Genomic DNA, 42,414 nt, shown 5'->3' with positions numbered 1-42,414 from the left:
GCAGGCAGACAGCTGCTGCTGTAATCCACCATGGCAGCGGCAGGATTTGCAATCTGCCGTTCTCCCTGGGCATACAGATCCGCCGCCCGCTTCAGAGTCAGGGTATGTACCGTGACGCTTTCCGGCTCCAGGGCAATGACCCGATCCAGGGTATTCCGGAAGCTGTCCGGGGTATCCTGGGGCAGTCCGGCGATCAGATCCATATTGATATTGTCAAAGCCCATGGAACGGGCAAGCAGAAAGGCATCCACTGCCTGCTGCGCCGTATGCTTTCTGCCAATGGCACGGAGCACCGCATCGTTCAGAGTCTGGGGATTGATGGAAATCCGGTCAGCCCCATACCGGCGGATCACTTCCAGCTTCTCCCGGGTGATGGTGTCCGCTCTCCCCGCTTCTACAGTATATTCCCGGATCCCATCCAGGTGCATGCTGCTTTGCAGGGTATCCATGATCTGTGCCAGCTGCTGCGCAGAAATGGCAGTCGGCGTACCGCCGCCGATGTACACCGTGTCCAGCTTCAGATGCAGTGCCCGGATCAGTTCCCCGTAGATCCGGATCTCCCGGCACAGGCAGTCCACATAGGCTGGGATCAGTTCTCCGGCTTCGGCAATGGAATGGGACACAAAGGAGCAGTAGCTGCATCGGCTGGGGCAGAAGGGAATGGAAATGTACAGACTGATGGCATCCGGGGCAAGTCCCTGCAACAGGGGCAGCTGCACCCGGGCAGTTGCCTTTGCCAGCGCCAGCTTTTTCTCTGACACCAGATAGGTCTGCTGCATATGCGCCGCAGCCTGCTCCAGGGTACTGCCCTGCTCTACGGCAGCGGTCAGCATCCGCACCGGTCGGATGCCGGTCAGCATGCCCCAGGGAGGTGTCACGCCGGTGGCTTCCGTCAGATGGGCATACAGCGTCCGGCACAGGGTATGCTCGGCGGCATGCTTGTCCCCATCCGGAGACAGGGAGGCTTCCCTAAGCCGGCGCACGCCGGACAGGCTGGTCTCCACCAGGATTCGATCTTCTGTAAAGACCGTGCGGATAAAATCCCCTGCACAGGGGGCATCCTCCGTACAGAATGCAAAGCGCATTGCCGGGAAAAACAGCTTGACCGTGGCTTCGGTTTCATATTTAAAGTCGTGACCGATGAGAAAAATAGTCATATCAGGTATAATCCCGCAGATACGGGTTGTGCTCCTTTTCGTAATCCAGGGTGGAGGCGCCGTTGTGTCCCGGATAGATCAGCAGATCCCCGGTCAGACCGTTGAGCCGGGTCAGGGATTTGCGCATCTGGGGCATACTGCCGCCGGGAAAGTCGGTTCTGCCGATGGATTGGCGGAACAGGGTATCTCCGCTGAGCAGAAGCCCGTTGCCCAGGTAACAGACGCTGCCGGGGGTATGTCCGGGCGTATGCAGCACGGTGAGCTCCACATCATCCAGCCGGATATGCTCCCCGTCGGTCAGGGTATCCGCATCCGGTACCGGGGCAAAGCCCTGCATGCCCATGGGCGTGGACAGACTCCGGATCTCGTCCGTCAGCATACCCAGATCATCTCCGTGAATGTACACCGGAGCGCCGGTTTCCTGCTGCACCTGGGCAACGCCGCCGATGTGGTCATAATGGCCATGGGTCAGCAGGATCCGATCCAGGTGCAGCCCCTGCTGTCGCAAAAGCCGCAGCAAAATCTCCGGATCTCCACCGATGTCCACCGCAATGGCGTTTTTCTGGTCTGTTTCAAGAATATAGCAATTGGCACCCAGGGGGCCAAGGGAAAGCATGTGTACCTTCATGAGGGAAACTCCTTTCTTCAGTCAGCACCACACAGGGCTTGTGCAGTGCCTTTATCCGTTCTTTTCGGTTTTCACAGCAGCACGCTCCACGCTGATGACGCCCTTCACATGGCGGATCTTATCCATCAGATTCCGCAGCTGCTCCGTGCCGGCAATGGTGATCGCCGCTTCAAACAGGGCATTGCCATTTTTCAAATTCCGGGAGGCGGAGTGAATGATGGGGATCTTGGACTCCATCAGCACCCCGGTAATATCGTACACCAGTCCCACCCGGTCAGTGGCAATGACCTCGATGCCGGTCTGCATGGCTGTCTGGGGCGTGGCTGCCCACTGAACATTCACCCAGCGCTCCGCCTCAGCCGGGTCGTTCCGCTTCATGGCTGCCCGGTAATTGACACAGTTTTTGTTGTGAATGGAAATGCCGTGGCCACGGGTGATAAAGCCCACGATCTCGTCCCCGGGCAGTGGATTGCAGCACTGGGCATACTTCACCACGCAGCTGTCGATATCATCCAGAATGATGCTGCCCGTATTCCGGGCACGGACACCAGGATTCGGCGCTTCCGGTGTCGGAGCAGTTTCCTCGGTTTTGTACTGCTTGACGTATTTATCCCGAAGCCGGGACATGATCTTGGACAGCAGGATGCCGCCGTAGCCAATGGAGGCATAGAAGTCATCCAGGGTGGAGCAGTTGTGCCGCTTCAGGTCATCCGCCAGGAATTCCTCCAGCTTGTCCTCGGGCACATGGATCTGGTACCGGCGGAATTCCCGCTCCAGAGCATTCTTTCCGGTTTCGATGTTCTCTCCCCGGCACTCCTTCTTGAACCATGCCCGGATCTTGGACTTTGCCTCGTTGGTCTTGGCGATCTCCAGCCAGGAACGGCTGGGACCCTTTTTCGGATCCTTGCTGGTGATGATCTCACAGATCTGCCCGGTCTGGAGCTGATAATCCAGGGGGACGATCTTGCCGTCCACCTTGGCGCCGATGGTCTTGTTGCCGATCTCGGAGTGGATCCGGTAGGCGAAGTCAATGATGGTAGAATGGATGGGCAGGGCGATGGAATCTCCCCGGGGGGTCATGACCATAATCTCCTCCGGGGCAATGTCGTTCTTGATGATCCGAACGATCTCCTCGGCATCATCCGATGCCTGCTGGGCTTCAATGACCTGTCGGATCCAGGCAAGGCGCTCCTCCATCTTGTCCTTGCCCTGGACGCCCTCCTTGTACTTCCAGTGGGCGGCAATGCCGTATTCCGCCGTAGCATGCATCTCCCAGGTACGGATCTGTACCTCAAAGGGAATGCCCTCCCTGCCCAGTACGGTGGTGTGCAGGGATTGGTACATATTCGCCTTGGGAGTGGAGATATAGTCCTTGAACCGGTTGGGGATGGGACGGAACATATCGTGGATCAGTCCCAGTACATTGTAGCACTCCCCCACCGTGTTGACGATGATCCGCACGGCGTATTTGTCGTACACTTCCTCGATGCTCTTGTGGTTGACGAAGATTTTCTTGTAGATGCCGTAAATGCTCTTGACCCGTCCGTCAATCTGAGGCGGTGCGGAAAATTCCACGTCCTTGAACCGGTCGGCAATGCGCTTCTTGATGCTTTCGATGAACGCCTCCCGTTCCTCTTTCTTGATTTCCAGAATATGCTCAATCTCCGCATAGGCGTAGGGATCCAGGTAGCGGAACGCCAGATCCTCCAGTTCCTCCTTCACTGCCCGGATGCCCAGACGGTGGGCAATGGGGGCGTAGATGTTCATGGTTTCCAGGGCGGTTTTCCGCTGCTTATAGGAGGGGCGGTACCGGAGAGTGCGCATATTGTGGAGCCGGTCGCACAGCTTGATGATGATGACCCGGATATCCTGGGACATGGCAAGGAGCATTTTCCGCACATTCTCCGCCTGCTGCTCTTCCGGGCTGAAGATCGGGATCTTGTTGAGCTTGGTCACGCCGTCCACCAGCATGGCAACGTCCTGGCCAAAGCGTTTCTTCACTTCCTCCAGGGTTACCGGGGTATCCTCCACCACGTCGTGAAGCATGGCGGCACAGATGGTGTCCGTGTCCATGCCCAGCTCCAGCAGAATGTAGGAAACCGACAGCGGATGGATGATATAAGGCTGTCCGGAGGAGCGGGTCTGCCCCTCGTGAGCCTTGGCGGCAAATTCGTAGGAGGAGATGATCTTGCTCAGATCATACTGCTTGTCCTCCGTAAGAATTTTCTGGATCAGCATGTCTATGGTACATATTTCTTCCGGCATTGTGATTCCCCCAATCAAGTAAAACCGTTTTCAGCGAGTCTGTGCAGCTCCAGGAACACCTGGGATTCGGTGATCTGCACCTTGGCGGTCACCGGCAGCCGCCGCAGAGTCCCTGCCGCAGGATCCAGTGCGATCAATCCCCGCTCTGCGAAAATATCGCAGCAAATGCGAAATTTACAGTAGTTCAGATCCGTCCCGGCACAGGCGGCATACAGCGCTTCCAAGGGCATGTCCTCCTGACCGATGGCATTGTACACCCGGATCAGCTCCTGCCGGGCAGGCAGCATCCTGCCGTAATACGCCCTGGGCAGTGCCTCCTTCCGCCAGTAGGCTTCATAGCTTGCCTGGGCGGCAAAGTATGCGCTCTGTTTGGTGCCGGACAACCGACCGTCCCGGATCCTTGCCCGGATACAAGGCTTGCCGTTCCAGCTGTCCGCCTGGATGGTCAGCAGCAAGTCACAGGCATCCCCCTGTCGGAAGGGCAGGGCATCCGGCTTGCAGAAAAACCAGAATGCGCTGATGTTCACGTCTCCGTACCGGAGGGTGATCCGGCTGTGCTGCCCGTTTTTCGTAGAGGTCACCCCAGTGACGGATGCCCCCACCACCGCAAACAGCGGCTCCGGATTCTCCGCACCGAAGGGCGCAAGCACCTCCAGCCCTGCCGCCTGTTTGGGTGTATACAAAGCGGGGGGCAGCAGCAAGGCGGAAAGCTCCGGTACGGGCATAACCGGGAACTGCTCCCTGGCATACTGCTGCACCAGTCGGTCAAATTCCGGAAGATCCGCCGCTGAAAGGGTCATGCCGCCGGCGCCCTTGTGTCCTCCCCAGTGCGTCAGCACCCCGGATGCGGCATGCAGGCACTGGTACACGGAAAAATCCCCGAAGGAACGGGCGGAGCCCCGGGCGGTGTCTCCCTCCACGGAAAGCAGGAAACAGGGCTTTCCGAACCGCTCCACCAGCCGGGCGGCAAGAATGCCGATGACTCCGGGATGCCAGCCCTCCCCCGCCAGTACAAGCACCCGGGCGTGAAGCAGAGCCGGTTCCTCCCGGAGCTTCTGGTCGATCTGCTGCATGATGGCGTTTTCCGCAGCCTTCCGCTCCGTGTTCAGCTGATCCAGTTGAGCGGCAAGAGATTCCGCCTCCTGGGGATCATCGCACAGCAGAAGCCGAACCGCCAGGGTAGGAGAGCCGAACCTGCCGGCGGCATTGATCCGGGGTGCCAGCATAAAACCGATGCTGTGGGCATCCAGGGGCTTTTCTGCCAGACCTGCCACCTGGATCAGCGCCAGCAAGCCCTCCCGTTCGGTGTTTTGCAGATACTCCAGACCCCGGCGCACCAGGAACCGGTTTTCCCCATCCAGGGGTACGATATCCGCCACCGTACCGATGGCGGCAAGGTCGCCAAACTGCTCCAGCGCCATATCGTAGCCGCCCCCGTCCAGAGCCGCAATCAGCTTCAGGGCAACCCCTGCGCCGCACAGGTTTTTGTAGGGACTGGGACAATCCGCCCGGTGGGGATTGACCACCGCCGCCGCCCGGGGCAGGCATTCTCCCGGCTGATGGTGATCCGTTACCACCAGAGTCATGCCCAGCTGGGCGATCAGCTCCGCCTCCGCCAGGGCGGCAATGCCGTTGTCCACGGTGATAATGAGGGAAACCCCCTCCTGTGCCAGCTGCCGGATGGAGGCTTCGTTCATGCCGTAGCCCTCGCTGCGCTCGGGTATGTAAAACCGCACATCCGCCCCCAGACATTCCAGATAAGAGTACAGCATCACCGTGGCGGTGACTCCATCGCAGTCGTAATCCCCGTACACACAGATGGGCTTGCCGGATTCCACCGCTTCGTTGATGACCTCCGCCGCTTCCTGCATATCCCGGATCAAGAAGGGGTCGGACAGCTCGTCCGAGCCAAGGAAATCCGCCGCCGCCTGTACCGTGCGGATACCCCTTGCGGCAAGCACCACCGCACATAAAGGCTCCAGATCACTGCCCTTCGTCAGCGCACCCGCCGCTGCCTCATCCGGCCTGGTAATGCTCCATTTTTTCATATTCCTCTGCAAATCCGCTGCCAGGCAGGGATCCTCTCCTTTTCTGCGGCATCCGCCGCTTATTGCATCATATTATTATAGCATTCTATCCGGCAGATTGCAAGGGCAATGCAGCACAAAGCAGCGCATATCCGCAAAGGCGATCCCACACAAAATATTATGTCGGTTTTTTAAAAACGGGGCTTTCTTTTTTGCGGAATCCGTAGTATAATAGTATTATATTGTTTCTTCGCAGGCTTGAAGAAGCGGAAATGAAATCGGACGCATTGGGGAGCGTATCGGGTGAGGTAAATTATGCAAACACAGTATTCATTGGGCATCGACGTGGGCTCCACCACGGTAAAAACCGTCGTGATCGACGACGCAAAGCAAATCATCCGTTCCAGATATCAGCGGCATTATTCCCGGATCAAGGAAACCGTTTCCGAACAGCTGGAGCAGATTGCCGGAGAGTACCCGGACAGCCTGTTCACCCTGTGCATCACCGGCTCCGCAGGGCTGGGGCTTGCCAATCATGCAGACCTGCCCTTTGTGCAGGAGGTGCATGCGGCATTCATCGCCGTGAAGGAAGCATATCCGGACACGGACGTGGTGATCGAACTGGGCGGCGAGGATGCCAAGATCATCTTTCTGACCGGAGGCGTGGAGCAGCGTATGAACGGCTCCTGCGCCGGAGGCACCGGGGCATTCATCGACCAGATGGCAACCCTGCTGGGTGTCACCGCCGACGAGCTGGATCGGCTGGCATTGCAGGCGGAGCAGGTATACCCCATTGCCTCCCGCTGCGGCGTATTTGCAAAATCCGACATTCAGCCCCTGCTGAACCAGGGAGCACGTCGGGAGGATATCTCCGCCAGCATCTTTCAGGCGGTGGTGGATCAGACTGTATCCGGTCTGGCACAGGGCAGACAAATTCAGGGAAAGGTGCTGTTTCTGGGGGGGCCCCTGTCCTTCCAGAAGGGACTCCGAAAGGCGTTTGTGCAGACTTTGGGACTGGACGATGCCCATGCGGTATTCCCGGAAACGGCACCGGTGTTCGTGGCATACGGCTGCGCCCTGTTCGCCAAGGAAGGCGGCACTCCCATGCGCCTGTCAGACTGCCTGGAAAAGCTGCAGAAGGCACGGGGCGGTGAACAGCGCATGACCGGCAGACGGCTGTTTGAGGATCGGGCGGAATATGAAGCCTTCATCCAACGGCACAAGCAGCACGACCTGAAGTATGCGGATCTGCACACCTACACCGGGGACGCATACCTGGGAGTGGACGCAGGCTCTACCACCACTAAGCTGGTGCTCATCACCGGCAAGGGAGAGCTGCTGTACTCCCACTATGCCTCCAACCAGGGGCAGCCTCTGGACAAGATCGCCGAAAAGCTCCGGGAAATCTACCGGGAAAAGAACCCTGCCATGCGGATCCGGGCATCCGCCGTTACCGGCTACGGCGAGGAGCTGATGAAGGACGGGCTGGGCATGGATTTCGGCATCGTGGAGACCGTCGCCCACTACCGGGCGGCATCCTACTTCTGTCCGGATGTGGATTTCATCATCGACATCGGAGGGCAGGACATCAAATGCTTCAAGATCAAGAATCACACCATTGACAGCATCATGCTCAACGAGGCATGCTCCTCCGGCTGCGGCTCCTTTATCCAGAGCTTTGCCCAGGCAATGGGATACGATATTGCGGAATTTTCCCAGTTGGGGCTGTTTGCACGGAATCCGGTGGATCTGGGATCCCGGTGCACTGTGTTCATGAACAGCAGCGTCAAGCAGGCACAGAAGGACGGGGCAACGGTGGAGGATATTTCCGCCGGTCTGTCCGCATCCATCATCAAGAACGCCATTTACAAGGTGATCCGGGCAAAGTCCGTGGAGGAACTGGGGCAGAACATCGTGGTGCAGGGGGGAACCTTCCTGAACGATGCAGTATTGCGCTCCTTTGAGCAGGAGCTGGGCAGAAACGTGATCCGGCCTGCCATTTCCGGGCTGATGGGGGCATTCGGCGCCGCCCTGTATGCCATGGAGCATCAGAAGGCGGAAAGCACGCTGATTTCTCCGGAAGCGTTGGCACAGTTCAGCTACACCACCAGGGCGGCAACCTGCAAGGGCTGTACCGCCCATTGCAGCCTGAGCATCGTGCGCTTCTCCGACGGGCATACCTACATTTCCGGCAACCGGTGCGAAAAGGGTGCAGGCAAGGCAAAGGGTACCTCCCTGCCCAGCATGATGGCGATCAAATACGACCGGATCCTGCACACCAACGATACCAAGTCGGCGCATCCCAAGGCAAGGGTGGGGCTGCCCATGGCACTGTCCTTCTATGAGCAGATGCCCTTCTGGCACGCCTTTTTCAACGTCCTGGGATTTGAAACGGTACGGTCGGAGGAAAGCGACAGAAACGTATACTACAAGGGGCAGCATACCATTGCGTCGGACACCATCTGCTATCCGGCAAAGCTGACCCACGGACATATTGAAAGCCTGCTGGAGCAGAAAGTGGACTTCATTTTCTACCCCTGCATGAGCTATAATATTGACGAAGGGGAAAATGACAATCACTACAACTGTCCGGTTGTGGCATATTACCCGGAGCTGCTGAAGGCCAATAATCCAAAGCTCAACAAGCAGAATTTCCGGTTCCCCTATATGGATCTGAATCAACCGAAAAACGTGGCAAGAGTCATGCAGGAGACCCTGGCAGACTACGTCATCACCCGGAAGCAGACCAAAGCGGCAACGGAAGCCGCCTTTGCGGCCCAGAAGCAATACCGGGAATGGGTCATTGCAGAGGGGCAGAGGGTCATTGCCCAGGCACGGGAGGCAGGCAAGCCCATCATCGTGCTGGCAGGCAGACCCTATCACATCGACCCGGAGATCAACCATGGAATCCACAAGCTCATCACCTCCCTGGACATGGCAGTGGTGACGGAGGACTGCGTGGCGCATCTGGGACATGTACAGGATTTGCAGATCCTGAACCAGTGGACCTATCATGCACGGCTGTACCGGGCGGCAGAATATGTGACCACCCAACCGGATATGCAGCTGGTACAGCTGGTATCCTTCGGCTGCGGCATTGACGCCATCACCACCGATGAGGTGCGCTCCATCCTGGAGCGGAAGGGGAAATTCTATACCCAGCTGAAAATAGACGAGATCAACAACCTGGGAGCAGCAAAGATCCGGCTGCGCAGCCTAGTTGCCGCCATGGAACAGACATAAGAGTTCTGGTGCGATACAGTAGGAGGAAGTCCTGATATGGCAGAGCATGCAAAATTTACAGAAGAAATGAAAAAGACACACACCATTCTGGTGCCCAACATGCTGCCGGTACACTTCAAGCTGTTCATCAGCATGTTCGAGCAGTACGGCTATCATATGGAACTGCTGGAGACCTCCAGCCGAGCCGTGGTGGATGAGGGATTAAAGAACGTGCACAACGATACCTGCTACCCGGCGCTGCTGGTCATCGGTCAGTTTTTGGAGGCGCTGAAAAGCGGCAGATATGATGTGAACCGGGTGGCACTGCTGATTACCCAGACCGGCGGCGGCTGTCGGGCATCCAACTACATCCACCTGCTGCGAAAGGCGGTGGAACGGGAATTCCCCCAGGTGCCGGTGATCTCCTTGAATTTCAGTGGGCTGGAAAAGGATTCCGCATTCAAGGTCACGCCCCCCATGTTCCTGAAGCTGCTGTACGGCGTGCTGTACGGGGATCTGCTGATGTCCCTGTACAACCAGTGCAAACCCTATGAGCTGGAACGGGATGCCACAGACCGGTGCCTTGCCAAGTGGCAGAAACGGCTGGAGGAATCCTTTGCAAACGGCGGATATCTGCACACCGGCAGGAACTACAGGGCGATCCTGGAGGACTTTGCAAAGCTGGAACGCAGCAAGGTGAAGAAGATCCGGGTGGGCATCGTAGGCGAGATCTATGTGAAGTACTCCCCCCTTGCCAACAACGATCTGGAGAAATTCCTGCTGTCGGAGGGCTGTGAACCGGTGGTGCCGGCTCTGCTGGAGTTTGTCATGTACTGTGCGGCAGGCACTGTGGTGGACGCCAAGCTGTACGATCACACCACCAATATGACCCGGCTGTACCGGCTGGGATACAAGCTGATCTACAGCCGCCTCAAGCAGCAGATCCGGATCGTGAAGCAGCACGGGGTATTTGATCCTCCCCACGACTTTGAGGAGGTGCGCCGGGCGGCGGACGAGTACATCAGCCAGGGGGTATCCATGGGCGAGGGCTGGCTGATCCCGGCGGAGATGGCGATGCTGGCGAAATCCGGCACGAAAAACATCATCTGCGCCCAGCCCTTCGGCTGTCTGCCCAATCACATTGTGGCAAAGGGCATGTCCCGTGCCATCAAGCAGAAGCATCCGGACGCCAATATCGTTGCCATTGACTACGATCCGGGGGCAACCCGGGTCAACCAGGAAAACCGGATCAAGCTGATGCTGTCCAATGCGAAACAGGGATGACCTGCATCCTTGCACAGGAGAATACCCTGTGGTATAATCATCTAAGGCAGCACTCCACAGAGCTTGTGCAGCGCTGCCATGAAATGCCGTTGGATCAGAACGGCTCACCTGCATGTACCAAACACATGCATGCGTCCGAGCGGAACAGCTCCGCCGGGCAGCTTTGGAGGTGTTACTTTTGATTTATACAGTTACATTTAACCCATCTCTGGATTATGTGGTGCATGTGCCCCGCTTTTCCGAAGGCATCGTGAACCGAACCGTGCGGGAGCAGCTGTACCCCGGAGGGAAGGGCATCAACGTGTCCCTGATGCTCCGGAATCTGGGCGTGGAGAGCATGGCGCTGGGCTTTGTTGCAGGCAGCACCGGGGAATCCATCACCCGGTTTTTACAGGAAAAGGGCTGCCGGACGGACTTTATCACCCTGCCGGAGGGCATGAGCCGGATCAACGTGAAGCTGAAATCCGAGCAGGAAACCGAGATCAACGGACAGGGGCCATACATTACAGAGGATGCGATCCAGGCACTGTACGAAAAGCTGGATAAGCTGAAAATCGGAGACGTGCTGGTACTGGGCGGAAGCATCCCCCACACCCTGCCCTCGGATATGTACGAGCGGATCCTGGCACGGCTCTACGGCAGAGGAATCTCCACTGCGGTGGATGCCACGGGAGAATTGCTGCTGCGGGTGCTGAAATATCACCCCTTCCTCATCAAGCCCAACGAAACCGAACTGGCAGAGCTTTGCTGCCGGGTGCCCCAGTCCGACGAGGAGCTGGTATGCTGCGCCAGGGAATTACAGGCGCAGGGGGCACGGAACGTACTGCTGTCCCTGGCGGAGCGGGGCGGCATGCTGGTAACGGAGCAGGGGGAGATCCACCGGCTCTATGCCCCCTACGGCGAAACCGTCAATTCCGTCGGTGCCGGGGACTCCATGGTCGCCGGTTTCCTGGCAGGATTTATGCAGTGCGGAGATTATTACGAAGCCTTCCGCACGGGCATTGCCGCCGGAAGCGCCACCGCATTCAGTGAGTGGATCGCTGACGAAATGCTGGTGCGTCAGCTAATGCAGAGAATCAAATAAAGGAGCAGAAACACCATGAAATTAGGTATGGTTGGTCTTCCCAACGTGGGAAAAAGTACATTGTTCAACGCCCTGACCAATGCAGGAGCGGAGTCGGCAAATTACCCCTTTTGCACCATCGAGAAGAATGTTGGCATCGTATCTGTGCCGGATGAGCGGCTGGATAAGCTGGCGGAAATGTATCATCCGGAAAAGTTCACCCCGGCAACTCTGGAATTCGTGGACATTGCCGGGCTGGTAAAGGGAGCCTCCAAGGGGGAGGGACTGGGCAACAAGTTCCTGGCAGATATCCGGGAGGTGGATGCCATTGTACATGTGGTACGATGCTTTGAAAATATCGACATCATTCATGTGGACGGAGAGATCAACCCGGCAAGGGACATTGAAACCATCAACCTGGAGCTGATCTTCTCGGACATTGAAATGCTGGAGCGGCGCATCGACCGGGCAAAGAAGGCCTCCAAGGGGGATAAGAAGTACCTGGCAGAGGTGGACTTCCTGGAGCGGCTGAAGGCATTTATGGAGGAGGGACATTCCGCCCGTGCCTTTGATTTTACAGAGGATGAACTGGAAATGCTCAAGTCCACGCCCCTGCTGTCCGCAAAGCCGGTGATCTATGCTGCAAATCTTTGCGAAGCGGATTTTGTGCATAATATCGATACAAATCCGCATTATAAGAAGGTATGCGAAATTGCCGAAGCGGAGCATTCCGCCGTTCTGCCCATCTGCGCACAGATGGAGGCGGAGATCTCGGATATGAGCGATGAGGACAAGAAACTGTTCCTGTCGGAGCTTGGGCTGGAGGTTTCCGGTCTGGGACGGATCATCCAGGAGGGCTATTCCCTGCTGGGGCTGATCTCCTACCTGACCGCCGGTCAGCCGGAGGTACGGGCATGGACCATCAAGAAGGGCACCAAGGCGCCCCAGGCAGCCGGCAAGATCCACACGGATTTTGAAAAGGGCTTCATCCGGGCAGAGGTGGTTTCCTTTGACGATCTGATGGCGTGCGGCACCATGGCTGCCGCCAAGGAAAAGGGACTGGTACGGCTGGAAGGCAAGGATTATGTGATGCAGGACGGAGATATCGTGCTGTTCCGCTTCAACGTATAAACAGCGCATGCATCGGAGCGATCCGGTACGGAATCGCAGGATCACACTGTGGGAAGGAGTGATCTGATGGAAAACAAATCGCTGGCTCAGGTACGGGAATTGTTCCAGGATGATCGGTTCGCCACCCTCAATGGAGCACAGATCACCGAGATCGGGGATCATTTTGCCAAATGCGAACTGGAACTGGAGGAGCGGCACCGGAATGCCCTGGGGGCTGTCATGGGCGGTGCCACCTTCACGCTGGCGGATTTCGCCTTTGCTGTGGCATCCAACTGGGAAAAGCCAGGCACCGTGTCCCTCAGCAGCAATATCACCTATCTGGGAGGCGTGAAGGGCAGCCGGCTCATTGCCGAAGCCCACAGAGTCAAGGACGGCAGGACAACCTGCTATTACCAGGTCACAGTGACGGATGAGCTTGGCACCCAGGTAGCGGCAGTTACAGTGACAGGCTATCACACAGCATAAGCAACCGCATCCGCACCGCTGCGGATGCAGAACATAGGGCAGCATTGCACAAAGCTTGTGGGCGCTGCCAGAAAGGAGTGTCTATCTATGAAAACCTGCGAATTGTTCCGGGATCATACGGTGCTGTCCTTTGAGATCTTTCCGCCCAAGCCCACCTCTCCGGAGGACACCATTTACCGGACTCTGGACGGACTGCGGGATCTGCACCCGGATTTTATCAGCGTCACCTTCGGCGCAGGCGGCGGTGCCAATAACCAGAAATCCCTGGAGATCGCCTCTGCGGTAAAGCATCAGTACGGCATCGAAAGCGTTGCCCATCTGCCGGGCATCAACCTGACCCGGTCGGAGGTGCTCACCATGCTGGAGCAGATGCAGCAGCAGGGCATCGAAAACATTCTGGCACTGCGGGGGGATGTGCTGCCGGATACCCAGCCCAGGGGTGAATTCCGCCATGCGGACGAGCTGATCTCCTTTATCCGGGAACATGGGGATTTCAACATCCTTGCAGCCTGCTATCCGGAGGGACATACGGAAAGCCCGGATACGGTAACGGATCTGCGGAACCTGAAGCGCAAGGTGGATGCAGGTGCCAACCAGTTGGTGACGCAGTTGTTTCTGGATAACCGGTATTTCTACGAATTCCGGGAAAAGGCGGAGCTGGTGGGGATCCATGTGCCCATCGAAGCCGGGATCATGCCGGTTACCAACAAGAAGCAGATTGAGCGCATGGTGCAGCTATGCGGGGTGCATCTGCCGGATAAGTTCATGAAGGTCATGAACCGGTATGAGCATCAGCCGGAGGCATTGCAGGACGCAGGCATTGCCTACGCCATTGACCAGATCGTGGATCTGATTACCCAGGGGGTGGACGGGATCCACCTGTACACCATGAACAAGCCCTATGTGGCACGGCGGATCTATGAGGCTGTCCACCGGCTGCTGTATGCGTAAGAAGACACTATGCGACTGGACGGATTCGGACTGTTTGTACGGGATATGGGACGGATGATCCGGTTTTACCGGGATGTGCTGGGCTTTGAGATCCGGGAGGATGAGGATACCAGCAACGTATACCTCATCAAGGACGGCACCCTGTTCCTGCTGTACGGCAGGGATGATTTTGAGCGCATGACCCATCGGCGGTATGAATACATCAAGGGACTGAACGGGCATTCCGAACTGGCTCTGTATGTGGGCACCTTCCAGGAGGTGGACGAGCAGTTCCGCCGGGTGGTAGCACTGGGGGCTACGCCGGTACTGGAGCCGGAAACGGAGCCATGGGGACAGCGCACCTGTTATATCGCAGACCCGGAGGGAAACCTCATCGAGATCGGCTCCTTCAACAAGCCCTTTGCACGGTAACACAAAAAGCCCGGAAGGCAGATACCTTCCGGGCATTGTTTTTGTCATGGTAAGATCAGCTGAACAGACCGAACCGCTTCTTTTCGTAGAAGGGCTTTTCACCGCTGACCAGATCCTTTGCAGAATCGGAAGCCACATCCACCACCTTGACCGCAAGGTCAGTGTATGTGCCAGCCTCTGCCTTGATGGCGGCGAATACTGCTGCACGGTCGTCATCACATTCCGCAGCGATCAGATAATGGGGCTGCTCTCCCAGCATCAGCTGCAGGTATGCACGCTTCACACCCTTCTGCTTCTTCAGATACCGACTCAGAGCATCGATCAGCTCCTGGGGCTTTTCAGCCGCAGAAACCGGATTGACCGTCTGCTGAATCTTGGGCTTATCTTCGGATTCCTCTGCCTCGGCAGCCTTTCTTGCCTCAGTCTCCTTGGCAGCACGGATGTAAGCCTCCATTTCCTTTTCCTTCTTCAGGTTGTTCATTGCCATGTCAACCTGGCTGGAAAGACTGGGGGCACCGCCTACCAGCACCTTTCCATCCTGCTGCCGGGGCACCTGTCTTGCATGCTGGAACAGATTCTCCAGCTGCTCCCGGGTCAGGCACATATTGTCCCCGAAGGGGTTGATGACAAAGCCCTTGCAGATGGGATTCTGGGAAAAGACCATGGCGAAATCCCGGACAGTCAGCACAGCAACCTGATGCCGGGGCTGCACGGTATTCTTCACCAGCTCGTCCTGGTCGGTAAAGGCAGGAATGAACTTCTCGTTCTTATCGTTGGTCAGCATCTGGAACGCCACACGGGTGGATACTCTCTCCCCGGGCTTCATGGTCTCGTTGGGGGGCGTCTCCATGATTACGGGCACCAGATAGCGGGCATTGAGCATTTCCTGGAGGAATTTGATCTCATTGACCCGGTTGGTTTCGCTCTTGAACTGGGCAATCGCCTCCAGCAGCTTGGGATTGGTGATCGGTGCGGGGCGGGTAGGCTGCGCCTGCTGTTCAGGCTGCTCCGGCTGCTGCCCCTCCGGGGTCTTCTTTTCTTCTTCTGCCATTGATTTGTCCTCCTGTATATACAGATTGCCTATTGTCGGTACGATTTATCATACGAATACTGTTATTATAGCATACATATCAGCCAATTGCAAGCCGTATCACAGAATTTTCTCAATTCAAAAAGCCCATTTTGTAATCCATTGGGCACAATCCTGCATTGCCAGGTGAAATCCCACATGTTATAATTGTGTTAGCAAAATATAAACAAATCATGTTTGGCATGGCACAGGGCATGTGCGGTGCCCATAAAGGAGGAATTGCAATGAAAGGCTTTTTGCGCATGGGACGGAGTCTGCTTCTGTCCCTGACTCTGCTGGCGGCATGGATGCTGCCTCTGTTCGGAGACGCTGCACTGCCCGCAGCCGCAGCATCCGTGGATTATCCGGTACAGCTAATGAATATTGCCGCCAAGGACAACAGCTCCGTGCTCACTGCCGGCGGTACGGGGGACGGTGCTGCCGTACTGCCCAAGGCACCGGGCAAGGATCTGACCCTCTCCTGGCGATTTGACCGGGTGGGGAAGGATTCGGTGGGCACCTTCTTCAAGCTGGTGAATGCAGCATCCGGCAGGCTGCTGACCCCCGCCGGGTACCAGGTCAGCGCCGGCACCAGCGTGATCCTGTATGGCAGCGAGTCTGCCAAGTCCCAGCACTGGTATGTGATCCCGGTGCAGCAGGATCGGCTGGGAAATGATCTGTATTACAAGATCGTGAATTATTCGGACACCTCCCTGGCGCTGACCCGGGGTGCCTCCGGCATGTCTCTGGCATCCTACACGGGAGCGGACAATCAGCTGTTCCTGCTGAACGCAGACGGTCTCCAGGGCTTTGCAGGCTACTGCCAGGACGACAACACCGGAAAGGTAAAGGCGGCAGACATCGGCGGCCTGTTCGGAGAAGTGGTGGAGGTGTCCACCTTTGCGGATCTGAAAAAATATGCCACCGCTGACGAACCCTACACCATTGTAGTGACCGCAGACCTGAAGGTCACCTCCCTCCAGAAGGACTCCTCTGGCAGGTACTACTGCCCGGACGGCAGGATCTATGTACACAGCAACAAAACCATCATCGGCAGCTACAACGCCCATACCCTGTATAACGTTCAGTTCTGCACCGCCACGAAACATGGCGTAGGCAATAACATTATCATCAAGAATTTTGATTTGCAGCACGATGCGGAATCCAACGGCAACGATTCCATCGTGGTGTATTTCGGCTCCGGTCAGAATCTCTGGGTGGATCACTGCACCTTTACAGGCCATGCAGCCGTGAACACCGCCTCCACCGGTCTGGAGGACTGGGACAAATTCCTTGCCTGCTGCTATGATGCGGACTATTGCTCCGTATCCGACAGCAGCTTCGGACTCCATGAATACGGACTGATCTTGGGATATCCGGCGGACGATGAAAACTCCTACAAAACCTACAACAATTTTCCCCGCATGTCCCTGCTGGGCAACCGGTTCACCAACACCATTACCCGGGGACCCGGACTGATGCGGTACGGCTACTTCCACTCCATGAACAACTATGTAAACACCTTCAGCATGGCGTACACCGTACACACCGCCTGCAAGATCTATGCGGAAAACTGCTACTATGACGGAGGCTCCATCAAGGGCAACGTGATCTGTGACTGGAACTCGGTGACGTATCCCGGCTCCTATGCAGAATCCGGCTCCAAATTCGTCAACTGCAAGCGAACCACCATTGAGGGGCAGGCACAGAACTGCACCTGGCGGCCAAACAAGAACTACAGCTATGTGACCCTGTCCGCCGACCAGGCAAAGACCTACTGCGAAAGCTATACCGGCTGTCAGACCTCCAAAAACAATATGATGTACCTCCGGTACGGCACCAAGGGCATTCCCAGTGCCGGGTATACGGAATCTCCCAGCGCTCCTACGGCGGCATCCTTCCCGGAGGGGGCTGCATACCGGATCAAGAACGTAAACTCCGGCCTGTATATGCAGGTAGCAGGGGGCAAGGCAGAAAACGGTGCCAATGTACAGCAATGGGGCACGGACGGCACCTCCGTGCATGACGTATGGAAGCTGTACAGCGCCGGAGACGGCTATTATTACATTGTATCCGCCCTTGGGGACGGAGCATCCTTTGTACTGGATGTGGCAGGAAAGAAGGCTGACAACGGCGCCAACCTGGATATCTATCAGTACAACGGCGGCACCAATCAGCAGTTTATGTTCACCGCCAATGGAAGCGGCAGCTATAAGCTCCGCACCCGGATCAGTGGGGATGCCTCCGCAGTGGAGGTTGCCAACGGGGATACCGGATCCGGCGCCAATGTGCAGCAGTGGCAGATCAACGGCGCTGCCTGCCAGGACTGGATCCTGGAGGAGGCAGCGGATCCGGGCTGCAAGATGGATGTCAGCCTGATCTACGGCTTTGAAAATGAGAACTCCGGACAGATGATGGAAATCGCCAACGCCTCCATGCAGGATGGGGCAAACGTACAGCAGTATCCCTCCAACGGGCTGGATTGCCAGAAGTGGGTACTGACAGCCTACGGCTCCGGGAATTTGTACTACATCCGCTCCGCCCAGGATGACAGCTTTGCGCTCCGGGCAGAAAGCGGCGAAAACGGCGGCAATCTGAGCATTGCGCCCTTTGCGGCGAAAAGCGATGCCCAGCTGTTCCGGTTCGTGAAGAATCTGAACGGCTCCTACAGCATTCTGACTCACGCTTCCGCAGAAGCATGCCTGGTGGAGACCGGGTATGCCTCCAAGGAGAATGGTGCCAATGTACAGCAGTGGGAAAACACCTCCAACGGCTGTCAGCGGTGGCTGCTGCATACAGAGGCAAAACCCGTCCGGGGAGACGTGAACCGGGACGGCAGCCTGTCCGTGGCAGATCTGGTGCTGGTACAGCGGTGGCTCACCAGAGTGCCGGATATGACCCTGGCGGACTGGAAGGCGGCAGATCTCACCGGGGACGGCATACTCACCGGGGCAGACCTTGTACTGCTGCGGCAGGCACTGCGAACAGCGTGATTCCCTTAGGCGGCTTCTTTTCAGAAGCCGCTTTTTTTGGTATACATTGCTTTTTTCAACATTATATGCTACAATAGGCGTATAAAGGAGGTTGAGATATGAACACAAGAAAGCTCTTATCCGGTGCGGCTGCTCTTGCTCTGCTGTGTTCCGCCGGAGGCTGTGGGCAGAATGAGTCGGAGCAGACCCATGCAGAGGTGCAGCAGAACTCCGGTACATCTGATATCTCCACAACGGATGCGCCTGTCAGCACGGAGCCTGCCGGGACGACGGGTACATCATCTGTTGCCACAACGGCTGTTTCCACAACGTCCGTTCCCGGTACCCAACCCCAATTCTGCATGACCACAAATCCGCCTGTTTCAACATGTGAACCCCAGGACAATTCCCACACGGAGCAGGCGCAGACAAATCCGGATCCGTCTGCAAACTGGCAGGAGGCTTTGGCGGCGGAAATCGAGACCTGGGGTGGGGAGACATTCTGCAACAGGCTTGGCTCTACCACCTTCCGGGGTACGAGGTATGGATTCACGAAAAGAGAGGTTTCGGAAACCACATATGAGTACATTTTCTTTTCGGTAGATCCGGACAATCGGGGAAGCATTTTGAACAGATGGACTAAAAGCCGTCCAGACATCACTACCATGTATGCCTGCAACGGCAGGTTCTATTTGAAGTCCAACGTGCCTGGAAAAAGGTATGAATCATGGGTCGATACTGTGGCACGTGTCATAGATCTCTACGACACATCCGGCACCCTGATTCAAACCTGCACCCTGCCCCACTTCAACGCCTGGCATGACCAGGTGCCGGGCGATGGTGGCGAATTGTCCAGCGATTTTATCACCGTATGCGGCAACGGCAGCATTCTGATCCGGCAGTATAAAACCACGGACGCTTACGACCGGATGCACTTTTATTATCTGCTTGATCCGGAAACCGGCGAAAAAACCGCTCTGCCGCCCCCCTATGAAGGGGCATTCGGGTTCTTTCAGTGTGGTAATCCCGTCTACCCTCTGGAGGTGGATGGGGTGTATCAGAACAAGCTGTACGTCACCTGTACTGATGATTGTAAGCAGAAAACAGGGTACTGGTATGATCTGAACGCCGGGGTGTGGCATGCCCTGGATGTGGATCTGAACGATTCTGATGTGAATCCGAGCGATTCTGACAATTACGCCATCGGCAGGTTCTTGTTTACCAAGGGACGGGTCTATGATATGAAAACGGATCAGCTTCTGTCCGGTCTTCCGGAGAGCGCAGCGCCCCTTGATCCCAACAAGCTGCTGGATCCGAACCGCACGCTGACCGTGAACGACACAGGCGTATACCTGCGACAGGACGACGGCTCCAACACAGCCATTCTAAAGTGGGATTAAGGCAGCACCCCCTACATTTACGTACAAACACAGCAGCCCGGCAGGAAATCCTGCCGGGCTGCTGCTATGAGAAAAAAAGTTTGAGAAGTGGGCTGAATGAATCAGTGGGAGTGTTCCCCCTTCTGAGGATCCTGCTCCGTGCCGTTTTCCTGCCGGCTGTCCTCCTCATACCGGCTGCGGTCGGTAAACATGCCGCCGCAGACAATGGTAAGGACACCGCCGATCAGGAATGCCGCCACCAGGATCAACAGCAGACTGGCTGTCATGGATCACACCTCCCGGCGCACGAAACCATCCCATGCGGTCAGCAGGAAGATGAACAGATGCACGCCCAGAACACACAGGGCAAAGCCCACTGTCTGTCCCATAAAGGCGGAATTCCCCTGGGAAATGGCGATCAGATCCGTGTTGGAGAAGATCAGGAACCGTGCCCAGTCCAGACGGAAGGCACTGAGAATGGTGACGATCAGACTGCCGCCCAGCATGGCACCCATACCGATGCCCACGGACAGCGCCGTATTCCGCACCAGGGAGGAGATCGCAAAGGCAAGGCTGGACATCACCAGAATGTTCACACTGCTGAGCATATAATTGCGCAGGATGTATACAAATCCGGGCATGCTCTTCACAGCACCGGAGGAAACGTAAAAATACTGTGCCCCCAGGTTATCCGTGCCAAACAGGAGCATGGACCCGAGACCGGAAAGCAGGTAGGTCAGCAGGAGCATGCAGTAGCCGAAGGTAATGGCGGTCACATACTTTGCCGCAAGGATCTTCCAGCGCTTTGCCGGATTGATCAGCAGGAACTTGATGGTGCCCTGGGAAAATTCAGAGGAAACGATGGCGCCGCAGACCATGATCATCAATATGCCGACAAAGGTCAGCACCCGGTAGGAATCGCTGAACACAGTCCAGAAATTCAAGATCCCGGAGTTGAACCAGCCGGTATTTTCGGACACATCAAAGGTAATGCTGTGATCCAGCCGATAGGTATACAGCTGCACATTATCCTTCAGCTTCTGGTATTTGTTTGCATCCACGCTGACGCCGTTTCCCTTCTGCTGCTCCATGGACGCAAGCTCTGCCTTGGCTGTGGACAACTGTGCCGCCAGCCGGTATGTGGCATCCTCCTGATCCGGCTTCAGATTGTGGTCGATGCAGTACTGGTACAGCCAGCTGTCCTCCTCTGTTCCCTCCGGAGCGGCATCCAGCATGTACTGAAAGTATGCCTTCCAGTCCTCGTTGATGATAGCTGTTTTCAGAGATTCCGCAACGGCTGCATCCTGCACCTCGTGAAAAACAGCGGTGACAGCCGTCCTGCGCCAGTCGTACTGGAAGATCTCATGATCCAGGCAGAACTGGTATTCGGCAACGTCAGCCTCCCAGCCTTCATACTTGGTCTCCTTGGCATAGGTCAGATTGCTGTTGAGCTGTTTCTTCCAATCCTGTTCGGACATCTCGTAACGGTTATTCTTCACTTGATATTCTGCAATCTTGGAAACGCCGAAATAGCCTACACACACCACCAGGATCAGAATCAGCATGATCCAGGTGCTTACCTTCTTTAATATCTTGATATACTCGTTTTGTACAAGTCGGATAAACTTACCCAATTTGCGCACCCCCGTTCTCCTGTGTCATGGCGATAAATACATCCTCCAGCCGCTTGGTCTGCTCCGGCACACAGGTCATGACCCGAATCTGCCGGGATACCAGGGTTTCGATCACATCGCCGATGATCTCGTCCGCTCTTTCTGTTTCTATCCGCAGCACCAGGGAATCCTCCACAGCCTGCTTTGCCTGCTCCGGCAATTGAGTCAGAGCCTGTACCGCAGCGGCAGGATCACTGACCTTTAAGGTGTACCGGATGGTGGTATCCTGTGCCGCAGAGATCATATCCTCCGTGGTCTGGACATCCAGGATCCTGCCCCCAACGATGATGCCAACCCGGTCGCACATCATTTCCATTTCCGACATCAGGTGACTGGAAACCAATACTGCAATGTTCTCCTTGTGGGCAAGGTTTTTCAGAATGTCACGCAGCTCCTTGATGCCTGCCGGATCCAATCCGTTGGTGGGTTCGTCCAGAATCAGGAGCTTGGGCCGGTGGAGCAGCGCCTGCGCCACCCCAAGCCGCTGCCGCATGCCCAGAGAGTACTTGCCGACCTTGTCGTTGATCCGGTTGGACAGCCCCACCAGCTCCACTACCTCGTCAATGCGCTTTTCGTCCACGCCGGTGCGCATCCTGGCATACTGCCGCAGATTCTCCCTGCCGGTCATGTACTTGTAAAGCTCCGGGTTTTCTACGATGCCTCCCACGCACGCCATGGCATCCTCAAAGTGCTTGGTGATGCTGTGACCGTGGATCTGTACATCGCCCTCATCCAGCCGCAGCAGTCCCACAACAATCTTGATGGTGGTGGTCTTTCCGGCACCGTTTGGGCCAAGGAAGCCGAACACCTCCCCGGCGTAAACCTCCATGCAAATATCATGCAGGATCTGCCGCTTGCCGAAATATTTATTCAGGTGGTCAATTTTCAGTGCAACCTCCATTACGCTTCTCCTCCTTCCCCGGAAACGATGACGGTGCTGCCATTCTCCCAGCCAAGGCTGTCCAGATAGATGATCTTCCAGTCCCCATCCACCAACTGGTAGGTGAATTCATAACTTACAGTAACAGTGGTGGACATCAGATCGGAAGAACGCTTCTGTTCCTTGCCCTGAGGTATGGCTACGTCTTCCTGGTACATGTACATATTCCCGCCTGCAATATCCTGCATGGCATTGGGATACGCAGGAGAAAACCAACAGGGATCGCCTACATACTGCACCACACAGTCAAAGGACATTATCACCTGGGCAGTGTTGACCCCGCACTTGGTCACGGAGCAGTCCGCATTGTTCACGGCGGCAGTCATTTTGGTGATATATCCGTACACCTCTCCGGAATCCTTCAGATAGCTGTTGTAGCCGGCTTCCACCTCGCTGCGGTTCATGCCGTAATAGTAAAAGCTCTGGCTCTGGGCGGATTCAACATCCTTCCAGTTTTCGTTCAGCAGCTTGGTCAGATCATCCTGGATGCTCTTGACGTAATCCGGCTGCTTTGCAAGCTCCTCCAGACTCCGGTACTTCTCCGGGGTCACGTTCAGCTCACACAGCTTCTGCATGTAATCCGCCGCCATATCCTTAAGCAGGGGCTTTGTCTTTTTGAACTGCAGGGTATCGCTGATTACATAGATCACGAAGCCCACAAGCAGCACCCCTGCCAGAACCAGGCCACGGTTGATGCGTTTGTACACGTTTTTCATGTTCCCTCTCCTCCAAATGTATTAGGTGTATTAGCTTCATTAATACTCTTGTTGTATTATACACCCTAGTACACTTGTTGTCAACTGTTTTCGCAAAAAAAATGACCCCCATTTGCACTTTTGGCAAAATACACGGCAAGCAGCATTAAATGCGGCAGAAAACTGTGCGATTTGTATGAGTGATTCCGCAAATTCGGTTGACTTTTCCGCCGGGCTGTGCTATACTGAGATGTAGTATATAATGTATGAGATGCATCATGATGACATACAGGAGGGATCATACAATGAAACAGATTTTCTTTTGCCCGGATCAGTGGCGCATGGACGCAACAGTCCCCACCGGCGTTGCAGCCATTACAGAGGTAACGGGCTTTGACGGCAAAACCACGGAAGCATGGCAGCTGGGCAATTGGCAGTACGACTGGAGCACCATTCGCACGGATATCGTCCTGGAACCCGGCGAGGAATACACGTTTGTGTTCTGGCTCAACGGGGGCGAAAACGACCAGTATGATGAGGTATGCAATCTGGAGGTCTTCGGTGAAGGTCAGTGGGAGGAACGGCAGACCTTTAGGCTGAACCGTGGCTTCATCAAGCCTTTGAAATATAAAAACGGCTGGTATCTGATGGCGGTGCCCTTTACGGCACCTGCTGCGGACAAAGTGACTCTCCGGTTCAATGCCATGCGGGCTGTGACCACCATCGCCCCGGCAGAGGAACCGGCACAGTATGAAGAACTGATCAGTGATCCGGAAAATTACGACCAGGCGCAGCGTTCCAATGTAGTGTTTGAAAACGGCTGGCCGGAACCCGGCGAACAGCCTGTTCTGCACTTTGAAGTGAACAATTCTGATGTATCCATCACAAAGGCTCAGCTGAAAAAAGCAGCGCTGGTGGCAGGCGGTGCAGTGGCAGGGGCATTGATCCTGCGCAGGATCTTCCGGAAGAAGCCCTGATCACATCTCGGATGAATCCCCGGGCGCTCCGGCGTTGCGGGGATTTTTGCTTTTATCATATAAATTCTCATATGATAAACATGCGTAATTTGCAGTACGCATGGGCAGGATAGGGTGTTAAAATGTTCACATGCATAGTATTTTTTCACGATCTATGCGACAAAAGGGCGAATCCAGGCTCATTTCAGCAAAATGCGGTATATCATTCGTCATATTGCACCAAATTTTCTTGATGTATCATGAAATATGCCTTATTTTTTGTGCATTGTGTACAAAACCGCCTCAAACAATGCGACATGTTATGCTCGACGGCTGCGTGGGCATCGTCTGAATCAGAAAGGAGAAATCGTATGAAAATCAAGGTTTGTATCGGCAGTTCCTGTCATCTGAAGGGCTCCCGTCAGGTGGTGGAACAACTGCAGGCGCTGATTGCGCAAAAAAAGCTGGAGGATCAGATCGAGCTGGCGGGCACCTTCTGCATGAACAACTGTCAGAACGGGGTCTGTGTGTCCTGCGACGACCAGATCTATTCCCTGACCCCGGATACGGTGGATCAGTTTTTCAACAATGAGGTACTGACCAAGCTATAAGGCACATCACAGTCTGTAAGGAGGGACAACCATGTCCGAATTTCTGAAGCTACGCAAAACAAACTGTAAAAATTGCTATAAATGCATCCGGCACTGTCCGGTCAAGTCCATCCGCTTTTCCGGCAACCAGGCGCACATCGTGGGCAACGAATGCATCCTGTGCGGTCAGTGCTTTGTAGTCTGTCCCCAGAACGCCAAGGAGATCGCCGACGCTACGGAGGCGGTAAAGGTGCTGCTGGAGGGCGAGGAGCCGGTAGTAGCAAGCATTGCCCCCTCCTTCATCGCCAATTACGGGGTAGGCATCGAAGCCATGGAACAGGCGCTGCGGCAGCTGGGCTTTGCCGCTGCGGAGGAAACAGCCATCGGTGCCACCTATGTGAACCGGATGTACGAGGACATTCTCCGGAACCGGAAGCCGGATGTGCTGATCTCCTCCTGCTGCCACTCGGTGAATCTGCTGATCCAGAAGCACTTTCCCCAGGCACTGCCCTATCTGGCGGATGTGATCTCCCCCATGCAGGCGCACAGCGTGGATATCCGCCGCCGGATGCCCAATGCCCATGTGGTATTCATCGGCCCCTGCCTGTCCAAGAAGGATGAGGCGGATCACTACACCGGCTATGTGGACGAGGTTATGACCTTCGAGGAGCTGACCCGGATGCTGGAGGAAGCAAACATCCAGCTGGAGCAGAATGTTGACCACAATTCCCAGAGCCGAACCCGGCTGTTCCCCACCTCCGGAGGCATTCTCAAGACCATGGAGAAGGTGCCGGGCTATCAGTATATTTCCGTGGACGGCATTGAAAACTGTATTGCCGCTTTGCACGACCTGGAGCAGGGCGGACTGAACAATTGCTTTATCGAAATGTCCGCCTGCGCCGGTAGCTGCATCGGCGGACCGGTCATGGAAAAATACCACCGGACACCCATCCGGGACTATGCGGCAGTGGACGCTTACGCCGGCAGTGAGGACTTCCCCATTGAAACCCTGCCACAGGAACGGATCCACAAAGAGATGGAAGCCATCAACCGGAAGCTGCCCCAGCCCACGGAAACCGAGATCTTCACCATTCTCCGGCAGATGGGCAAGAACAAGCCCTCTGACGAGCTGAACTGCGGCTCCTGCGGCTATAACACCTGCCGGGAAAAGGCAATTGCCATTTACCAGGGCAAGGCGGATCTGACCATGTGCCTGCCCTATCTGAAGGATCGGGCGGAGAATTTCTCCGATCATATCATCAACAACACCTCCAACGGCATTCTGGTGCTGAACGAATCCCTGGAGGTACAGCAGATCAACCAGACCGCCTGTGAGATTCTGAACGTGCGGCATCCCAGCGATGTACTGGGAGAGCAGGTGATCCGGATCCGGGATCCGAAGGATTTCCTGGACGTAAAGAACGGCGGCGCCACCATCCGGGATCGGCGCACCTATCTGGCGGAATACAATAAGTATGTGGACGAGACGATTCTGTATGACGCTTCCTATCGGGTGCTGATGTGCATGATGCGGGACGTAACAGAGGAGGAGCGGCAGCGCCGCACCAAGGAATCCATCCGGCAGCAGACCATTGAAACCGCCGACAAGGTGGTAGACAAGCAGATGCGCATCGTACAGGAGATCGCCTCCCTGCTGGGTGAAACCGCAGCGGAGACCAAGATCGCACTGACCAAGCTCAAGGGGGCGATCTCGGATGAATAATTTCTGTGCGGATATCGGCTACCGGAGTGTGAACAAATTCGGGGAGCAGCTTTGCGGCGACCATGTGGATGTGATCTCTCCGGACGATCACTCCACGGTCATCGTACTGGCGGACGGCCTGGGCAGCGGCGTGAAGGCAAGCATCCTCTCCACCCTGACTGCCAAGATCATTTCCACCATGATGGCGGAGAATATGAAGATCGAGGACTGTGTGGCAACCATCGCAGCTACCCTGCCGGTGTGTGCTGTCCGGGGAGTGGCATACTCCACCTTTACCATCATCCGGCTGGTGGAAAATGAGGAAGCGGAGATCATCCAGTACGACAACCCGATGGTGATCCTGTTTCGGGATGGAAAATACCAGGATATCCCCTCCACCCAGATGCAGATCGACGGCAAGACCATTTACCGTTCCCGGATCAAGCTCCAGGAGCAGGATATTTTCATCGCCATGAGCGACGGTGCCATTCACGCCGGGGTGGGCATGACCCTGAATTTCGGCTGGCAGCGGGAGGACATTATCTCCTATATGGAGACCTTTGCAGAGGTGGGCTTTACCGCCAAGACTCTGACCACCATTCTGCTGGATGAATGCGTCCGGCTCTACGGCGGCAAGCCCGGGGACGATACCACCGTCTGCACCATCCGGATCCGGAAACGGCAGCCGGTGAATCTCATCATCGGCCCCCCTGCCAACCGGGAGGACTGCAACAAAATGATGTCCCTGTTCTTCTCCAAGGAGGGCAAGCACATTGTCTGCGGCGGCACCACTTCCAACATTGCAGCAAAGTTCCTGCGCAAGAAGCTGATTCCGGCGCTGGATTTCCCGGATCCGGAGATCCCCCCCATTGCAAAGATCGAAGGCGTGGATCTGGTGACGGAGGGTATTATCACCATCAACCGGGTGCTGTCCTATGCAAAAAATTATCTGGAGGACAACGAGTCCTACGCCAAATGGAGCTGTCAGAAGGATGGAGCGTCCCTGATTGCCCGGATGCTCTTTGAGGAAGCTACGGACATTAACTTTTTCGTGGGGCGGGCGGTGAATCCGGCGCATCAGAACCCGAATCTGCCCATCCAGTTCCACATCAAGATGCAGATGGTCAACGAGCTGGCGGAATGCCTGAAGAAAATGGGCAAGCAGATCAAGGTCAGCTACTTCTGAAAAATTGCAAAAAATGCTTGACAAGCACATTTTCCTGTGCTATAATAATTATTGTTCTGCGGCAGATATGCCCGGATAATCGTATTCTAAAGACAGCTGGTGGCTTCGCCGTAAATCCAGCCGAGGAGTGCACGTCAAGATAAATTGACTGTCCCTTCTCGTATACACGGGAAGGGATTTTTGTGTTCTTCTGATACGATTTACATCACTATCGGAGGTGAAACAAAACATGGCAAGTGAAAAGGTTTTGGAAGCAAAGAAGGCGAAGGTCGTAAAGCTGACCGAGCAGCTCCAGAGTGCAGTTTCCTGCGTATTCGTGGACTATAAGGGTATCACAGTAGAGCAGGACACCAAGCTCAGAAAGGAACTGCGTGAGGCTGGGGTTCACTACTCCGTAGAAAAGAACACCATGCTCCGCTTTGCACTCCACAACATCGGCATGAACGACTTCGACGGTATCCTCGAAGGCACCACTGCCGTTGCAATTTCCAACGACGATCAGACTGCTCCCGCACGGATTCTGGGCAAGTTCGCCGAGACTCAGGACGACAAGTTCAACCTGAAGGCAGGCTTCGTTGAGGGCGTTGCTTACGACCAGGCTGGGGTAATGGCTCTGTCCAAGATCCCGTCCAAGGATGTACTGCTTGCACAGCTGGTTGGCTCCCTGCAGGGTCCGATCCAGAAGCTCGCTGCTACTGTTAAGGCTGTTGCTGACAGCAAGTCCGATGACGCTGCTTAATAGCAGGTCAAACACTACAATATCATAAATAAAAGGAGATTATTATCATGGCTTCTGAAAAGATTTTGAAATTCGTTGAAGACATCAAGGGCATGACCGTTATGGAACTGTCCGAGCTGGTTGACGCTATTCAGGAAGAATTCGGCGTAACTGCTGCAATCGCTGCTGCTCCGGCTGCAGGTGCAGGCGCAGCTGCTGCTGAGGAGAAGACAGAATTCGACGTAGTTCTGGCATCCTTTGGCGACAGCAAGATGGGCGTTATCAAGGCTGTTAAGGAGATCCTGGGCCTTGGTCTGAAGGAAGCAAAGGAAGTTGTTGAGAGCGCTCCCAAGACCCTGAAGGAAGGCGCTTCCAAGGCTGACGCTGAGGAGATCAAGACCAAGCTGGAGGCTGCTGGTGCAACCGTAGAGCTGAAGTAAGATTTCCCTTACCAATGCTGCAAGGCAGCGCTTATGCAAATGCGTAAGCGCTGCTTTTTGTTTGCACACACAAACGCCGCACAGAGAATCTGTGCGGCGTTTTTTATGCTTGCAGAGTTTCGGGAAAAATCACCGTAAAGGTGGAACCCTCTCCGGGCTTGGAGGATACCTGTACCTGGGCATTGTGGTATGCAGCACCGTGCTTGACGATGGACAGGCCCAGACCGGTCCCCCCGATGGCACGGGAGTGACTCTTGTCCACCCGGTAGAACCGCTCGAAGATCCGGCTCTGATCCTCCTGGGGAATGCCGATGCCCGTATCCTGCACCATCAGGATGCCCTCCTTGCCGGCAGTCAGCACGGACACAGTAACGGTGCCCTGCTCCTTGTTGTACTTGACCGCATTGTCGCACAGGTTGTAGATCATTTCCTCCAGCATGCTGTACACGCCGTTGACGGTCACATGGGTCCCTGCCAGGGAGAAAGCAACCTGCTTTTTCTCCGCCGTTACCCGCAGCCGAGCAATGACCTCCTCCGCCAGGTCATACAGATCCACCGGCTCCTTTGGCTCGGCAATCCCGTTCTCGTCCATCCGGGACAGCCGCAGGGTATCGTTCACCAGGGCAATCATCCGGGCGGATTCCCGGTAAATATCTCCGGCAAATTTCTTCACGTCCTTCGGCTCAATCACATCCTGCACCAGCATGCCGGCAATGGCGTGGATGGCGGTCAGAGGCGTCTTCATCTCGTGGGATACGTTGGAGGTAAATTCCCGGCGCAGCTGCTCCCGATGCTCCTGCTCGGTCACATCCAGCAGCAGCACCATAATGCCGGTCACCGCATCCTGCTCCTGTACGGGGCTTGCCAGCATCCGATAACTGTGCTGCCCCAGGGACAGAAGCTGCTCCGCCGGCTGTCCGGCAAGTGCCTGCTCCACCGCCATGCGGAAGGGCTCACTGCGATTGAATTCGTAAATATTCCGGGTGTCGGTGGATTCCGGAACCCCGAAGATCTCCAGAGCTGCCGCATTCCAGCTTAGCACCTCGCAGTGGCTGTCCGCCACCAGCAATCCTTCCCGCATGTGGGCGGTCAGCTGGCGGAATTCCTCCTGCTGCTTTTTCAGTGTCCGCATCTGCCGGGCGATCTCCTGGTTCTGGGTGTGGATCTTGTACAGCAACGGGGCAATCTCCTCATAGTCTGCATCCGTATCCGGATGCTCCGGATCAATGGCGTTGATGAGCTTGACGATCCGCTTGACCACGGCGGAGGACAGCACCGCCGACAGGATCATCACGCACAGCAGCACAATCACCACCGGTGTGGCAAGTCCCATCAATACCGTCAGCACCGTGTACTGGGTCTGGGATACCCGAAGCACGCTGCCGTCCTCCAGCCGCAGTGCGTAGTAAATGGTCTTTTCCGCCAGGGTGGAGGAATACCGGGTGGCTTCCCCGGCACCGTCCGACTTGGCTTTGATGAACTCCTCCCGGTCACTGTGGTTTTCCATCCGGGACTGATCCGCCTGGTTGTCGTACAGCACCGTGCCGGCGGCAGTGATCCAGGTAACACGCTCCGACGCCTGGAAGCCCTCAAAATACTCCATGCCTGCCGCTTCCACGCCCCGGGCAATGCTGGTTGCCTGCTGATGCAGCTCCTCGTTGGCACGCTTGTCAAAATACCCGTACAGCACGTCCATGATCAGCACGGTGCATGCCAGCAGGGAAAGCACCGACACCAGCAGCATGCCCTTGAAAATGCTTCGTTTCATACGCTGCTCCTTATCTTATAGCCTACGCCCCGGATGGTTTCGATCAGGTTTCCGTACTCCCCCAGCTTCACCCGCAGGGTTCGGATATGTACGTCCAGAGTCCGGTTCTCCCGTTCGGAGCCATACCCCCACACCCGGCTGAAAATCTGTTCCCGGGTGCAGACCTGATCCTGGTGGGCAAGCAGATAGCAGAGGATCTCGTACTCCTTCATGGTCAGGCGCACCTCCTCCCCATCCGCCGTCACCGTATGGTACACCGGACTGACAGTAAGCCCGCCGATCCGGTATTCCCGGGGCTGCTCCTCCCCGGATGCCTCCTGGGCAGTCAGAGACAGCCGCCGCTCCCACGCCTTCACCCGGGACAGCAGCTCCATGATCTCAAAGGGCTTGGGAATGTAATCGTCCGCTCCCCCGTCCAGACCGCAGATCTTGTCGTAGCCCGTACCCTTGGCGGACAGGATGATTACCGGGGTCAGCTTGGTCTCCCGGCGAAGCCGCAGGTTTTTCAGCACGGTCAGTCCGTCCTCCTCCGGCAGCATCACATCCAGCAGGATCAGATCCGGCACACGGCTGCGCACCGCTGCGTAAAATGCGGAGGGGCGTTCAAAGCCCTGGGCCTCCAGATCCGTCTGCTGCCGCAGGGCGTACAGCACCAGATCCCGGATCACCTGGTCATCCTCCAGCATGTAGATCAGCACAGTTCTCACTCCTTCCCGGAATGGGCGCCGGTCTGTGCAAAAATCACCCAATCCGCAATATTCACCGCATGGTCAGCGATCCGCTCCAGATATTTGGAGATCATCAGAATATCCAGGCACACGCTGCTGTCCCCGTCCTGCCGCAAGACCTTTGCAAGCTCCTCCTTCATACGGCTGAAATATTCATCCACCGTATCGTCCGCTGCAATCACATGCTTTGCCAGGGCAAAGTCCATGCGCACAAAGGCATCCACACTATCAGTGACCATTGCCACCGCCGCATCCGCCAACTGCTGCATGGGCAGCCGGTGCATCAGCTCCGTGTCCTGTACATACCGGGAAATGTCCGCAATGTCGTATGCCTGATCCCCGATCCGCTGCAGATCGTAGATCATTTTCATGGCTGCGGAGATCACCCGCAGATCCTTCGCCACCGGCTGCTGATGCAGCAGCAGCTTCATACACTGGTTTTCCACCTGCCGCTCCATCTGGTCGATCTCCTCTTTCAGAAACCCCGCCTTTTCATAGGTGTTCTTGATGTTCTGAAGCTGTTGAAATGCCTCCTCGCTGTCGTCCAGGGTATACACCTGGTCACTGCTGAGCATATTCTGCATGGTCACCGTAATCGCAGTTTCACACAGGGAGCTCATCCGGATCATATCCAGCTTCAGCTGCCGCAGCTGCTCGTCAAACCGATTTCTCATACCTGCTCCTCCTTATCCGAACCGTCCGGTAATGTAATCCTCCGTGCGCTTGTCCTTGGGCATGGAGAAGATCTGATCCGTCACACCAAATTCCACCACCTCACCCAGAAGGAAAAAGGCGGTCTTGTCCGAGATACGGGTAGCCTGCTGCATATTATGGGTCACCATAACAATAGTATAATCCTTTTTCAACTCCGTTGCAAGATCTTCGATTTTCAAAGTTGAGATAGGATCCAATGCACTGGTAGGCTCATCCATCAGCAGTACCTCCGGCTTCACTGCCAGCGCCCTGGCGATGCAGAGCCGCTGCTGCTGACCACCGGACAGACCAAACGCTGACTTCCGCAGCCGGTCCTTCACCTCGTCCCAGATGGCGGCGCTCCGCAGGGACTGCTCCACCAGCTCGTCCAGCTGCACCCGGGAACGGATGCCGTGGGTACGGGGACCGAACGCCACATTGTCGTAAATACTCATGGGGAAGGGATTGGGCTTCTGGAACACCATGCCCACCCGCTTACGCAGCAGGTTCACGTCCATATCCCCGTAAATATCCTCTCCATCCAGCAGTACCTGCCCATCGATCCTGCATCCCTCCACCAGATCATTCATCCGGTTCAGGGATTTCAGCAGGGTGGACTTGCCGCAGCCGGAGGGGCCGATAAAGGCGGTGATCTCACGGGGTGCAATCTCCAGCTGTACATTTTTCAGTGCATGAAAGCTGCCATAATGCAGATTCATGTCAGAAATCGAAAACTTATTCATCCTTGTTTGCGCCTCCTGCAAATTTTTTTGCCACAGCCCCGGACAGACAGTTGATGCCGATGACTACCACCAGCAGCACCACTGCCGTGGCGTATGCCTGGTTGGTGTAAAGCCCTTCGTTCAGCAGTGCGTACATGTGCACCGACAAGGTTCGGGTGGACGAGAACAGATCCTTCGGCACTGCCGCATAGGTGCCGGCGGTAAAGATCAGAGCAGCGGTTTCTCCCACGATACGCCCCACTGCCAGGATCACGCCAGAAAGGATCCCCGGCACGGCACTGGGCAGTACAATGGTGAAAATCGTCCGCAGCTTCCCGGCACCCAGGCCAAAGCTGCCCTCCCGGTAGGTGCCGGGCACAGCCAGCAGCGCCTCCTCCGTGGTACGCATAATCAACGGCAGCACCATGATCGCCATGGTACAGACACCGGACAGCAGGGAGTAATCCCAACCGCAGGCAATGACAAAGAACAGAAAGCCGAACAAGCCATACACGATGGAGGGAATGCCCTGGAGGGTCTCCGTGGTGATCCGCACCACCTTCACCAGCTTGCTGCCGGTTTTGGCGTACTCGGTCATGTACACCGCCGCACCCACCCCGACAGGTACTGCCAGCAACAGGGTCAGCCCGGTCATCAGCAGGGTGTTGATGATGGAGGGAAGCATGGACACATTCTCGCTGGTGTACTTCCAGGCAAACAGCTCCGGGGTCAGGTTGGGAATGCCCTTGACCAGAATGTAGGCGATCAAAAACAGCAGCAGCCCGATGGTAAATACCGCTGCACCGTACAGCAGCAGCCGCACTGCCAGGGAACCCTTATGCCCCCGGTACTGGCGCAGCGCCTTGGACAGCTTCATATTACCCCTCCTTCCGCTTGAGCAGCGAGAACATCAGATTGATGATAAGAATGAACACGAACAGCACCACCGCTGTGGCAATGAGGGCTTCCCGGTGCAGATCCGCCGCATAACCCATTTCCAGCACGATGTTGGCGGTCAGCGTCCGGACGCCGGAAAGCAGACCGTCCGGCATCACTGCTGCGTTGCCGGCTACCATAACCACCGCCATAGTTTCCCCGATGGCACGGCCTGTACCCAGGATCACTCCGGCGGTAATGCCGGAGCGGGCACCGGGCATCAGGGCGCAGAACACGCTGCGTTCCTTGGTGGCGCCCAGTGCAAGGGCGCCTTCATAGTAGCTTTCCGGCACAGCCCGGATGCTTGCCTCTGTCACGCTGATGATGGTGGGCAGGATCATAATGCCCAGCAGCACGGATGCGGTCAGGATCCCCTTGCCGCTGCCCCCGAACAGGGACTGCACCAGAGGTACGATGACCACCAGTCCGAAAAAGCCGTATACGATGGACGGGATCCCTGCCAGCAGATCCACTGCCGGCTTCAGCAGCCGGTGCAGCCTTGGGGGACAGAACCGAGCCAGGAATACGGCACAGAGAATGCCGATGGGTACCCCCACCAGCACTGCCCCGGCGGTAACATAAATGCTGCCGATGATCATGGGGAAGATGCCGAACTGCTTCTCAAGGGGCTTCCACCGCTCCCCCAGCAGGAACTTGTCAGCGCCAATCTCGCCGATGGCGGGAATGCCGTTGGAAAACAAGAACCAGCAGATCAGCACCACCGCCAGGATGGAAATGCAGGCACACAGGGCGAACAGCAGCCGCATGCCGGTTTCCTTGATTTTTTGCATAAGCCATGCCTCCATATCTGTTTTCTATGGTTCTATTGTAGCATCCGGCGTGTAAAATCCACAATCCGCACCGGTTTAGAACTATGTTAAATCCGGAAATGGAATGTTAAATCCGTCTGAAATCCCCGTTTTTTCTGTCGGGTATTGAAAAAAAAGTGCACTTGTAGTATAATCATAATTATGACAAAATCCACAGGAAAGAGTGATCCGATTGTCAAAGACATTTTTAATGGGCAATGCCGCCATCGCCATGGGCGCATTGCACGCCGGCGTAAACCTGGTGGCAGGATACCCCGGCACACCCTCTACGGAGATCCTGGAGACGGTTGCCAAGTGCAATGACGGCTCCGTATATGTAGAGTGGTCCGTCAACGAAAAGGCTGCACTGGAGGTGGCTGCCGGCGCATCCTACGCCGGGGCACGCACCCTGGTCACCATGAAGCAGGTAGGGCTGAACGTGGCGTCCGACCCGCTGATGAGCCTTGCCTATGTAGGCGTCAAGGGGGGCATGGTCATCGTTTCCGCAGACGATCCGGGGCCCATCTCCTCCCAGACCGAGCAGGATACCCGGCACTTCGCCCAGTTCGCAAAGCTGCCGGTGTTTGATCCCTCCACCCCGGAGGAAGCCTATGAAATGATCCAGGACGCCTTTGCATACTCTGAAAAATACGGCACGCCGGTGCTGTTCCGACCTACCACCCGGGTCTGTCACAGTTGTGCAGACATTCAGCTCCATGAGACCCCCACAGTACACAAACCGGAGGGCTTTGTGAAGGACACCATGCGGTGGGTGATCTTCCCACGCACCTCCTATCTGAATCATATCAAGCTGGAGGAGCGCACCCCGGTGCTGAGCAAGGACTTCTCCGCTTATCGGTTCAACCAGCTCACCGGCAGCGGGAAACTGGGCATCGTCACCTCCGGCATCAGCTACACCTATTTACAGGAGGCGCTGGAGGATTACACCGGACAGGTCAAGGTACTGAAAATCGCCACCGCCAACCCCTTCCCGGAGGAACTGGCACTGCAGTTCCTGGAGGGACTGGAACAGGTGCTTGCCATTGAAGAACTGGATCCGGTGCTGGAACGGGCGCTGACCTATCTGTGCGGCAAGCATCACCTGCCGGTACAGATCCACGGCAAGCTGGACGGCATGGTGCAGCCTGCCGGGGAAAACAGTGTGGAATCCGTACATAAAGTACTGGAGGGCTACCTGGGACTGGATGCCGTTCCGGCTGTACGGCTGCCGGAGCCGCCCCAGATGCCGGTGCGTCCGCCGGTGCTGTGTGCAGGCTGTCCCCACCGGGCATCCTTCTACGCAGTCAAGCAGGCTATGAAGGGACGCAAGGCAGTATTCAGCGGCGACATCGGCTGCTACACCCTGGGCAACGCCATGCCCCTGGATATGGTGGATACCTGTCTGTGCATGGGTGCGGATATTACCATGGCGCAGGGTCTCCACCGGATCGAACCGGATACGGTGAACTTCTCCTTTATCGGGGATTCCACCTTCTTTGCCTCCGGCATGACGGGGATCGTCAACGCCGTATACAACCGGACGGATATTATTCTGATGGTGCTGGACAATTCCACCACTGCCATGACCGGACACCAGCCCCATCCGGGCACCGGCATGACCATGATGCATGAGATCTCCCCCAGGGTAAGCATTGAAGCCATTCTCCGGGCTGTAGGGCTTACCAGTGTGGAAACGGTGGATCCCCTGAACCTGGAGCAGACCATCCAGGCAGTCAGGACGGCAGCCGACAAGTCCGGGGTCAAGGCGATCATCTGCAAATCCCCCTGCATTGCGGTCAGCAAGCCTGCAAAACGGCTCCAGGTGGACGAAAGCCGCTGCGTCGGCTGCAAGCAGTGCATCCGGGAGCTGGGCTGTCCCGCCATTTCCTTGAAGGGGCAGAAGGCATACATTGAGCCGGATCTTTGCTTCGGCTGTACCATCTGCGCACAGGTCTGCAAGCCCGGTGCCATCAGAGAGGAGGATGCACAATGACAAGTACAAGCTGTCTGCTGTGCGGCGTGGGAGGACAGGGCACAGTCCTTGCCTCCAAGCTGCTGGCATATGCCTATATGCAGCAGGGAAAATCCGTCCGCACCGCCGAAACCATCGGCATGGCACAGCGGGGCGGCTGCGTGGTAAGCCATGTGCGTGCCGGAGCTGAAATCCACTCGCCGCTGATCCCCAAGGGCAAGGCGGATGTGATGATCGCCTTTGAACCGGCGGAGGCTGTCCGCTGTCTGCCCTTTTTAAAGCAGGGGGGCACTGTTGTGGTCAACCAAAAGGCGGTCAAGCCCGTGACCGCATCCCTCAGCGGCCTTGCCTATACGGGAGCGGAGATGCTGGAGTACCTGCAATCCGCCGGCATCCGCACCATTCTCATTGACGGAGACGCTGTGTGCGCTGCCTGTCAGTCTCCCAAGGTGCTGAACATTGCGCTGCTGGCTGCGGCAGCCAATACAGACGCCCTGGGCATCAGCGTGGCACAACTGAAGGACGCTGTGCAGAAGCTGGTACCGGAAAAATTCCACGCCCTGAACCTGGGCGCCATTGAATATGTATGCAACCGCTAGAAAGGAGCTCCCACTATGAAAATGACAGAAACACAATTCAATCTGATTAAGGCACAACTGAAAAAACTGACCTCCCAGCCCTGCTTCTACCAGAGAAAGCTGGAGGGCATCAATATCGACCAGATCCAGTCCCAGGAGGATTTTGAAGCCCTGCCCTTCACCTGGAAGGGAGATCTGCGGGAAGCATACCCGCTGGGATTGCAGGCAGTCCCGGACGAGGAGATCGTCCGGATCCACTCCTCCTCCGGCACCACCGGCACCCCGGTCATCATCCCCTACACCCGGCAGGATGTGGAGGACTGGGCGGAAATGTTCAAACGCTGCTATGAAACCGCCGGCATCACCAATCTGGATCGGATCCAGATCACACCGGGCTATGGTCTGTGGACGGCTGGTATCGGCTTTCAGAACGGTGCGGAACGGCTGGGGGCAATGGTGATCCCCATGGGCCCCGGCAATACGGATAAGCAGCTAAGGATGATGATGGATATGAAATCCACCGTGCTGTGCGCCACCTCCTCCTATGCGCTGCTGCTGGCAGAGGAAATCGCAAAGCGGGGCATCGGGAACCGGATCCACCTGCGCAAGGGCGTCATCGGCTCCGAACGCTGGGGTGAAAAGATGCGGAACCGGATCGCCAACGAACTGGGGGTACAGCTGTATGACATTTACGGCCTGACCGAGGTATACGGCCCCGGCATCGGCATCAGCTGCGACCACGCCTGCGGCATGCATGTATGGACGGATTATCTGTACTTTGAGGTGGTGGATCCCAAGACCGGGAAGAATGTACCGGACGGAGAGATCGGCGAGCTGGTCATCACCACCCTGCATAAGCAGGGCGCACCCCTGATTCGCTACCGAACCCATGATCTGACCAGAGTGATCCCCGGCGAATGCCCCTGCGGCAGTCCCTTCCCCCGGATCGACACCATCCTGGGCAGAACCGACGACATGGTCAAGGTCAAGGGCGTCAACATCTTCCCCAGCCAGATCGAAGAGCTGCTCACCGGCATTGAGGGGGCATCCAGTGAATACCAGTTCATGCTGGATCATGTGAACGGCAAGGACATCTGCACTCTGTTCGTGGAAGCCAACGATGGGGCGAACCGCTACGAACTGGAGATCGAGCTCCAGAACGCATTTAAGTCCAAAATCGGCATTTCTGTAAACGTGAAGCCAGTCAGCATCGGGGAGTTGCCCCGCAGCGAGAAAAAATCCACCCGGGTGTTCGACAACCGGTATTGATGCAATATGAAAAAGCAGGCATGGTATCATGCCTGCTTTTTTTCGTTGGAAAGCCATTCGCAAAGTCCCAGGGCAGCGGCAGCTCCGTCAGCGGCGGCGGTGCAGAGCTGTCGGGTGGACTTGGTGCGGCAATCCCCGGCGCAGAAGATCCCCTGTGCCGTGGTACGACAGTCCTCCCCGGCACGGATATACCCGCCCGGATCCAACTCCACCAGGCGAGCAAAGGGCTCCGTCCTGGGATGTCGCCCTACCGCAATGAACAAGGCGTCCACCGCCAGGGTTTCCCCGGATTGCAGGCGGATACCGGACAGCCGCTCCTGCCCCAGAAGCTCCGTGACGGATGCGTCCGTCCGGATCTCCACGTTGTGCAGAGCCTGCACCTGTTCCAACAGAGCGTTCTCGCCCCGGAAGCTGCTGCGCCGGTGGATCAGATACACCCGACCGCAGCCCTGCGCCAGCAGCAGGCAATCCAACAGGGCGGTGTTGCCGCCCCCCACCACTGCCACATTCTTACCCCGGTACAGTCCCCCATCGCATGCAGCGCAGTAGGACACTCCGTGACCAGTCAGTGCCTCCTCCCGTGCAAGCCCCAGGGGACGGCTTCGGGCTCCGGTTGCCAGAATCAGTCCCCTGCCCTCGAATATCCCCCGGTCTGTATGCAGGGCAAAGCCATTCTGCCGCCGCTCCGCCCGTTCCACCCGGGCACTCTCATATCCGGCACCTGCCCCCAGCGCCTGGTCGTAGATCCGCTTTGCCAGATCCGCCCCGGAGATCTGATCGATGCCCGGATAGTTTTCCACCAGGGGCGCATTGACGATCTGCCCCCCGTAATACTGCTGCTCCAGCACCAGGGTACTGCATCCAGCCCGGGCAGCATACAACGCCGCCGTCAGCCCGGCGATCCCCCCGCCGGCAATCAGAATCTCGTACATATGCATCCCTCCCGGAGGAGTATGCCCGGTTTGACGGAGAATATCCGATCTGCGCAATTAAAAATTGACCCCGATGCAAAAACAGCATCATAAAAGGGCGGGGAAACATGAAACCGCTTTCTGAACAGGTCAGATCAGCTAATTAAGAATTCTTGTGCAGAATCCTTGACTTTTTGTGCAAAATGCGGTACACTAATTGTAAGTGCAGATTCTCTGCATATAATCGGAAACAGCGGCAAAAGCCGCAGCTGATTTTGAGAGGGGATAGAATTTATGAAACAGTTCTGGCGCAAAACTGCGTCGGTCATGACGGCTGCTGCGCTTCTGGCAGGTACCTCCGTATTCTTTACGGATGCTATGAGCGGACAGGGGCTGCGTGCCAGCGCGGTGGACGACACAAACGATGACTGGCTTCACGCTGAAGGAGACAAGCTGTACGATATGTACGGCAACGAGGTCTGGCTCACCGGTGCAAACTGGTTCGGCATGAATTGCAGCGAGTGCTTCCTGCACGGACTCTGGTCCTGTGACATGAGCGACACGCTGGCATCCATTGCGGATCACGGCATCAACCTGCTGCGGATCCCGGTATCCACGGAGCTGCTGTATTACTGGATGATCGGTGAGCCGGATCCGGCTTCCGGCATCAATGCAAAAAACACCCCGGACTACAGCTTCAACCCGGAGCTTTGCCGGGAGGATGGCACCCAGATGGACAGCCTGGAAATTTTTGATGTGCTGCTGAAGCTGTGTAAGGAAAACGGCATCAAGGTCATGGTGGATGTACACAGTCCGGACGCCAACAACTCCGGTCACAATTACGAGCTTTGGTACGGCAAGGAAATGAGCACCGGCGTTATGGTCACCACGGAGATCTGGATGGATACCTGGGTATGGCTGGCTGACCGGTATAAGAATGACGACACCCTGATCGCTCTGGATCTGAAAAACGAGCCGCATGGCAAACGGGGCTACGACTCCGCTACCTGCCCCACAACCATTGCAAAGTGGGACAATTCTACGGACGAAAACAACTGGAAATACGCTGCTGAAACCTGTGCCAAGAAGATCCTGGAGGTCAACCCCAACGTGCTGATCGTGGTGGAGGGCATTGAGCAGTACCCCAAGACAGAGCAGGGGTACAACTTTGATACCCCAGACGTGTGGGAGCCTACTGTGGATCGTCCTTCTCCCTGGCATCCGGCATGGTGGGGCGGCAACCTGCGGGGCGTAAAGGATTACCCCATCGACCTGGGCGAGCATCAGGATAAGCTGGTGTACTCCCCCCACGATTATGGCCCCTCCGTTTATGCACAGACCTGGTTTGACAAGGATTTCACCACCCAGACCCTGCTGGATGATTACTGGTACGACACCTGGGCATACATCGACGACCAGGGCATTGCGCCCCTGCTGATCGGCGAGTGGGGCGGACACATGGACGCTGGCAAGAACCAGAAGTGGATGGGTCTGCTGCGGGATTACATGATCGAAAACCACATCAACCACACTTTCTGGTGCATCAACCCCAACTCCGGTGACACCGGCGGATTGCTGGACGCTACCTTCTCCAAGTGGGATGAGGAAAAGTACGGACTGATGGAGCCGTCTCTTTGGCAGGATGACAACGGTCGCTACATCAGTGCGGATCATGTGTATCCCCTGGGCAGCAACGGGCAGAGCCTGACCGAGTACTATGGCGGCACACCGACACCGCCGACCACCACAACCAAGCCTGCTGACACCACTGCCTCCGGCACCGTCACCAAGGGCGACCTGAACAAGGACGGCAAGGTTACCATCGCCGACCTGCTGCTGATGAGCCGGTATCTGGTGCGGGAGATCGACGCTTCCAAGATTCCCTCTACGGCGGCATGTGACGTAAACGGGGACGGGCGGGTCAACGCAGTGGACTGCGTACTGGTCAAGCAGTTCCTGGCGCATCTGATCGACAAATTCCCTGCATAAAAAGCTTTGGCGTGCTGCAAATGCAGCACGCCTTTTTGCACCCTCACGCAGAAATCCCCCGGCATCCAAGGATGTCGGGGGATGTTTGATTGATTTACAATACCACACAGAGATGATGCGACGCTGTCTTTATGTGTGCTGCTCGGTCAGTTCCCGGTACAGACCCAGGTACAACTCCGCAGACACGTTCCAGCTAAAGTCACTCTCCATAGCGGTTTTTTGTAGTGCCTTCCAGCGGGGCTTGTCATCGTAAGCAATCTTTGCCCGGTTGCATGCGCCCAGCATATCGTGGGCGTTGTAGGTTTTGAAGGTGAATCCGTTGCCGTTTTCACCGCCTCCATCCCGGACGGTGTCCCGCAGACCGCCGGTCTCCCGGACGATGGGCAGGGTGCCGTAACGCATTGCCACCATCTGTGCCAAGCCGCAGGGCTCACTCTGGGAGGGCATCAGGAACATGTCGCAGCCGGCATAGATCCGTCTTGCCAACTGGGGGATGAAGCCCAGTGTAACGCTGACTCTGCCCGGATGCCGCCAAGCCATTTCCTTGAAGAAATCCTCAAAGATCTTCTCGCCGCTGCCCAGGATGGCGAATTTATAGCCAAGATTCAGAATATCCTCAAACACATAGCGGATCAGATCGATGCCCTTATGGGACACGAACCGGGTCACGATGCCGATGATGGGTTCGTCTCCATCCTGCAATCCCAGTTCCTCCAGCAGCGCCTGCTTGCACTTCGCCTTGCCCTGCATATTTTTCACAGAGTAATTTGCCGGAATCGCCGGATCCGTTTCCGGATTGTAGCCATCCACGTCGATGCCGTTCAGGAAACCGCACAGCTTGTACTGCTTTGGATTCAACGCCCGATCCAGCCCGTGGGAATACCAGGGATCCAGAATCTCCCAGGCATAGCTGGGGCTTACGGTGGTGATCTTGTCGGCGGTTTCGATGGCGCCCTTCATCATATTCACGCAGCCGTCATACTCCAACAGTCCGGTGTGATACAGGGGAATGCCCATCAGCTCGTTGAGCACTTCCTTGCCGTACTTGCCCTGGTACTGGATGTTGTGGATGGTGAATATGGTATGGATGTTCTCATAGCCCTGCTGATACTTGT

The 42,414-nt window shown here is 56.4% G+C and carries 36 protein-coding genes and 1 other annotated feature; of the genes, 19 read left to right on the top strand and 17 right to left on the bottom strand.

What is annotated here, in order from left to right; translation table 11 throughout:
- The 4 genes from hemZ to recJ form a co-directional block, all read right to left on the bottom strand.
- Positions 1 to 1,157, bottom strand: a 1,157-nt coding sequence (hemZ, locus tag RUM_RS03215) for a coproporphyrinogen dehydrogenase HemZ (RefSeq protein WP_049775499.1), incomplete at its 3' end; no start/stop codon positions are given.
- Between the two features lies 1 nt (position 1,158).
- Entirely contained in the window at positions 1,159 to 1,785 is a 627-nt protein-coding gene (locus tag RUM_RS03210) for an MBL fold metallo-hydrolase (protein ID WP_015557784.1), read from the bottom strand.
- A gap of 51 nt (positions 1,786 to 1,836) precedes the next feature.
- Complete coding sequence (locus RUM_RS03205; protein ID WP_015557783.1) at positions 1,837 to 4,050, bottom strand: RelA/SpoT family protein; 2,214 nt, start codon at positions 4,048 to 4,050, stop codon at positions 1,837 to 1,839.
- 14 nt (positions 4,051 to 4,064) lie between these two features.
- On the bottom strand, positions 4,065 to 6,098 hold the full coding sequence (recJ, locus tag RUM_RS03200; RefSeq protein WP_015557782.1) for a single-stranded-DNA-specific exonuclease RecJ: 2,034 nt from the start codon (positions 6,096 to 6,098) through the stop codon (positions 4,065 to 4,067).
- A gap of 294 nt (positions 6,099 to 6,392) precedes the next feature.
- On the opposite strand from recJ, the gene RUM_RS03195 reads away from it, so the two are divergent.
- The 7 genes from RUM_RS03195 (at position 6,393) to RUM_RS03165 (ending at position 14,604) form a co-directional block, all read left to right on the top strand.
- Complete coding sequence (locus RUM_RS03195) at positions 6,393 to 9,320, top strand: acyl-CoA dehydratase activase (protein WP_015557781.1); 2,928 nt, start codon at positions 6,393 to 6,395, stop codon at positions 9,318 to 9,320.
- 36 nt (positions 9,321 to 9,356) lie between these two features.
- Complete coding sequence (locus RUM_RS03190) at positions 9,357 to 10,583, top strand: 2-hydroxyacyl-CoA dehydratase (protein WP_015557780.1); 1,227 nt, start codon at positions 9,357 to 9,359, stop codon at positions 10,581 to 10,583.
- Between the two features lie 178 nt (positions 10,584 to 10,761).
- Complete coding sequence (pfkB, locus tag RUM_RS03185) at positions 10,762 to 11,667, top strand: 1-phosphofructokinase (RefSeq protein WP_041326231.1); 906 nt, start codon at positions 10,762 to 10,764, stop codon at positions 11,665 to 11,667.
- Between the two features lie 15 nt (positions 11,668 to 11,682).
- A complete protein-coding gene (ychF, locus tag RUM_RS03180; RefSeq protein WP_015557779.1) occupies positions 11,683 to 12,777 on the top strand; it encodes a redox-regulated ATPase YchF in 1,095 nt (364 codons plus the stop codon).
- A gap of 66 nt (positions 12,778 to 12,843) precedes the next feature.
- Complete coding sequence (locus RUM_RS03175; protein WP_015557778.1) at positions 12,844 to 13,242, top strand: PaaI family thioesterase; 399 nt, start codon at positions 12,844 to 12,846, stop codon at positions 13,240 to 13,242.
- A gap of 87 nt (positions 13,243 to 13,329) precedes the next feature.
- Positions 13,330 to 14,193 carry a methylenetetrahydrofolate reductase [NAD(P)H] gene (gene metF, locus RUM_RS03170; protein ID WP_015557777.1) on the top strand — a complete coding sequence of 288 codons (864 nt, stop codon included), beginning with the start codon at positions 13,330 to 13,332 and terminating at the stop codon, positions 14,191 to 14,193.
- A 9-nt stretch (positions 14,194 to 14,202) separates the two neighbouring features.
- On the top strand, positions 14,203 to 14,604 hold the full coding sequence (locus RUM_RS03165; protein WP_015557776.1) for a VOC family protein: 402 nt from the start codon (positions 14,203 to 14,205) through the stop codon (positions 14,602 to 14,604).
- Positions 14,605 to 14,659: 55 nt separating this feature from the next.
- Here the strand turns inward: RUM_RS03165 and RUM_RS11930 are convergent, their stop codons facing one another.
- The gene (locus RUM_RS11930; protein ID WP_015557775.1) at positions 14,660 to 15,655 is read right to left on the bottom strand and encodes an enhanced serine sensitivity protein SseB C-terminal domain-containing protein; all 996 of its coding nucleotides are present in this window, start codon (positions 15,653 to 15,655) and stop codon (positions 14,660 to 14,662) included.
- 263 nt (positions 15,656 to 15,918) lie between these two features.
- On the opposite strand from RUM_RS11930, the gene RUM_RS11925 reads away from it, so the two are divergent.
- Complete coding sequence (locus tag RUM_RS11925; RefSeq protein WP_015557774.1) at positions 15,919 to 18,666, top strand: RICIN domain-containing protein; 2,748 nt, start codon at positions 15,919 to 15,921, stop codon at positions 18,664 to 18,666.
- A gap of 98 nt (positions 18,667 to 18,764) precedes the next feature.
- Positions 18,765 to 20,045 carry a RodZ family helix-turn-helix domain-containing protein gene (locus tag RUM_RS03150; protein ID WP_015557773.1) on the top strand — a complete coding sequence of 427 codons (1,281 nt, stop codon included), beginning with the start codon at positions 18,765 to 18,767 and terminating at the stop codon, positions 20,043 to 20,045.
- Positions 20,046 to 20,146: 101 nt separating this feature from the next.
- Here RUM_RS03150 and RUM_RS12530 read toward each other — a convergent pair whose 3' ends face one another.
- From RUM_RS12530 to RUM_RS03135, 4 genes are read right to left on the bottom strand one after another with little or no spacing between them, the layout of a single operon-like run.
- Entirely contained in the window at positions 20,147 to 20,311 is a 165-nt protein-coding gene (locus RUM_RS12530) for a hypothetical protein (protein WP_015557772.1), read from the bottom strand.
- Between the two features lie 3 nt (positions 20,312 to 20,314).
- Positions 20,315 to 21,658 carry an ABC transporter permease gene (locus RUM_RS03145; RefSeq protein ID WP_157864592.1) on the bottom strand — a complete coding sequence of 448 codons (1,344 nt, stop codon included), beginning with the start codon at positions 21,656 to 21,658 and terminating at the stop codon, positions 20,315 to 20,317.
- Positions 21,651 to 22,598: an ABC transporter ATP-binding protein gene (locus tag RUM_RS03140; RefSeq protein ID WP_015557771.1), complete on the bottom strand. Its 948-nt coding sequence runs from the start codon at positions 22,596 to 22,598 to the stop codon at positions 21,651 to 21,653. Before RUM_RS03140 ends, RUM_RS03145 begins: the two co-directional genes overlap by 8 nt.
- Positions 22,598 to 23,353: a hypothetical protein gene (locus RUM_RS03135; RefSeq protein ID WP_015557770.1), complete on the bottom strand. Its 756-nt coding sequence runs from the start codon at positions 23,351 to 23,353 to the stop codon at positions 22,598 to 22,600. The genes RUM_RS03140 and RUM_RS03135 overlap by 1 nt, the downstream gene beginning before the upstream one ends.
- 284 nt (positions 23,354 to 23,637) lie before the next feature.
- Here RUM_RS03135 and RUM_RS03130 point away from each other — a divergent pair, with 284 nt between their 5' ends.
- From RUM_RS03130 to rplL, 6 genes are all read left to right on the top strand, one after another.
- The gene (locus RUM_RS03130) at positions 23,638 to 24,309 is read left to right on the top strand and encodes a carbohydrate binding domain-containing protein (RefSeq protein ID WP_015557769.1); all 672 of its coding nucleotides are present in this window, start codon (positions 23,638 to 23,640) and stop codon (positions 24,307 to 24,309) included.
- Between the two features lie 239 nt (positions 24,310 to 24,548).
- Complete coding sequence (locus RUM_RS03125) at positions 24,549 to 24,899, top strand: (2Fe-2S) ferredoxin domain-containing protein (protein WP_338056921.1); 351 nt, start codon at positions 24,549 to 24,551, stop codon at positions 24,897 to 24,899.
- A gap of 31 nt (positions 24,900 to 24,930) precedes the next feature.
- Positions 24,931 to 26,601 carry a [Fe-Fe] hydrogenase large subunit C-terminal domain-containing protein gene (locus tag RUM_RS03120; RefSeq protein ID WP_015557767.1) on the top strand — a complete coding sequence of 557 codons (1,671 nt, stop codon included), beginning with the start codon at positions 24,931 to 24,933 and terminating at the stop codon, positions 26,599 to 26,601.
- Complete coding sequence (locus RUM_RS03115) at positions 26,594 to 27,766, top strand: SpoIIE family protein phosphatase (RefSeq protein ID WP_015557766.1); 1,173 nt, start codon at positions 26,594 to 26,596, stop codon at positions 27,764 to 27,766. Before RUM_RS03120 ends, RUM_RS03115 begins: the two co-directional genes overlap by 8 nt.
- A 68-nt stretch (positions 27,767 to 27,834) precedes the next feature.
- Positions 27,835 to 27,958, top strand: a sequence feature (ribosomal protein L10 leader region).
- Positions 27,959 to 27,995: 37 nt separating this feature from the next.
- Complete coding sequence (gene rplJ, locus RUM_RS03110; protein ID WP_015557765.1) at positions 27,996 to 28,505, top strand: 50S ribosomal protein L10; 510 nt, start codon at positions 27,996 to 27,998, stop codon at positions 28,503 to 28,505.
- 47 nt (positions 28,506 to 28,552) lie between these two features.
- A complete protein-coding gene (gene rplL / locus RUM_RS03105; RefSeq protein ID WP_015557764.1) occupies positions 28,553 to 28,924 on the top strand; it encodes a 50S ribosomal protein L7/L12 in 372 nt (123 codons plus the stop codon).
- A 103-nt stretch (positions 28,925 to 29,027) separates the two neighbouring features.
- Here the strand turns inward: rplL and RUM_RS03100 are convergent, their stop codons facing one another.
- Genes RUM_RS03100 through pstC form a run of 6 tightly spaced genes read right to left on the bottom strand, consistent with a single transcriptional unit; the run spans position 29,028 to position 34,562 of the window.
- Complete coding sequence (locus RUM_RS03100) at positions 29,028 to 30,692, bottom strand: ATP-binding protein (RefSeq protein ID WP_015557763.1); 1,665 nt, start codon at positions 30,690 to 30,692, stop codon at positions 29,028 to 29,030.
- On the bottom strand, positions 30,689 to 31,390 hold the full coding sequence (locus RUM_RS03095) for a response regulator transcription factor (protein ID WP_338056920.1): 702 nt from the start codon (positions 31,388 to 31,390) through the stop codon (positions 30,689 to 30,691). The genes RUM_RS03100 and RUM_RS03095 overlap by 4 nt, the downstream gene beginning before the upstream one ends.
- Before the next feature lie 5 nt (positions 31,391 to 31,395).
- Positions 31,396 to 32,094: a phosphate signaling complex protein PhoU gene (gene phoU / locus RUM_RS03090; RefSeq protein WP_015557762.1), complete on the bottom strand. Its 699-nt coding sequence runs from the start codon at positions 32,092 to 32,094 to the stop codon at positions 31,396 to 31,398.
- 12 nt (positions 32,095 to 32,106) lie between these two features.
- A complete protein-coding gene (gene pstB, locus RUM_RS03085; RefSeq protein WP_015557761.1) occupies positions 32,107 to 32,856 on the bottom strand; it encodes a phosphate ABC transporter ATP-binding protein PstB in 750 nt (249 codons plus the stop codon).
- On the bottom strand, positions 32,849 to 33,712 hold the full coding sequence (pstA, locus tag RUM_RS03080; protein WP_015557760.1) for a phosphate ABC transporter permease PstA: 864 nt from the start codon (positions 33,710 to 33,712) through the stop codon (positions 32,849 to 32,851). The genes pstB and pstA overlap by 8 nt, the downstream gene beginning before the upstream one ends.
- A 1-nt stretch (position 33,713) precedes the next feature.
- Positions 33,714 to 34,562: a phosphate ABC transporter permease subunit PstC gene (gene pstC / locus RUM_RS03075; protein ID WP_015557759.1), complete on the bottom strand. Its 849-nt coding sequence runs from the start codon at positions 34,560 to 34,562 to the stop codon at positions 33,714 to 33,716.
- 211 nt (positions 34,563 to 34,773) lie between these two features.
- Here pstC and iorA point away from each other — a divergent pair, with 211 nt between their 5' ends.
- Genes iorA through RUM_RS03060 form a run of 3 tightly spaced genes read left to right on the top strand, consistent with a single transcriptional unit; the run spans position 34,774 to position 38,399 of the window.
- Positions 34,774 to 36,573, top strand: coding sequence for an indolepyruvate ferredoxin oxidoreductase subunit alpha (gene iorA, locus RUM_RS03070; protein WP_041326229.1), 1,800 nt, complete (start codon positions 34,774 to 34,776; stop codon positions 36,571 to 36,573).
- Positions 36,570 to 37,151, top strand: a complete 582-nt coding sequence (locus RUM_RS03065; RefSeq protein ID WP_015557757.1) for an indolepyruvate oxidoreductase subunit beta — start codon at positions 36,570 to 36,572, stop codon at positions 37,149 to 37,151. Before iorA ends, RUM_RS03065 begins: the two co-directional genes overlap by 4 nt.
- 15 nt (positions 37,152 to 37,166) lie before the next feature.
- The gene (locus tag RUM_RS03060) at positions 37,167 to 38,399 is read left to right on the top strand and encodes a phenylacetate--CoA ligase family protein (RefSeq protein WP_015557756.1); all 1,233 of its coding nucleotides are present in this window, start codon (positions 37,167 to 37,169) and stop codon (positions 38,397 to 38,399) included.
- Between the two features lie 26 nt (positions 38,400 to 38,425).
- Here the strand turns inward: RUM_RS03060 and RUM_RS03055 are convergent, their stop codons facing one another.
- Positions 38,426 to 39,331: an NAD(P)/FAD-dependent oxidoreductase gene (locus RUM_RS03055; RefSeq protein ID WP_015557755.1), complete on the bottom strand. Its 906-nt coding sequence runs from the start codon at positions 39,329 to 39,331 to the stop codon at positions 38,426 to 38,428.
- 273 nt (positions 39,332 to 39,604) lie between these two features.
- Here RUM_RS03055 and RUM_RS03050 point away from each other — a divergent pair, with 273 nt between their 5' ends.
- Positions 39,605 to 41,299 carry a cellulase family glycosylhydrolase gene (locus RUM_RS03050; protein WP_015557754.1) on the top strand — a complete coding sequence of 565 codons (1,695 nt, stop codon included), beginning with the start codon at positions 39,605 to 39,607 and terminating at the stop codon, positions 41,297 to 41,299.
- 129 nt (positions 41,300 to 41,428) lie between these two features.
- Here the strand turns inward: RUM_RS03050 and RUM_RS03045 are convergent.
- The coding region (locus tag RUM_RS03045) for a glycogen synthase (protein WP_049775496.1) at positions 41,429 to 42,414 on the bottom strand (986 nt) is incomplete at its 5' end.

It is taken from the genome of Ruminococcus champanellensis 18P13 = JCM 17042 (assembly GCF_000210095.1).
GTDB classification, from domain to species: domain Bacteria; phylum Bacillota; class Clostridia; order Oscillospirales; family Ruminococcaceae; genus Ruminococcus_F; species Ruminococcus_F champanellensis.
The sequence above is the reverse complement of the archived record's forward strand: the minus strand, read 5'-3'. Positions and strand labels throughout refer to the sequence as shown.

Bases quoted from the DNA above. Each gene is read 5' to 3' on its own strand.
- RUM_RS03210 (WP_015557784.1), bottom strand. From the start codon at position 1,785: ATGAAGGTACACATGCTTTCCCTTGGCCCCCTGGGTGCCAATTGCTAT.
- RUM_RS03205 (WP_015557783.1), bottom strand. From the start codon at position 4,050: ATGCCGGAAGAAATATGTACCATAGACATGCTGATCCAGAAAATTCTT.
- recJ (WP_015557782.1), bottom strand. From the start codon at position 6,098: ATGAAAAAATGGAGCATTACCAGGCCGGATGAGGCAGCGGCGGGTGCG.
- RUM_RS03195 (WP_015557781.1), top strand. From the start codon at position 6,393: ATGCAAACACAGTATTCATTGGGCATCGACGTGGGCTCCACCACGGTA.
- RUM_RS03190 (WP_015557780.1), top strand. From the start codon at position 9,357: ATGGCAGAGCATGCAAAATTTACAGAAGAAATGAAAAAGACACACACC.
- ychF (WP_015557779.1), top strand. From the start codon at position 11,683: ATGAAATTAGGTATGGTTGGTCTTCCCAACGTGGGAAAAAGTACATTG.
- RUM_RS03175 (WP_015557778.1), top strand. From the start codon at position 12,844: ATGGAAAACAAATCGCTGGCTCAGGTACGGGAATTGTTCCAGGATGAT.
- metF (WP_015557777.1), top strand. From the start codon at position 13,330: ATGAAAACCTGCGAATTGTTCCGGGATCATACGGTGCTGTCCTTTGAG.
- RUM_RS03165 (WP_015557776.1), top strand. From the start codon at position 14,203: ATGCGACTGGACGGATTCGGACTGTTTGTACGGGATATGGGACGGATG.
- RUM_RS11930 (WP_015557775.1), bottom strand. From the start codon at position 15,655: ATGGCAGAAGAAGAAAAGAAGACCCCGGAGGGGCAGCAGCCGGAGCAG.
- RUM_RS11925 (WP_015557774.1), top strand. From the start codon at position 15,919: ATGAAAGGCTTTTTGCGCATGGGACGGAGTCTGCTTCTGTCCCTGACT.
- RUM_RS03150 (WP_015557773.1), top strand. From the start codon at position 18,765: ATGAACACAAGAAAGCTCTTATCCGGTGCGGCTGCTCTTGCTCTGCTG.
- RUM_RS12530 (WP_015557772.1), bottom strand. From the start codon at position 20,311: ATGACAGCCAGTCTGCTGTTGATCCTGGTGGCGGCATTCCTGATCGGC.
- RUM_RS03140 (WP_015557771.1), bottom strand. From the start codon at position 22,598: ATGGAGGTTGCACTGAAAATTGACCACCTGAATAAATATTTCGGCAAG.
- RUM_RS03135 (WP_015557770.1), bottom strand. From the start codon at position 23,353: ATGAAAAACGTGTACAAACGCATCAACCGTGGCCTGGTTCTGGCAGGG.
- RUM_RS03130 (WP_015557769.1), top strand. From the start codon at position 23,638: ATGAAACAGATTTTCTTTTGCCCGGATCAGTGGCGCATGGACGCAACA.
- RUM_RS03125 (WP_338056921.1), top strand. From the start codon at position 24,549: ATGAAATATGCCTTATTTTTTGTGCATTGTGTACAAAACCGCCTCAAA.
- RUM_RS03120 (WP_015557767.1), top strand. From the start codon at position 24,931: ATGTCCGAATTTCTGAAGCTACGCAAAACAAACTGTAAAAATTGCTAT.
- RUM_RS03115 (WP_015557766.1), top strand. From the start codon at position 26,594: ATGAATAATTTCTGTGCGGATATCGGCTACCGGAGTGTGAACAAATTC.
- rplJ (WP_015557765.1), top strand. From the start codon at position 27,996: ATGGCAAGTGAAAAGGTTTTGGAAGCAAAGAAGGCGAAGGTCGTAAAG.
- rplL (WP_015557764.1), top strand. From the start codon at position 28,553: ATGGCTTCTGAAAAGATTTTGAAATTCGTTGAAGACATCAAGGGCATG.
- RUM_RS03100 (WP_015557763.1), bottom strand. From the start codon at position 30,692: ATGAAACGAAGCATTTTCAAGGGCATGCTGCTGGTGTCGGTGCTTTCC.
- phoU (WP_015557762.1), bottom strand. From the start codon at position 32,094: ATGAGAAATCGGTTTGACGAGCAGCTGCGGCAGCTGAAGCTGGATATG.
- pstB (WP_015557761.1), bottom strand. From the start codon at position 32,856: ATGAATAAGTTTTCGATTTCTGACATGAATCTGCATTATGGCAGCTTT.
- pstA (WP_015557760.1), bottom strand. From the start codon at position 33,712: ATGAAGCTGTCCAAGGCGCTGCGCCAGTACCGGGGGCATAAGGGTTCC.
- pstC (WP_015557759.1), bottom strand. From the start codon at position 34,562: ATGCAAAAAATCAAGGAAACCGGCATGCGGCTGCTGTTCGCCCTGTGT.
- RUM_RS03065 (WP_015557757.1), top strand. From the start codon at position 36,570: ATGACAAGTACAAGCTGTCTGCTGTGCGGCGTGGGAGGACAGGGCACA.
- RUM_RS03060 (WP_015557756.1), top strand. From the start codon at position 37,167: ATGAAAATGACAGAAACACAATTCAATCTGATTAAGGCACAACTGAAA.
- RUM_RS03055 (WP_015557755.1), bottom strand. From the start codon at position 39,331: ATGTACGAGATTCTGATTGCCGGCGGGGGGATCGCCGGGCTGACGGCG.
- RUM_RS03050 (WP_015557754.1), top strand. From the start codon at position 39,605: ATGAAACAGTTCTGGCGCAAAACTGCGTCGGTCATGACGGCTGCTGCG.